Source organism: Mycobacterium neumannii (assembly GCF_048452905.1).
Classification (GTDB): domain Bacteria; phylum Actinomycetota; class Actinomycetes; order Mycobacteriales; family Mycobacteriaceae; genus Mycobacterium; species Mycobacterium neumannii_B.
This window is the reverse complement of sequence record NZ_JBCGVF010000006.1, coordinates 117,525-172,751: the sequence shown is the minus strand read 5'-3', so window position 1 is coordinate 172,751 and position 55,227 is coordinate 117,525. Positions and strand designations below refer to the sequence as shown.

59 protein-coding genes (2 of these 59 running past the window's edge) are annotated in these 55,227 nt (G+C 65.8%); 31 read left to right on the top strand and 28 right to left on the bottom strand.

Annotated features, from left to right (window positions below; translation table 11 throughout):
• From AAHH99_RS18615 to AAHH99_RS18595, 5 genes are all read left to right on the top strand, one after another.
• Positions 1–326, top strand: partial view of an NAD(P)-dependent oxidoreductase gene (locus AAHH99_RS18615; protein WP_418770022.1) — the 3' portion only. It extends 469 nt beyond the left edge of the window; the window shows 326 of its 795 coding nt (coding positions 470–795); its start codon lies beyond the left edge, outside the window; its stop codon occupies positions 324–326.
• 113 nt (positions 327–439) lie between these two features.
• On the top strand, positions 440–1,642 hold the full coding sequence (locus AAHH99_RS18610; RefSeq protein ID WP_064414628.1) for a cytochrome P450: 1,203 nt from the start codon (positions 440–442) through the stop codon (positions 1,640–1,642).
• Between the two features lie 28 nt (positions 1,643–1,670).
• Positions 1,671–1,871 (top strand): ferredoxin, encoded by a 201-nt coding sequence (locus AAHH99_RS18605; RefSeq protein WP_064350278.1) that lies wholly within the window; start codon positions 1,671–1,673, stop codon positions 1,869–1,871.
• Positions 1,868–3,073 (top strand): cytochrome P450, encoded by a 1,206-nt coding sequence (locus AAHH99_RS18600; protein WP_418770021.1) that lies wholly within the window; start codon positions 1,868–1,870, stop codon positions 3,071–3,073. Before AAHH99_RS18605 ends, AAHH99_RS18600 begins: the two co-directional genes overlap by 4 nt.
• Entirely contained in the window at positions 3,073–3,852 is a 780-nt protein-coding gene (locus AAHH99_RS18595) for an alpha/beta fold hydrolase (RefSeq protein WP_418770020.1), read from the top strand. The genes AAHH99_RS18600 and AAHH99_RS18595 overlap by 1 nt, the downstream gene beginning before the upstream one ends.
• Before the next feature lie 76 nt (positions 3,853–3,928).
• Here the strand turns inward: AAHH99_RS18595 and AAHH99_RS18590 are convergent, their stop codons facing one another.
• The 8 genes from AAHH99_RS18590 to AAHH99_RS18555 form a co-directional block, all read right to left on the bottom strand.
• The gene (locus tag AAHH99_RS18590) at positions 3,929–4,216 is read right to left on the bottom strand and encodes a DUF1330 domain-containing protein (protein WP_418770019.1); all 288 of its coding nucleotides are present in this window, start codon (positions 4,214–4,216) and stop codon (positions 3,929–3,931) included.
• 45 nt (positions 4,217–4,261) lie between these two features.
• Positions 4,262–4,453 (bottom strand): ferredoxin, encoded by a 192-nt coding sequence (locus tag AAHH99_RS18585; protein WP_064350274.1) that lies wholly within the window; start codon positions 4,451–4,453, stop codon positions 4,262–4,264.
• The gene (locus tag AAHH99_RS18580; RefSeq protein WP_418770018.1) at positions 4,450–5,739 is read right to left on the bottom strand and encodes a cytochrome P450; all 1,290 of its coding nucleotides are present in this window, start codon (positions 5,737–5,739) and stop codon (positions 4,450–4,452) included. The genes AAHH99_RS18585 and AAHH99_RS18580 overlap by 4 nt, the downstream gene beginning before the upstream one ends.
• 136 nt (positions 5,740–5,875) lie before the next feature.
• Positions 5,876–6,721, bottom strand: coding sequence for a TauD/TfdA dioxygenase family protein (locus AAHH99_RS18575; RefSeq protein WP_418770017.1), 846 nt, complete (start codon positions 6,719–6,721; stop codon positions 5,876–5,878).
• A 13-nt stretch (positions 6,722–6,734) separates the two neighbouring features.
• The gene (locus tag AAHH99_RS18570; protein ID WP_418770016.1) at positions 6,735–7,064 is read right to left on the bottom strand and encodes a hypothetical protein; all 330 of its coding nucleotides are present in this window, start codon (positions 7,062–7,064) and stop codon (positions 6,735–6,737) included.
• Positions 7,065–7,066: 2 nt separating this feature from the next.
• A complete protein-coding gene (locus AAHH99_RS18565) occupies positions 7,067–8,338 on the bottom strand; it encodes an aromatic ring-hydroxylating oxygenase subunit alpha (RefSeq protein WP_418770015.1) in 1,272 nt (423 codons plus the stop codon).
• A gap of 45 nt (positions 8,339–8,383) precedes the next feature.
• Positions 8,384–9,127 (bottom strand): SDR family NAD(P)-dependent oxidoreductase, encoded by a 744-nt coding sequence (locus AAHH99_RS18560; RefSeq protein WP_418770014.1) that lies wholly within the window; start codon positions 9,125–9,127, stop codon positions 8,384–8,386.
• A 16-nt stretch (positions 9,128–9,143) separates the two neighbouring features.
• On the bottom strand, positions 9,144–10,157 hold the full coding sequence (locus AAHH99_RS18555) for a 2Fe-2S iron-sulfur cluster-binding protein (RefSeq protein ID WP_418770013.1): 1,014 nt from the start codon (positions 10,155–10,157) through the stop codon (positions 9,144–9,146).
• 80 nt (positions 10,158–10,237) lie between these two features.
• Between AAHH99_RS18555 and AAHH99_RS18550 the strand changes: the two genes are divergently transcribed.
• Complete coding sequence (locus tag AAHH99_RS18550) at positions 10,238–11,308, top strand: dihydrodipicolinate reductase (RefSeq protein WP_418770012.1); 1,071 nt, start codon at positions 10,238–10,240, stop codon at positions 11,306–11,308.
• Positions 11,309–11,313: 5 nt separating this feature from the next.
• On the opposite strand, the gene AAHH99_RS18545 is transcribed toward AAHH99_RS18550, so the two are convergent.
• From AAHH99_RS18545 to AAHH99_RS18530, 4 genes are read right to left on the bottom strand one after another with little or no spacing between them, the layout of a single operon-like run.
• Positions 11,314–11,766: a MarR family winged helix-turn-helix transcriptional regulator gene (locus AAHH99_RS18545; RefSeq protein ID WP_418770270.1), complete on the bottom strand. Its 453-nt coding sequence runs from the start codon at positions 11,764–11,766 to the stop codon at positions 11,314–11,316.
• Between the two features lie 22 nt (positions 11,767–11,788).
• Positions 11,789–13,054: an amidohydrolase family protein gene (locus tag AAHH99_RS18540; protein WP_418770011.1), complete on the bottom strand. Its 1,266-nt coding sequence runs from the start codon at positions 13,052–13,054 to the stop codon at positions 11,789–11,791.
• Positions 13,051–13,383, bottom strand: coding sequence for a hypothetical protein (locus AAHH99_RS18535; RefSeq protein WP_064350266.1), 333 nt, complete (start codon positions 13,381–13,383; stop codon positions 13,051–13,053). Before AAHH99_RS18535 ends, AAHH99_RS18540 begins: the two co-directional genes overlap by 4 nt.
• Position 13,384: 1 nt before the next feature.
• A complete protein-coding gene (locus tag AAHH99_RS18530) occupies positions 13,385–14,650 on the bottom strand; it encodes an aromatic ring-hydroxylating oxygenase subunit alpha (protein WP_064414619.1) in 1,266 nt (421 codons plus the stop codon).
• 183 nt (positions 14,651–14,833) lie between these two features.
• Here AAHH99_RS18530 and AAHH99_RS18525 point away from each other — a divergent pair, with 183 nt between their 5' ends.
• Entirely contained in the window at positions 14,834–16,279 is a 1,446-nt protein-coding gene (locus tag AAHH99_RS18525) for an aldehyde dehydrogenase (RefSeq protein WP_418770010.1), read from the top strand.
• A gap of 29 nt (positions 16,280–16,308) precedes the next feature.
• On the opposite strand, the gene AAHH99_RS18520 is transcribed toward AAHH99_RS18525, so the two are convergent.
• A complete protein-coding gene (locus AAHH99_RS18520) occupies positions 16,309–16,911 on the bottom strand; it encodes a TetR/AcrR family transcriptional regulator (protein WP_064350263.1) in 603 nt (200 codons plus the stop codon).
• 103 nt (positions 16,912–17,014) lie between these two features.
• Here AAHH99_RS18520 and AAHH99_RS18515 point away from each other — a divergent pair, with 103 nt between their 5' ends.
• The 3 genes from AAHH99_RS18515 to AAHH99_RS18505 are packed head-to-tail and all read left to right on the top strand — an operon-like array spanning position 17,015 to position 20,686.
• Entirely contained in the window at positions 17,015–18,175 is a 1,161-nt protein-coding gene (locus AAHH99_RS18515) for a spirocyclase AveC family protein (protein WP_418770009.1), read from the top strand.
• A gap of 1 nt (position 18,176) precedes the next feature.
• Entirely contained in the window at positions 18,177–18,998 is an 822-nt protein-coding gene (locus AAHH99_RS18510; protein WP_418770008.1) for a CbbQ/NirQ/NorQ/GpvN family protein, read from the top strand.
• Positions 18,995–20,686, top strand: coding sequence for a nitric oxide reductase activation protein NorD (locus tag AAHH99_RS18505; protein ID WP_418770007.1), 1,692 nt, complete (start codon positions 18,995–18,997; stop codon positions 20,684–20,686). Before AAHH99_RS18510 ends, AAHH99_RS18505 begins: the two co-directional genes overlap by 4 nt.
• On the opposite strand, the gene AAHH99_RS18500 is transcribed toward AAHH99_RS18505, so the two are convergent.
• Entirely contained in the window at positions 20,683–21,861 is a 1,179-nt protein-coding gene (locus tag AAHH99_RS18500) for an acyl-CoA dehydrogenase family protein (RefSeq protein WP_418770006.1), read from the bottom strand. The genes AAHH99_RS18505 and AAHH99_RS18500 overlap by 4 nt on opposite strands.
• Positions 21,862–21,917: 56 nt before the next feature.
• Here AAHH99_RS18500 and AAHH99_RS18495 point away from each other — a divergent pair, with 56 nt between their 5' ends.
• From AAHH99_RS18495 to AAHH99_RS18485, 3 genes are read left to right on the top strand one after another with little or no spacing between them, the layout of a single operon-like run.
• Entirely contained in the window at positions 21,918–22,832 is a 915-nt protein-coding gene (locus AAHH99_RS18495) for an NAD-dependent epimerase/dehydratase family protein (protein WP_418770005.1), read from the top strand.
• 11 nt (positions 22,833–22,843) lie between these two features.
• Entirely contained in the window at positions 22,844–23,587 is a 744-nt protein-coding gene (locus AAHH99_RS18490) for a hypothetical protein (RefSeq protein WP_418770004.1), read from the top strand.
• A gap of 12 nt (positions 23,588–23,599) precedes the next feature.
• Positions 23,600–24,568, top strand: a complete 969-nt coding sequence (locus AAHH99_RS18485; RefSeq protein ID WP_418770003.1) for an LLM class F420-dependent oxidoreductase — start codon at positions 23,600–23,602, stop codon at positions 24,566–24,568.
• On the opposite strand, the gene AAHH99_RS18480 is transcribed toward AAHH99_RS18485, so the two are convergent.
• Positions 24,520–24,966 (bottom strand): VOC family protein, encoded by a 447-nt coding sequence (locus AAHH99_RS18480; protein WP_418770002.1) that lies wholly within the window; start codon positions 24,964–24,966, stop codon positions 24,520–24,522. The two genes, AAHH99_RS18485 and AAHH99_RS18480, sit on opposite strands and share 49 nt — an antisense overlap.
• A gap of 18 nt (positions 24,967–24,984) precedes the next feature.
• Positions 24,985–25,737: an SDR family NAD(P)-dependent oxidoreductase gene (locus AAHH99_RS18475; protein WP_418770001.1), complete on the bottom strand. Its 753-nt coding sequence runs from the start codon at positions 25,735–25,737 to the stop codon at positions 24,985–24,987.
• An 87-nt stretch (positions 25,738–25,824) separates the two neighbouring features.
• Here AAHH99_RS18475 and AAHH99_RS18470 point away from each other — a divergent pair, with 87 nt between their 5' ends.
• The 3 genes from AAHH99_RS18470 to AAHH99_RS18460 all read left to right on the top strand — a co-directional run bounded on the left by AAHH99_RS18470 (position 25,825) and on the right by AAHH99_RS18460 (position 28,865).
• Positions 25,825–26,463: a TetR/AcrR family transcriptional regulator gene (locus tag AAHH99_RS18470; protein WP_418770269.1), complete on the top strand. Its 639-nt coding sequence runs from the start codon at positions 25,825–25,827 to the stop codon at positions 26,461–26,463.
• A gap of 69 nt (positions 26,464–26,532) precedes the next feature.
• Positions 26,533–27,834: an acyl-CoA dehydrogenase family protein gene (locus tag AAHH99_RS18465; protein ID WP_064414607.1), complete on the top strand. Its 1,302-nt coding sequence runs from the start codon at positions 26,533–26,535 to the stop codon at positions 27,832–27,834.
• A gap of 38 nt (positions 27,835–27,872) precedes the next feature.
• Entirely contained in the window at positions 27,873–28,865 is a 993-nt protein-coding gene (locus AAHH99_RS18460) for a phosphotransferase family protein (protein ID WP_418770268.1), read from the top strand.
• Positions 28,866–28,886: 21 nt separating this feature from the next.
• On the opposite strand, the gene AAHH99_RS18455 is transcribed toward AAHH99_RS18460, so the two are convergent.
• The 3 genes from AAHH99_RS18455 to AAHH99_RS18445 all read right to left on the bottom strand — a co-directional run bounded on the left by AAHH99_RS18455 (position 28,887) and on the right by AAHH99_RS18445 (position 31,446).
• Positions 28,887–29,390 carry a hypothetical protein gene (locus tag AAHH99_RS18455; RefSeq protein WP_418770000.1) on the bottom strand — a complete coding sequence of 168 codons (504 nt, stop codon included), beginning with the start codon at positions 29,388–29,390 and terminating at the stop codon, positions 28,887–28,889.
• Positions 29,387–30,004 (bottom strand): TetR/AcrR family transcriptional regulator, encoded by a 618-nt coding sequence (locus tag AAHH99_RS18450; protein ID WP_064414604.1) that lies wholly within the window; start codon positions 30,002–30,004, stop codon positions 29,387–29,389. Before AAHH99_RS18450 ends, AAHH99_RS18455 begins: the two co-directional genes overlap by 4 nt.
• Before the next feature lie 152 nt (positions 30,005–30,156).
• Positions 30,157–31,446 carry a cytochrome P450 gene (locus AAHH99_RS18445; RefSeq protein WP_418769999.1) on the bottom strand — a complete coding sequence of 430 codons (1,290 nt, stop codon included), beginning with the start codon at positions 31,444–31,446 and terminating at the stop codon, positions 30,157–30,159.
• A gap of 70 nt (positions 31,447–31,516) precedes the next feature.
• Between AAHH99_RS18445 and AAHH99_RS18440 the strand changes: the two genes are divergently transcribed.
• The 3 genes from AAHH99_RS18440 to AAHH99_RS18430 all read left to right on the top strand — a co-directional run bounded on the left by AAHH99_RS18440 (position 31,517) and on the right by AAHH99_RS18430 (position 34,141).
• Positions 31,517–32,173 (top strand): TetR/AcrR family transcriptional regulator, encoded by a 657-nt coding sequence (locus tag AAHH99_RS18440; RefSeq protein ID WP_418769998.1) that lies wholly within the window; start codon positions 31,517–31,519, stop codon positions 32,171–32,173.
• 134 nt (positions 32,174–32,307) lie between these two features.
• Positions 32,308–33,147 carry a mycofactocin-coupled SDR family oxidoreductase gene (locus AAHH99_RS18435; protein ID WP_064350249.1) on the top strand — a complete coding sequence of 280 codons (840 nt, stop codon included), beginning with the start codon at positions 32,308–32,310 and terminating at the stop codon, positions 33,145–33,147.
• 73 nt (positions 33,148–33,220) lie between these two features.
• The gene (locus tag AAHH99_RS18430) at positions 33,221–34,141 is read left to right on the top strand and encodes a TIGR03619 family F420-dependent LLM class oxidoreductase (protein ID WP_418769997.1); all 921 of its coding nucleotides are present in this window, start codon (positions 33,221–33,223) and stop codon (positions 34,139–34,141) included.
• Between the two features lie 4 nt (positions 34,142–34,145).
• Here AAHH99_RS18430 and AAHH99_RS18425 read toward each other — a convergent pair whose 3' ends face one another.
• The 7 genes from AAHH99_RS18425 to AAHH99_RS18395 all read right to left on the bottom strand — a co-directional run bounded on the left by AAHH99_RS18425 (position 34,146) and on the right by AAHH99_RS18395 (position 41,990).
• Positions 34,146–35,306: an acyl-CoA dehydrogenase family protein gene (locus tag AAHH99_RS18425; RefSeq protein ID WP_418769996.1), complete on the bottom strand. Its 1,161-nt coding sequence runs from the start codon at positions 35,304–35,306 to the stop codon at positions 34,146–34,148.
• A gap of 146 nt (positions 35,307–35,452) precedes the next feature.
• On the bottom strand, positions 35,453–36,598 hold the full coding sequence (locus AAHH99_RS18420; protein WP_418769995.1) for a thiolase family protein: 1,146 nt from the start codon (positions 36,596–36,598) through the stop codon (positions 35,453–35,455).
• The gene (locus AAHH99_RS18415; protein ID WP_082680970.1) at positions 36,591–37,385 is read right to left on the bottom strand and encodes an enoyl-CoA hydratase/isomerase family protein; all 795 of its coding nucleotides are present in this window, start codon (positions 37,383–37,385) and stop codon (positions 36,591–36,593) included. Before AAHH99_RS18415 ends, AAHH99_RS18420 begins: the two co-directional genes overlap by 8 nt.
• An 8-nt stretch (positions 37,386–37,393) precedes the next feature.
• Positions 37,394–38,614 carry a CaiB/BaiF CoA transferase family protein gene (locus AAHH99_RS18410; RefSeq protein ID WP_418769994.1) on the bottom strand — a complete coding sequence of 407 codons (1,221 nt, stop codon included), beginning with the start codon at positions 38,612–38,614 and terminating at the stop codon, positions 37,394–37,396.
• Positions 38,611–39,369, bottom strand: coding sequence for an SDR family NAD(P)-dependent oxidoreductase (locus AAHH99_RS18405; RefSeq protein ID WP_064414599.1), 759 nt, complete (start codon positions 39,367–39,369; stop codon positions 38,611–38,613). The genes AAHH99_RS18410 and AAHH99_RS18405 overlap by 4 nt, the downstream gene beginning before the upstream one ends.
• Positions 39,370–39,388: 19 nt before the next feature.
• Entirely contained in the window at positions 39,389–40,555 is a 1,167-nt protein-coding gene (locus AAHH99_RS18400; protein WP_064350243.1) for an acyl-CoA dehydrogenase family protein, read from the bottom strand.
• Positions 40,556–40,694: 139 nt separating this feature from the next.
• On the bottom strand, positions 40,695–41,990 hold the full coding sequence (locus tag AAHH99_RS18395) for an amidohydrolase family protein (RefSeq protein WP_418769993.1): 1,296 nt from the start codon (positions 41,988–41,990) through the stop codon (positions 40,695–40,697).
• A 261-nt stretch (positions 41,991–42,251) separates the two neighbouring features.
• Here AAHH99_RS18395 and AAHH99_RS18390 point away from each other — a divergent pair, with 261 nt between their 5' ends.
• The 8 genes from AAHH99_RS18390 to AAHH99_RS18355 all read left to right on the top strand — a co-directional run bounded on the left by AAHH99_RS18390 (position 42,252) and on the right by AAHH99_RS18355 (position 49,108).
• Positions 42,252–42,791, top strand: coding sequence for a carboxymuconolactone decarboxylase family protein (locus AAHH99_RS18390; RefSeq protein WP_418770267.1), 540 nt, complete (start codon positions 42,252–42,254; stop codon positions 42,789–42,791).
• A 6-nt stretch (positions 42,792–42,797) separates the two neighbouring features.
• Positions 42,798–44,138 (top strand): aromatic ring-hydroxylating oxygenase subunit alpha, encoded by a 1,341-nt coding sequence (locus AAHH99_RS18385; RefSeq protein WP_418769992.1) that lies wholly within the window; start codon positions 42,798–42,800, stop codon positions 44,136–44,138.
• On the top strand, positions 44,131–44,460 hold the full coding sequence (locus AAHH99_RS18380) for a hypothetical protein (protein WP_067386538.1): 330 nt from the start codon (positions 44,131–44,133) through the stop codon (positions 44,458–44,460). Before AAHH99_RS18385 ends, AAHH99_RS18380 begins: the two co-directional genes overlap by 8 nt.
• Positions 44,461–44,462: 2 nt before the next feature.
• Entirely contained in the window at positions 44,463–45,686 is a 1,224-nt protein-coding gene (locus AAHH99_RS18375; protein WP_064412957.1) for a metal-dependent hydrolase family protein, read from the top strand.
• Complete coding sequence (locus tag AAHH99_RS18370; protein ID WP_064346538.1) at positions 45,673–46,101, top strand: nuclear transport factor 2 family protein; 429 nt, start codon at positions 45,673–45,675, stop codon at positions 46,099–46,101. The genes AAHH99_RS18375 and AAHH99_RS18370 overlap by 14 nt, the downstream gene beginning before the upstream one ends.
• The gene (locus AAHH99_RS18365; RefSeq protein ID WP_418769991.1) at positions 46,098–47,237 is read left to right on the top strand and encodes an acyl-CoA dehydrogenase family protein; all 1,140 of its coding nucleotides are present in this window, start codon (positions 46,098–46,100) and stop codon (positions 47,235–47,237) included. Before AAHH99_RS18370 ends, AAHH99_RS18365 begins: the two co-directional genes overlap by 4 nt.
• A 36-nt stretch (positions 47,238–47,273) precedes the next feature.
• Entirely contained in the window at positions 47,274–48,041 is a 768-nt protein-coding gene (locus AAHH99_RS18360; RefSeq protein WP_064346555.1) for an acyl-CoA dehydrogenase family protein, read from the top strand.
• Between the two features lie 179 nt (positions 48,042–48,220).
• Positions 48,221–49,108, top strand: a complete 888-nt coding sequence (locus AAHH99_RS18355; RefSeq protein ID WP_067386532.1) for a type IV toxin-antitoxin system AbiEi family antitoxin domain-containing protein — start codon at positions 48,221–48,223, stop codon at positions 49,106–49,108.
• 68 nt (positions 49,109–49,176) lie between these two features.
• Here the strand turns inward: AAHH99_RS18355 and AAHH99_RS18350 are convergent, their stop codons facing one another.
• Positions 49,177–49,959, bottom strand: coding sequence for an enoyl-CoA hydratase (locus AAHH99_RS18350; protein WP_064346535.1), 783 nt, complete (start codon positions 49,957–49,959; stop codon positions 49,177–49,179).
• 12 nt (positions 49,960–49,971) lie between these two features.
• On the bottom strand, positions 49,972–51,147 hold the full coding sequence (locus tag AAHH99_RS18345) for an acyl-CoA dehydrogenase family protein (protein ID WP_418769990.1): 1,176 nt from the start codon (positions 51,145–51,147) through the stop codon (positions 49,972–49,974).
• Positions 51,148–51,269: 122 nt separating this feature from the next.
• On the opposite strand from AAHH99_RS18345, the gene AAHH99_RS18340 reads away from it, so the two are divergent.
• The 4 genes from AAHH99_RS18340 to AAHH99_RS18325 form a co-directional block, all read left to right on the top strand.
• Positions 51,270–51,986 carry a TetR/AcrR family transcriptional regulator gene (locus AAHH99_RS18340; protein ID WP_082680964.1) on the top strand — a complete coding sequence of 239 codons (717 nt, stop codon included), beginning with the start codon at positions 51,270–51,272 and terminating at the stop codon, positions 51,984–51,986.
• Positions 51,987–52,297: 311 nt separating this feature from the next.
• On the top strand, positions 52,298–53,428 hold the full coding sequence (locus AAHH99_RS18335) for a cytochrome P450 (RefSeq protein WP_418770265.1): 1,131 nt from the start codon (positions 52,298–52,300) through the stop codon (positions 53,426–53,428).
• 39 nt (positions 53,429–53,467) lie between these two features.
• Complete coding sequence (locus tag AAHH99_RS18330) at positions 53,468–54,304, top strand: mycofactocin-coupled SDR family oxidoreductase (protein WP_064346531.1); 837 nt, start codon at positions 53,468–53,470, stop codon at positions 54,302–54,304.
• 13 nt (positions 54,305–54,317) lie between these two features.
• A protein-coding gene (locus tag AAHH99_RS18325; protein ID WP_418769988.1) for a phosphotransferase crosses the window boundary here: on the top strand, positions 54,318–55,227 show its 5' portion. It continues 170 nt past the right edge of the window; 910 of the gene's 1,080 nt are visible here — the first part of the coding sequence; it begins with the start codon at positions 54,318–54,320; its stop codon lies off the right edge, out of view.

Sequence of the window (55,227 nt, the reverse complement as noted above, 5' to 3'; positions counted from 1 at the left end):
ACGTCGGTGAACTCGGGGCGGGCCAGGCCGTCAAGCTCGTCAACAACAGCCTGTTCGCCTCCCAGATCGGCCTGCTGCGCGCCGCTGTCGACCTCGGCGCCCGGCTCGGCGTCGGCGAGGCAGAACTGCTCACGTCGCTCACCCACGGCAGCGGTACCAGCCGGGTCGGCGAGTTCGTCGCTGCGCGGGGCTCGGTTCAGGGCTTCGTCGCCGACGTCGGAGAGTTCATCGGTAAAGACGTCGCGGTGGTTCGCCAGATTGCGGGCGAACTGGGCAGCGACCTGGGCCTGCTCGACGGGGTCATCGATGCCGGGATCCGGCCATAAACAGCGGCGATTCCCCTTACCAGGACGCATCCGGTGAGGCATACTAGATGCGTTACATTATTGCGCCCTCGCGTAACGGAAGCGGTCGACAGCCCGCCGCGAAAGAGGAGACCATGACCAAGCCCAAGCTCGTGTTCGACCCGGTGTCGCAGGAGTTCTTCGACAACCCGTACGAGATCTACCGACGGATGCGGGACGAAGCGCCGATCTACTACGACGAGGACGGCGACTTCTATGCGCTGACGCGGCACGCCGACGTGGCCGCTGCGCTCAAGGACCACGAGGCGTTCTCCTCGTCGCGCGGCTGCGACCTGGCCATGGTGCGCTCCGAGGAGGGTCCGCACAAGTCGATCATCTTCATGGACCCGCCCGAGCACCGGCACATGCGCAGCCTGCTCAACAAGGCGTTCACACCCCGCGCGATCCAGTCGCAGCGCGAGACCATCATCGAGCTCGTCGAGCAGTACCTATCGAAGGTCGACCCCGACAACTTCGATGTCGTGCAGGACTTCTCGGGGCCGTTCCCGGTCGAGGTGATCACCCGGATGGCCGGGGTGCCCGAGGAGTTCCGCCAGCAGGTGCGGCGCTGGATCGACATCAGCCTCCAGCGCAAGCCGGGCCAGCTCGAGTTGTCCGAAGAGAACATGCAGGCCAACATCGACTCGGGCATGTACTACTACGGTCTCGTTCAGGAACGGCGGGGCAATCCGCAGGACGACATGATCGGCCGCCTCATCCGCGCCGAGATTCCCGGTGAGAACGGCGAGATGCGCCAACTCGATGACCTGGAGATCACCGGATTCCTCGCGCTGCTCGGCGGGGCAGGCGCCGAGACCGTCACCAAGCTCGTCGGCAGCGCGGTGGTGGAGTTCGCGCGCCACCCCGAACAGTGGCAGCTGCTGCTCGACGACCGCAGCCTCGTCCCCGCCGCCGTCGAAGAGTTGTTGCGCTACGTCGGCCCGGTGCAGTACAACGTGCGCTACACGCTGAAAGAGGCCGAGGTGCCCAGCGGCACCATCCCGGCGCACAAGCCTGTGTTCCTGATGAAGGCGGCGGCCAACCGCGATCCCCGCGCCTACGACAACGCCGAGACGTTCGACATCACCCGCGACCGCACCCAGGCGCCGCACCTCGGTCTCGGGTACGGCATCCACAGTTGCCTGGGCGCCGCGTTGGCGCGGCTGGAAAGCACTATCGCGCTGGAGCATCTACTCGATTTCATGCCGCGTTACGAGGTGAACTTCGACGGTCTCGAACGTGTGCACATGCAGAATGTGGCCGGCTACCACCACGTCCCGGTGAAGGTGTTGAAGTGACCCAGCGAGAAGCGGAGCGGGATCGCGCATGACTCAGAAGATCATTGTCGACTTTGGGCTCTGTGAGAGCAACGGGGTGTGCATGGGCATCATCCCCGAGGTGTTCGATCTGGATGAGCAGGACTACCTGCACGTCCTTCAAGAAGAAGTGACGCCGGAGAACGAGCAGCAGGTCCGAGAAGCCGTGCGGCAGTGCCCGCGCCAGGCGATCTCGATCGAAGACGCATGACGACGTCGAAAGTCGTCTTCGACCCGTTCTCGCAGGAGTACTTCGACGGACCGTGGGAGATCTACGCGCGGCTGCGCGAGGAAGCACCGGTCTACTACAACGAGGAACTCGACTTCTACGCGTTGTCGCGGCACGAGGACGTATCCGCGGCCTACAAGGATTTCGCGACCTACTCCTCGGCGTACGGGCTGGATCTGGCGACCATCCGCTCCGACGAACCGATGCCGGCGAAGATGATCATCCTCATGGATCCGCCCGAACATCGCCATATGCGCAGCCTGGTGAACAAGGTGTTCACCCCGCGCGCGATCGAGGCGATGCGGCCGATGGTGACCGAGACCATCGACAGGTACATCGCCAAGGCCGACCCCGCCCACTTCGACGTCGTCAGCGACTTCTCCGCGTTCTTCCCGGTCGAAGTCATCACCCAGATGCTGGGCGTGCCAGAGGAACATCGGCAGCAGGTCCGAGAATGGGTGGACGCGTCGCTGCATCGTGAGCCCGGCCAGGTCGACATGTCCGAAGAGGGTATGCAGGCCATCGGCGAAGCCATGGGGCTGTACTTCCAACTGATCCAGGAGCGGCGCGCTAACCCGAAGGACGACATGTTCAGCCGCCTGGTGGCCGCCGAGATCACCCGCGAGGATGGTGAGAAGGAGTCGCTCGATGACTTCGAAATCGCCGGATTCGCAACGCTTCTCGGTGGTGCTGGTGCGGAGACAGTCACCAAGTTGGTCGGTAACGCGGCGGTCACGTTCGCCCGTCACCCCGACCAGTGGCAGAAGCTTCTCGATGACCGCAGCAAGATTCCCGCCGCAGTCGAGGAACTGCTGCGGTACGAGCCACCGGTGCACTACAACGTGCGGCGCTCGATGCGCGACGTGGAACTGCACGGCGTGACGATCCCCGAGGGCAAGCCGGTGTTCCTCCTGCAGGCCTCGGCGCACCGCGATCCCGAGGCGTTCACCGACGCTGGCACTTTCGACATCGACCGCAACCGCACCGAGGCGCAGAACCTCGGCTTCGGCTACGGCATACACAGTTGCCTCGGTGCGGCGTTGGCCCGGATGGAGACGGCGATCGCACTCGAGCGGCTGCTCGACCTGATCCCCCAATATGAAGTGCTGTGGGATGACTGCCGTCGGGTGGCGATGCAGAACGTCGCGGGTTGGTCACACGTTCCGGTGCGCGCCCTGAGTTGATGCGATTCGTCTTCGTGCACGGGGGCTTTCACGCCGCCTGGTGCTGGGAGCGCGTGGTCGACGAACTGACGGCAATGGGCCACGACGCGGTCGCGGTGGACCTCCCGGGACACGGTGCACGCGTCGACGAGGAGTCGACCCTGGCCAACCGGCGCGACGCGATCGTGGAAGCGTTGCGAGCAGCAGATTCGGCTGACAGCGTTCTCGTCGGACATTCGGGCGGCGGCTTCGACGCCACGCTGGCGGCCGACGCTGCGCCCGAATTGGTCAGCCATATCACCTACCTCGCCGCGGCGCTGCCCCGGGAGGGTCGCACCTATCCCGAAGCGATGGCGATGCGCGACGACGGCGACGAACTAGGCGAGGACTTCGACGCCGACGTCGGAGAGATGCTGGGGTACTTGAAGTTCGACGACAACGGAGCGATGTGGTTCGCCGACTTCCAAGGCGCGTGGCGGTACTTCTACCATGACTGCGACGAGGCCACCGCGCGCTGGGCGTTCGAGCACCTCGGTCCCGAACGATTCGGCGATACGACGGTGACGCCGGTATCCGTGCCGCGGTTCTGGGAGGCCGATCTTCCCCGCAGCTTCATTCGTTGTCTGCAGGACCAGTCGATGCCGCGCTGGCTGGCCGACACGGTGACCCGTCGCCTCGGCGTCGAGCAATTGACCATCGACACGTCGCATTCGCCGTTCCTGAGTCGGCCGCGCGAACTCGCCGAGTTACTGGTCCACGCCACAACGACGAAGCCCACCGGCCCGCTGGTTTCCGCCTGAAAGTTGCGCCGAAACCGACATTTTGGCGGTTCCTAATCGTATTTTTCCGCCGAAACGTCGGTTTGGGCGAGCGATACTAGCCCAGCCCGTGCAGGATGACGCCGTTGCAGTCGGCGGCGGCCTGACGCAGCTTCACCGCGGCCTGGTACTCGTCGGAGTAGTACCACGCCTTGGCCGCCTCCTCGGACTCGAACTCGAGCAGCACGGTCTGCGTGCCGTGCCAGCTGCCCTCGATCACCTCGGCCTTCTGGTCGAACGCCAGCAGGTTCGCGCTCGCCATCGTCTGGCTGGCTACCTTGCCGTACTCCGCCATACCGTCCGGATCCTTCACGTCCTCGGTGATGAGGATGTACGCCTTCGCCATTCGAGCTCCTTCGTGTTGGATGCCGGCACCGCGCCGACGTGCTTGTCAGTCGATCTCGCGGATTGCGCGTTCCGGGCAGTTTGCGATCGCGTCGCGCGCCGCGGATTCCAGCTCGGCGGGAACCTCCTCCGGATTCGCCACCGCCCAACCATCGTCGTTGAGCTCGAACACCTCGGGACACAGCGTCAGGCACATACCGTGTCCTGCGCAGCGATCTTCGTCGACGGTCACCTTCATTCGGCATCACCCGAGACCACGTCGAACTCCAGATGAAGTTCGGTCAGCCCGCGCAAAATGTAGGTCGGGATGTAGTTGTAGCGACGCTCCCCTGCGGGGCCGTGATGGGCTTCGCTGATCCGAATGTCGGTGGTGCGGTCCAACAGTCGCTCGAGTCCCACCCGGGTCTCGGCCCGGGCCAGCGGCGCGCCCGGGCAGCTGTGAATGCCACGGCCGAACGCCAGGTGCTGACGGGCGTTCTTGCGCTCCGGATCGAAGTTGTCCGGATCCTCGAAGCGGCGCGGATCGCGGTTGGCCGCACCGTTGATCACCATCACGGTGCATCCGGCACCGAGGGCCTGGTCGCCCACCGTCGTCGGCACCCGCGACAACCGGAAGTCGCCCTTGACCGGACTCTCGATGCGCAGGCACTCCTCGATGAAGTTCGGTAGCAGGCTGCGATCGTCGCGCAGCTTGCGCTGGATGTCGGGCCGGTCGCCGAGCACCTTCAGCGCAGTCGACAGCAGCCGCACCGTCGTCTCCTGACCGGCGGAGAACACGTTGGTGGCGACGCGGACCACATCGGCCACCTCTGGGACCGTGCCGTCCGGGAAGGTTGCGGTCGCCAGCCCTGTCAGCACATCGTCACGCGGTTCGCGACGACGGTCTTCGACGTACTCGGCGAACACCTCGTACAGGTACTCCAGCGGTGTCTTCGTCAGGGTCTTCTCGGCGTTGCCCAGCCCGCCGCCGTGCGTGCCGCGGGCCAGCCTCTCTAGCAGCTCGGGCCGGTCCTCGTCGGGCACCCCGAGCAGATCGGCTATCACCCGCAGGGTGAACGGAGCGGCGAAGCCACTGATGAACTCGCCCTCACCGGATGCGAGGAAATCGTCGAGGATGTCGTCGGCGAGCTGCCACATCGCGTCCTCGTTCTCCTTGAGGCGCTTCGGCGTGATCAGCCGCATCAACAGGGCACGGTGATTGGTGTGCGTCGGCGGGTCGAGCGTCGGCAGCTGGTCGCTGAAAGGGATCTCGTCGCGGTGTTCGACGATCAGGTCGGTGACATCGTCCCCTTCGAGCGGAACGGGAAAGCCCGGGAACGGACCGGTCACGGAGATGCACGACGAGAACGTCTCGGCGTCGTTGTAGACGTCCACGGCCTCTTGCCAGCCGGTCACCATCGTCACGCCGTAGTGGTCCTCACGGGCGACCGGGCACTTGTTGCGCAGCGCCTCGTAGAACGGGTACGGGTCGTCCGTCAGGCGCCCGTCCCGGAAGAAGTCGACCGTGGTGAGGTCCTCGGTCATGCGCCCTCCATTTCGACGATCTCAAGATACGAGAACGCGATTCTCATATCTGGGTATCAGATTTCCATAGCGGCACGCCTGCGTCAACGCGCGGGCGGGCGAGCCGGTGTGCCCAGCGGTTATGCCCCGACGCCACTCACTGGATCGGCTCGTCACCCAGCACCGTCGTGCGCAGCATCTCGCGGGGTGAGTTCGGGTCGTACGGCGCGGCGCGGTGTAGAACCCCGTTGTTGTCCCAGATCACCGTGTCGCCGACGGACCAGCGGTGGCTGTACACCAGCTGCGGCTGCGTGGCGCGGTCGAGGAGTTCGGCGAGAAGCGCCCGGCCCTCGTCGATGTCCATGCCGACGACGTAGTCCGCCGACGCGCCCAGCACCAGCGACTTGCGGCCGCTGCGGTGAGTCCACACCAGAGGGTGCTCATGGGTGGGTCGCGACCGCCACTTGGCCACCAGCTCGGGCGACGGGTCGGGCGTGACCCGGCGTTGGGAGGCCTCGAGGGAATGCATCACCCGCAATGCCCCGAAACGCTCCTTCTCGTCGTCGGTGAACGCCTCGTAGGCCGCGTACGAGTTCGCGAACTCGGTCTCGCCGCCGGTCTCGGCGACCTGCTTGGCCGAGAGCACGGTCGCCTTCTGTGGGCATTCGTCGTTGGTGGGCGTGCATCCGTCGATGTGCCAGTCGAACGTGGCCCGCAGATAGTCCGCCGAGGCGTTCTTCGACTTGTCGAGCGTCACAGGGTAGATGCCCGCGACCGGATGGTGGCCGTCCGACGAGTGGTCGATCTCGCCGAGCCGCCGGCAGAACGCCACCTGAGCCTCCGACGTCAGCCCGAGCCCGGGAAACACCAGTACGCCGTTGTCCTCCAACGCATCCAGAATCGCGGCGCCCAGCGCGTCGTCGTGGGCCAGGGCGTCGGAGTCGACGTCGGTCACCTCCGCGCCGACCGATGCGGTCAGCTTGTTGATGGTGAGCAGGCTCATGGTGTCTCCTTCGTCATGGCACCGGCGCGCTGACGCGGTTCATCACCGCGTCGGCGGAGTCGGCGGGTTTCTGGGTACCGAACACCTCGACTGCCATCGACACCATGATCATCGAGTAGATGAGATGCAGCAGGTTCAGCACGTCTTCGGGCAGGTCGTCGAGCGGGAACTTGTCGCAGTAATCGATCGCTTCCTCGAAGCGCGGCGTGAACGCGTCGTAGAACTCCCGGATCTGCGGCATCGGGGTGGCCATCCGGGTGGCCCACCTCTCGGCTTCGGTTGGCAGGCACCACTTCTCGGCGAACGATTCGAACTCTGCGAACGCACTGGGCAGACGGGTCATGGTCACACCCCCACCGGCGAGCGCTCGGCCTTGTACTCCTCGACCCACTTGACGGCCTCGTGGTGCAGGTGGCGCACCAGGATCTCCTGGTCGCTGAGCGGATAGTCGTCGACGATCGGCTCGCCCAGGCCGTACTCCAGCGCCGCCTGCGTGCCGCCGAGCATTCCGGCGTCCTGCAGCGCGAACTCCTTGAGCACCACCGAGGCGACCTCGTGCTCGATGCGTTCGCGCACCGTCCGGGCGGGATGAAATGCGTTGTAGGCCTCGAACTTATGGGTGTTGTGCGACGTCGGCCAGTACCGGTACAGCAGATACCAGCCGTGGTAGATGAGGATCTCCAGGTTCGGGAAGATCTGGAAGTTGGTGATGCCCCAGGGTTCGATGCCGCCGGGGTTCAGCCCGGCCGACTGATGGGTCTCCGGGGTGCGCCACGGCCCGACGAGACCGCTGCGCGTGACCCGTTCGACCGGATACATGTACTCCGGCGCCAACAGCCAGCGACGGGTGCCCGCCGTCGACACCAGCCGGTGGGGGCCGTCGATTTGGAAGTGGCCGCACTCGAACGTCGCGTTGGGTTGGCGCACCGCGCTGGGCACCTGCTGCGAGTGCAGCGAGGGCACGTGGTAGTACTCCTGAAACGCGTCGGCGAAGATCTTCCAGTTGCTGTTGTTGCGCGCCTCGAATTCGTAACGCTCGGTCATCAATTCGAACGGGTAGTCGTCGAGCGCGGTGATCATCGGGCCGAGGAACTCGCGCAGGGTCCAGCGCGGTTCGGGATCGAAGTTGATGAAGATGAACCCGTTCCACACGTCGCACTGCACCGGCTTCAAGCCGCGACGCTCGTGGTCGAGGCCGAAGAACTCGCTCTCCTGCTGGACGAAGGTCAGATCGCCCTTGAGGTCGTAACGCCACCCGTGGTACTTGCAGGTGAACTGTCGACAGGTGCCCTTGACCTCTTCGTGGGGAAAGTCGTTCCACACCAACTTGTTCCCCCGGTGACGGCAGATGTTGTAGAAGGCGCGGATCTGCTGATCCCTGCCCCGCACCACGATCACCGACGTCTTGGCGGCGTCAATCTCCTTGGTCAGGTAGCTTCCGACACGCGGCAGTTCCTCGACACGCGCGACGTTGAGCCAGGCGCGTTTGAACACCGCCTCGCGTTCGAGCTCGTAGAACTCCGGTGAGATCGAGTCACGGAACGAGATGGGCCCGGTTCCCAGCTCCGGATAATGCTCGGTCCAGCTGCCCTCGGCCGGCTTGGGCCACTTAGCCATCGAAACCTCCGTGTCGTGGTTGGTGTGCGGAAAGCGAGGCGGTCATCACAGCACCGACCCACCGTTGACGCCGAGGATCTGACCGGTGATGAAACCGGCCTCCTCAGAGCACAGGAAGCCCACGGCCGCGGCGATGTCGTCGCCGGTGCCGAGGTGCCCCAGGGGGACGGTCGCGGCCATCTGCTCGTTCGACGGCAGGTGTCCGGACTGCTGACCGGCGTGCTGCATCGGCGTCTCGATGGCCGACGGCGGGATGTTGTTGACCGTGATGCCGGCCGGACCATACTCGCGCGCAAGCGATTTGGTCAGCGACAGCAACGCACCCTTGGAGGCGGCATAGTGCGCCATCCGTGGCGAGCCGCGCTGCGCGCTCGACGACGAGATCATCACGATGCGACCCCAGCCCGCGTCGAGCATGTCGGGTACGGCCACCTGACAGCAGTGGAAGGTTCCGGTGAGGTTGACGTCGATCAGCCGCTGCCACGCCTGCGGCGTGATGTCGGTGAACGCCGCCCAGTCCACGGCACCGGCGCTGGTGACCAGGATGTGCACCGGCCCCAGCTCGTTACGCACTTTCGCGAACGCCTCCTCGACCGCCGAGCGATCGCTGACATCGGCGGCCACCCCCAGGGCCGTCACGCCGTCGGCCCTCAGCATTTCGGCGACCCGTTGGGCCGCTTCACCGTTGACGTCGAGCACGGCCACATTGTGCCCACGACGACCGAGCTCGCGGCACGTCGCCTCCCCCATGCCCGAAGCACCGCCGGTCACCACCGCGACACGGGTCATCACTTGACCTCGTCTTCTACTCATAGCTCACGTGGACAGTCCGGCTCGTCGGCAGCGACTGACACGTCAGCACCCAACCTTCGGCCACTTCGTCGTCGTCGAGAGCATCGTTGTTCAGCATGCGGGCGCTTCCGGACACGATGCGCGCCATACACGTTCCGCACGAACCGGTCTCGCATGACGAGGGGGCACGTAACCCCGCCATGCGCGCGGTCTGCAGCAGCGTGTTACCCGACCGGTAGGGCGCGGTGGTGGTCGTGCCATCCAGTTCGATGACCACCTCCTCGGTTCGCTCGGAGGTGGCGGCGACCTCGGCGGGAACCGGTGCCACCGTGAACCGTTCGAGGTGAAGCCGCTCGCGGGGCACACCCATGCCCAGCAGCGTGTTCTCCACCGTGTCCATGAACGGCCCTGGCCCGCAGATGTAGTAGTCGACTTCACCGCACGCCGATGCGAATGCCTCGACCGCCGAGGGTTGCACGACGCCGGCTTCGTCGTCGAAGTGATTGGTCACCGACAGGCGTTCGGCGTTGTCGGCGGCAAGCCTCGCGAGGGGCTCGCCGAAGATCACCGAATCGTGGCTTCTGTTGGCGTAGAACAGTCGAACCCGCCGGCGGGTGCTCACCAACGCGGCTCCGATCAGCGAGAAGATCGGGGTGATACCGCTACCGCCCGCGAACGCGACGATGTCACGGTCGGTGTCACCGAGCAGGAAGCGGCCGTCGGGGGGCGCGGCGTGGATCTCGCCGCCCACCTGCGCGGTGTCGTTGAGCCAGTTCGAGACCAGGCCACCCGGGTCGCGCTTGACGGTGATCTGCAGGTCGTTCCCGTTGTGCGGGTACGACGACATCGAGTAACACCGCCGATGATCGTCTCCGCCGACCCTGACCTGCAGCGTCAGGTACTGACCCGCCTTGTAGACGAAGCGATCCGAGCAGTCCGCCGGAACATCGAGAACCAGCGATACGGCATCGCTGGTCTCGGGCACCACGCGTTTGATGCGCAGCGGGGCGAACTCGTCGTCGGACATCGTCACCACAGTATCAAGTACTTGCGATTGATCTCAACCACTTGAAGCCCCCGGATACGCCGGTGACGTAGCGTGACCGGATGCAACCGCATCGCGTCATCGCATGGGGCACCGGCGCCGTCGGCGTCGAGATGATCACCGCGGTACTCGACAACCGCTCGGCGTTCGATCTCGTCGGGGCACGCGTGTATTCGGCGGACAAGGACGGTGTCGACATCGGGACGCTGGCCGGCCTCGACCCCATCGGCGTCGCCGCCACCACCGACGTGAATCGCATCCTCGCCGTCGACGCCGACTGCGTGCTGTACACGCCACGCAACACCGACGTCGACGAGGTGTGCGCGATCCTGGCCAGCGGTAAGAACGTGGCCACGACCGCATTTCTGTTCCACCCGCGGCGCACCCGGCCCGCCGACCGCGAACGGTTGCTCGACGCGTGCCAGACCGGCAACAGCACCGTGCACGGCAGCGGCCTGAATCCGGGCAACCTCTCCGGCGTGCTGCCGCTGGCGTTGTCGGGGATGAGCCGCACCATCGACAAGGTCACCCTGCACGAGCGCGCCGACTGGTCGGTCTACGACAGCACCGCCATCACGTTCGACAACATGTGCTTCGGAGAACCCGTCGAGACCATCAGCCCCACGGGCAGCGACTTCCTGGCGTTCAACAGCGCGATCTTCAGCGAGCAGGTCTGGCTCATCGCCGACGCGCTCAACGCCGGCATCGACGAGGTGACCGCCTCGGTCGACGCCGTCCCGGCCATGTCGGACCATCAGATCTTCGACCGGATGCTGGCGGCGGGAACGACGGCGGGCCAACGGTGGACCTGGTCGGGCCGACGCGATGGTCAGACCTTGGTCGAGATCGAGACGCTGTGGACCGTCGGCAACGAATACCCCGGGCATTGGCCGAAGCCACAGCACGGCTGGACGCTGACCATCGAGGGTGATCCCTCGATGCGCGCCCACTTCTTCTCCCTCGCCAGCTTCAGCCGCGACGCGAGCATGGCCGAGCATGTGCGGTCGGCGAACGTGGCGACGGCGATGCAGGTGCTCAATGCGGTGCCCGCGATCGCCGCCGCACCCGCAGGATTCGCGACGATGGCCGATCTCCCTTTGATCCGCAGCCACATCGGTTTCGGCAACCGATGAGTTGATCAGTCGCCGATGTGGTCGTCGGCCATCGTGTGCCCGGTGCCCTTCACGACCACCCGGGCCAGCAGGTCACGCAGCGTCTGCTGCTCTTCTGGCGTGAGGACGCCGAAAACGGCTTCGTGCGCGGCGATGGCATCGCTGACGACCGCGCCGGCGACCTTACGTCCTTCAGAAGTGAGGTAGGCCTTAAGGATTCGCGCGTGCTGAGGATCGGGTTTGCGTCCGACCAGTCCCCGCTGCTCCAGAGACTTGACCGCCAGCTGCACCCCCTGCGGGGTGATCAGCAGACGGCGCGCGAGTTCGGCGCCGGACAGCCCCGGCTCATTGGAAAGTTGGCGCAGCACACCGATCTGGGCGGTGCTGACGCCGTGCTGGCTGACCGCGTCGTTGACGGCCGTGAGCGCGAAGTACCACGCCTGCTTCAGATGCCACAGGATGTTGTCGCCCAGTTCCATGCCCAGTTCTGGGTTGGTCTGCCTAGCCACCGTCCAAGTTCCCTTCGTGCTTGTAGACGTGACCGTCCTTCATCACGAAACACACGTCGAGGGTGGCGGTGATGTCTTGGGCCAGATCCCCGGGCACCGCGATGATGTCGGCGAGGTATCCCGGCGCCAGGCGCCCCGATTCGTCGTCGGCCTCGATCAGCTCGGCACTGGTCACCGTGGCGGCGCGGATCGCCTGCATCGGCGTCATCCCCCGTTCGACGAGCGCACACAGTTCCTTGGCGTTCTGTCCGTGCGGGATCGCCGGCGCGTCGGTGCCGCAGGCGATCCGCACACCGGCCGCGATGGCCTTGGGCAGCATGGCCTGTGCGCGCGGAAACACCTCCTCGGCCTTCTTGCGCAACTCGGGAGCGATGCGGTCGATCGCCATCGCCTGGGTCAGGTAGGTGGTCGAGACCAGGAAGGTGCCGGTGTCGGCCATCAGTTTGATGGTTTCGTCGCTGGCGAGGAAGCCGTGCTCGATGCAATCGATGCCTGCTTTGATGCATGCACGGATCGCGCTGTCGCCCACCGCATGGGCGGCGACGCGGACACCGGCTCGGTGGGCCTCGTCGGCGATCGCGGCGAACTCCTCGTCGCTGTACTGCTGGGCACCGGGGGCGGTGCTGTGCGACATCACCCCGCCCGAGGCCGACACCTTGATCAGTTTGGCGCCGTGGCGGACCTGGTAGCGCACACATGCGCGCACGTCGTCGACGCCGTTGGCGATGCCCTCGGCCACCGACAGCGGCATGATGCCCGGAGCCAGCCGCTGGAACACCGTCGGGTCGAGGTGGCCGCCGTACGGGGTGACCGCGTGCCCGGCGGGGTAGATCCGCGGGCCGACGTGCCACCCCTGATCGATCGCCCGCTGCAGCGCGACGTCGAGCAGGTAGCCGCCCGTCTTGACCATCAGACCGAGGTTGCGCACGGTGGTGAACCCGGCCTCCAGCGTGGTGCGGGCATTGACCGCCCCGCGCAACGTGCGATAGACCGGATCGTCCTGCACACCGTGCATCGGACTGGGCAAACCCTCGGGCCCACCGGGTCCGCCGATGAGGAGGTTGAGCTCCATGTCCATCAGGCCCGGCAACAGCGTGACATCGCCGAGGTCGATCAACGTGGCCGAATCATCTTGTGGTTCCGGCGGATTGACGGCCGTGATGCGGTTGCCTTCGACGACCACCACTGCCGGCGAGCGCACCTCTCCGGTATCGACGTCGGCCCAGCGCGCGGCGCGCAGGACGGTGCGCGTCGTCACGGAACCGGTTCGGAAACGCAGTCGAGCGTCGTGGCGCCCGAATCGGGCACCTTCGGCTGCTTCCAGCACTCGACCGGGAAGGACACCTGAATCATCGAGTACAGCAGATGCATCAGGTTGAGCACGTCCTCGGGCAACTCGTCCAGCGAGAACTTGTCGCAGTAGGCGATGGCCTCCTCGGCGCGCGCGGTGATCGCGTCGTAGAAGGCCTGCATCTCGGTCATCGTCGAGGACAGCCGCTTGGCATAGCGTTCGGCCTCCGACCCCAGACACCAGTCCGAAAACTGTTCGAGGTCGGCGAATTCCGGCGGCAACTTGGCGGTCGTCATCTCACACACCCGCCGTCTTGCGTTCGTAGTCCTCCACCCACGCCGCGGTCTCCTTGTGCAGGTGGCGGATCAGCACCTCCTGGTCACAGAGCAGGAAGTCATCGAGCACCCGCGACTCGATCATCGACTGGGTGGCCTCCAGCGTGTTGGCGTCCTGCAACCCGTATTCCTTGAACGACACCGCGGCCAGTTCCTGCGCGATGCGTTCCCGGGGAGTGCGCGGTTGCGGGAAGTACACGGTGCCCTCGAACAGGTGCGTGTTGTACGACGTGGGCCAGTAGTGATAGGTCAGGTACCAGCCCTGCCCCCAGAACAAGATCACGAAGTTCGGGAACAACTGGAACGAATCAAGGCCCCACGGATCGCATTTCGCGGGGTTCAGGCCGGGGGGCATCTCCCCCAGATCCGGTTTGTCCCAGGGGCCGAACAATCCGCTTTGACAGATGTCCTCGATCGGTTTGCGCATCTCGTCGGCCATCTCCCAGGCGCGCACACCGGAGGTGCTGACCAGCCGGTGCGGCCCCTCGATGCGATAGTGCGGGGCCTCGAAGCCTGCCTCGGCGGCGGCCTTCGAGTAGGCGGTGGGCGACTGGTTCGCGTGCAGTACCGGTGCGTGGTAGAACTCCTGGAACGCGTCCATGTAGAGCTTCCAGTTCGCCTTCACCTCGGACCGGTAGTAGAACCGCGACGTCATCTTGTCGAAGGGGTAGCCCTCCAGGGCGGTGATCATCGGACCGAGGAACTCGCGCAGCGACTGCTCGGGCTCCTTGGCGAAGTTGACGAAGATGAACCCTTCCCAGACCTCACAGTGCACCGGCACCAGCCCGTAGCGGCTCTTGTCGAGGTTGAAGAACTCCCCCTCCTGCTGCACGAAGGTGAGGTTGCCGTCGAGGTCGTAGCGCCAGGCGTGGTACTTGCAGGTGAACTGCCTGCACACCCCGCTGGTCTCCTCGAGCGGCATGTCGTTCCACACCAGCTTGTTGCCGCGGTGTCGGCAGATGTTGTGATACGCCTTGACCTCACCCGAGGTCGTCCGCACCACGATGATCGACGTGCTGGCGACCTTCAACTCTTTGGTGAAGTAGCTTCCCTTGCGCGGAACCTGTTCGGTCCGACCGACATTGAGCCAGGCGCGCTTGAAGATCGCGCGGCGCTCCTTCTCGTAGAACTCCGGGCTGATGGAGTCCTCGTAGGAGACCGGATCGGTGCCCAGTTCGGGATAGTGCTCCGTCCAACTTCCTTCCGGCGGTTTGGGAAAGCGAGCCATTGCCTACTCCTGTCCGCCCGGCCTGGACCGTGCCGGGAGCTGCAGCGCCGACGGTATATGCTCCATGTCACAATCGCAAGTAGTTGATATAGACCGGCGCGGGCGAACGCCGTCACCGAGTTTCCGCACGGCGGTCGCGGCCACTCGCCATGCCGCAAGCAGTGCGAAAGGGTGTGCACACAAATGCGATCGGACGAGTTGTTCATCGGCGGCCGATGGTCCAAGGCGAGCGCCGGAGACCATATCGAGGTCGTCTCCCCGCACACCGAGGAACCGGTCGCGCGCGTCGCCGCCGCCGGACCCGCGGACATCGACGCGGCCGTCGCCGCCGCGCGCTCCGCGTTCGACTCCGGCCCGTGGCCGCGCCTCGCCCCCACCGAACGCATCGCGGCCGTGCGCCGGCTGGCCGAGCGGTACGGCGAACGGCGCGGCGAGATGGCCGAGACGATCACCGCCGAAATCGGGGCGCCGATCAGCTTCGCGCAGCGCGCGCAGGTCGGGCTGCCCGCGATGATGATGTCGGCGTTCTGCGATCTGGCCGAGGGTTATCCGTGGGAGGAATCCCGCCCGGGAATGTACGGGACCGACATCCGCATCCGCCGCGAGCCGGTCGGCGTCGTCGGCGCGATCGTGCCGTGGAACATGCCGCAGTTCCTCATCGTCACCAAGCTGATCCCGGCGCTGCTCGCCGGCTGCACGGTCGTGGTCAAACCGGCACCCGAATCGCCGCTGGACGCACTGCTGCTCGCCGACATGATCGCCGAGGCCGGGCTGCCCGAAGGTGTGGTCAGCGTGCTGCCCGGCGACCGGTCCGCGGGTGAGTACCTCGTGAAACATCGCGGGGTGGACAAGGTCTCGTTCACCGGGTCGACCGCGGCGGGTAAGGCGGTGGCCGCCGCGTGCGCCGTCGACCTGCGGCGCGTCAGCCTCGAACTCGGCGGCAAGTCGGCGGCCATCGTGCTCGCCGATGCCGACCCCGCTGCCGTCGCCGCCGGCGTTCGCTCGGCGAGCCTGTCCAACAGCGGGCAGATCTGCAACGCGCTCACCAGGATTCTCGTGCCTGCGCAACGCTCGGGGGATTTCACCGAGGCCCTGGCCGCCGAGATGACGTCGCTTGTGGTCGGGGATCCGACGGATCCGGCCACAAAGGTCGGACCACTCGTCGCGCAACGTCAGCAGCAGCGCGTGCGGGGCTACATCGAGAAGGGCCAGTCCGAAGGTGCCCGCCTCGTCGTCGGAGGCGCCGACATGCCCGACGGGCTCGACCGGGGCTGGTATGTGAAGCCGACGTTGTTCGCCGACGCCGACAACGACATGACCATCGCGCGCGAGGAGATCTTCGGCCCCGTTCTGACCGTCATCGCGTATGCCGACGAGGACGAAGCGGTGGCCATCGCCAACGACTCCGACTACGGCCTGGCCGGATCGGTGTGGACCGCTGACACCGAGCGCGGGGTAGCTGTCGCCGCGCGCATCCGCACCGGCACATTCGGCGTCAACCAGGGCTACACGATGGATCCGTTCGCACCGTTCGGCGGCGTCAAGGACAGCGGCTACGGCCGCGAACTCGGGCGCGAGGGAATCGACGGGTACACCGACACGAAATCCATCTCGATTGCCACAGCGTAGTTTTCGCCCCGTACTCGCGCGGGCTCACGTCAGGGGAACTTGATCGCCGAGACGTACATGTCGATGATCGGCCGGTACAGGTCGACGTCGTCGAGCTCACTGCCGAGCACGATGGCGTCGCTGGTGGCGATCAGCACCTGGGCGAACGTCAACGGCGGGATCACCAGTGTTGCACCGAGCCGGTCGAGGCCGTCGACGATGAACTTCGCCAATGCCTCGACCACCTCGGTCCGCTTGCCGACGACGCGTTCTCGCGCATCCGGATTGCGCAGCAAGTACAGCGTGAACTCGTGACCGAGGGCGGCGTGTTCGGCGCCGCGGTCCCGGCTCAGCTGACGCCACCGCTGCGCGATCTCGTCGCGCTCGCGGGCCCCCACCTGTTTCGACGACGACATCACCTCGGCGAAGTTGTCGAAATAGCGCCGCCAGTAGCGGTCGCTGACGGCCAAAAACAGCTCCTCCTTGGTGGCGAAGTGTTTGTATATGGCGCCCTTCGTGTAACCGGCTTCATAGGCGATGTCGTCGACAGTGGCTGCCGTGAAGCCCTTTTCGGCGAACACGTCCTCGGCCGCGTCCAGCAGCAGGGACCGGGTGTGTTCGAGTCGCCGCTCCCGGGTCCACCGCTCCGCCATGCCGGAATTCTGCCATAAGAATCTGAGATCCCATTGAGTTCTCCAGATACCGACGGGTATATTTCTCGGGATCGCGATGACGAGGCGCGGTCGAGGAGGCGCGGTGAGCGAACTGTCGAACAAGCCATCCACTGAGTCGCTGAGCTCCGTGGGTCGACTCGAAGAGGCGTCGCCGCAGGCTTCGCGCCGAGTCAAGATCTGGGCGACGGCGGGCGGCCTGATCCTGGCACTTCAGGTCTACGTCTGGATCCGGTGGATCACCGGCCCGTACTTCACGCCGGTCGATCCCGGTCCGACGGAACCGCCGACCTTTATGAAGGTCGCGTTGATGATGTGGCAGATCGGCTCGCCGGTGCTCTTCCCGGTCGCCATCTGGTGGTTCATCATCCGGCCGTGGCGACGCGAACGCCGCATCACGTTGGACGGCATGATCATGGTGTCCACGGGCCTGTTCTTCTTTCAGGACCCGCTGCTGAACTACATCAACACTTGGTGCACCTATAACGCGTGGGCGTTCAACATGGGTTCGTGGGCCCCGCATGTTCCGGGTTGGCTCTCGCCCGAGAGGCCAGGCGCCCAGGTGGCAGAACCGTTGGGCATCAACGTTTCCGGATACGCGTACGGCGTGCTGCTGTGCACGATCCTGGGCTGCTGGGTCATGCGAAAGGCCCAGCAGCGCTGGCCGAACCTCGGCACCAAGGGTCTGATCGGCGTCGCTTTCGCGTGGGGTTTCGTGTTCGATTTCGTGATGGAGGGCCTGGTCCTGATGCCGCTGGGGATGTACACCTTCCCCGGTGCCATCCAGGCGCTGTCGATCAACGCGGGCACCTACTACCAGTGGCCGATCTACGAGGGCCTGATGTGGGGCGGCGTACAGGCCGCGCTGTGCTGCCTGCGGTTCTTCACCGACGACCGCGGCCGCACCGTCGTCGAGAAGGGACTCGACAACGTCCGGGGCGGATTCGCCAAACAGCAGTTCGTGCGTTTCCTCGCGATCTTCGCCGCCATCAGCGCATCGTTCTTCGTCTTCTACATCGTTCCCGCGCAGTTCATGGCGACCCATGCCGACCCGTGGCCCGAGGACGTCCAGAAGCGCTCCTACTTCACGTCGGGGCTGTGCGGCGACGGCACCGACCGGCCGTGCCCCGACCCGTCGCTGCCCATTCCGACCAGGCACTCGGGTTACATCAACACCGATGGCGAACTCGTGCTGCCCGAGGGCGTGGAGATGCCCGCGGTGGTGCCGCACGAGCGGAGCGAATGAGGTGTCGGCCAACAACCGCACGTCGACGCTCGAAAATCCCTCGCGAGCACCGTTTTACCGGTCGGTCGGCGATGAGGCCGAGGTGTTCCGCGCCGCGGCGCGGCGAGGTTCGCCGGTGCTGCTCAAGGGCCCCACCGGATGCGGTAAGACCCGGTTCGTCGAGGCGATGGCGCACGAACTGGGCCGCGAGTTGATCACCGTCGCCGGTCACGAGGACATGACGTCGGCCGACCTGGTGGGTCGGTTCCTGCTCAAGGGCGGCGAGACGGTCTGGGTGGACGGCCCATTGACCAGAGCCGTTCGGACGGGAGCGATCTGCTACCTCGACGAAATCGTCGAAGCACGCCAGGACACCACCGTCGTGATCCACCCGCTGGCCGACCACCGCCGTGCGCTCCCGGTCGACCGGCTGGGCACCACCCTGTCCGCGGCACCGGGATTCCAACTGGTGATCTCCTACAACCCCGGCTACCAGAGCGTGCTGAAGAACATCAAGGAGTCGACGCGCCAACGCTTCGTCGCGATCGAACTCGATTTCCCCCTGCCCGAGGTGGAGACCGAAATCGTCGCGCACGAGGCGGGAATCGACGCCGAAACGGCACGCACCCTGGTGGCGATCGGCAACGCGATCCGCGGCATCGACGGCTCACCGCTGCGCGAGGTGTCCTCGACGCGAATGCTCATCCTCGCCGGCGGCCTCGCCGCCGAGGGGCTCGCTCTGCGGCGCGCCGTGCAGGCCGCGATCGTGGAGGCGCTGTCCGACGACAAAGACGTGGTGCGCGCGCTCGGCGAACTCGTCGACGCACTGCTACCCAGCCCGTGAACGCCTCGGGCGCAGCCGAACTCGACCGGTTCCGGTTTCTGGCGACGTTCATCGCCGGTCGGCCAGTCGACCTCGCGGCCGCGCCGCAGGGCCAACCCGCCCACACCAACGGCACGGTCATCTTCGTCACCGGCAATGGTCCGGCAGAGCAGAATCGGCGCGAAGTGATGTTGCACAGCGCGCTCATCGGGGCGGGCAGCCTGCAGGAGCCACTGATCCGTCCGTTGCGTGCACGTCCGACTCTCGCGCGTCGCTACCTGGCAATCGAGGGTCACCGGGTGCTCGCCGAACTGGCCCGCCGGATGCCGCTGGCGGCGGCGCTCCAGCCCGAGAACCCGCACGGCTCCGCATCGGCCGCCGAGTCCCTCGAAATCGCCCGCAGCCGAACACGAGTCAGCGATCCGCCCATCTGGTTCGGCATCCTCAAACCGTCGGCGCTGCTGAGCACGGCCGAGTCGGGCGCCCGGGCCTCCGATGACGACCTGCGGTTCACACTCGATCCGGCCGTCGGACCGATGACCGACGACGACGATGACGAGGGGCCGTCGGAGGAAAGCAAGATCCTCAAAATGTTCGACAACCCGCTGTTCAACTCGAAGACGGTGGGGGACTTCCTGCGCAAGCTGCTCGGCACATCGGGGTCGTCCGGGAACAGCGCCGGCGGGGATCCACAGGCCGAAGCCGTACGGCGGGTCCGCGCGGCCGGGTCGCACGCCAGGCCGCTGCCCACCAAAATCCACTTCACCGGCGACGAACGCCCGGGCGCCGCGGTCGGGGTGGGCGGAGCGCTGCATCCCGAGTGGGACGTCTTCGGGCGCCGGTACCGGCCGGACTGGTGCCGGGTGATCGACTATCCGCTGACCACGCCCGCCGAGGTCGCCGCTGCCGCCGTCACCCCCGACGACGTCCTTCGCCGCCGTCTCTCCCGGATCGGGTTGGGCCCGAGGGTGTTACGACGCCGGCCCGACGGCGACGAACTCGACATCGAAGCCCTTGTCGACCTGTCCGTCGACCTACGTTCCGGCTTCTCCCCACCCGAGCACATTTTCTCCGAACACCGCAAGGTCGCCAGGAACCTCGGGGTGCTGATCCTGCTCGACGCGTCCGGTTCGGTGACCGACGCCGACCCGGACGGCCTTGCCGTGCACGAGCACCAGCGGCGGGCGGCCGCCACGCTGGCGGCGACGCTCGAGGAGCTCGGCGATCGGGTCGCGGTGTACGCGTTCCGGTCCCGCGGCCGGCACGCGGTTCACCTTCCGGCTGTCAAGAAATTCGATCAGCGCTTCGGGGCCGTGTGCCGTGCTCGCCTCAATCAACTGCAACCGTCGAACTACACCCGACTCGGCGCGGCGATCCGTGGCGCGGCCGAGATCCTCGAGCAGGAGGCGGGCACCCCCAACAAGCTGTTGCTCGTCCTGTCCGACGGCCACCCGTATGACGACGGTTACGAAGGCCGCTATGCGGAGGCCGATGCACACAAGGCACTCGAGGAACTGCGCGCCGACGGCATTGCCTGCCTGTGCCTTTCGATCGGTTCCTCCGCTGATGCCGATGCGCTTGACCGCGTCTTCGGTTCCGTCAGCCATGCCGGTGCCGCCTCGTTGGCCGAGCTGAGCCCACGGATCGACGAATTGTTCATGGCGTCTTTGAGGGAACTCGCCGCGCCCGCACCCCGCCGACACGCCTAGCGCGGCGGAAGGCCGAGCACCCGCTGCGCGATGATGTTGCGCTGAATCTCCGACGCGCCGCCCGAGATGGTCCCGGCATACGAGCTGATGTAGCGAGTGAACCAGTCGGCGGTGAAAAGGTCTGGGCTGTAGGGGTTGTACGGCGCGGTGAGCCCCGGGCTGCGCAGGCCATCTGCGCCGGCGGCATCGAGCGCATACCCCAGCGCCCTCTGTTCGGCTTCCGACCCGAACAGCTTCAACACCGAGACGCCGGGGATGTCGCGTTCACCTCGCGCCGCCTGACCGAGTGCGACGGAACCGAGCAGACGCAGCGCCTGATAGTCCATGGCGACCGTCGCATAGCGGTCCTGGTCCACCGCTCCCACCGGGCGAAAATCCTGCAGTAACTGGTCCAGCCGGTTGGCGAACGCCATCCACATCATGGTCCGCTCGTGGCCCAACGATCCGTTGGCCACGCGCCAACCTTCGTGCAGCGGACCGACGAGATTTTCTGCGGGCACCCGAACGCCGGAGAAGAACACCCCGTTGAAATCCAGGTCGTCACGGCTGTACACCGAGGCGAACGGCCTGCGCTCGACCCCGGAAAGGTCGGTGGGGATCAACAATGCGCTGATTCCCTTGTGTTTGGGCGCGTCCGGGTCGGTGCGCACGAACGCCAGGATGACGTCGGCGTCGTGGGCGCCCGACGTCCACACCTTCTGCCCGTCGACGACGAAATCCTCACCGTCGCGCACCGCTCGCGTGGCCAGCCCCGCCAGGTCCGAACCGGCTCCGGGTTCGCTCATACCCAGCGATGCGGTCATCTCGGCACGCAGAATCGGCACCGCCCACCGCTGCTTCTGCTCGTCGGTGCCGAAAGTCAGCAGCGACGCGGCGATGATTCCGACGCCCTGCGGATTGAAGGCGTGGTAGATCCGGCGGCGCGCCAGCTCCTCGCGGTGGACGAACTGTTCGAGCACGCCGGCGTTGCGGCCGCCGAATTCCGGCGGGTTTCCGGGTAACAGCCATCCGTGGTCGAACAGCAACCGCTGCCAACGGCGTGCCCACTGCGGCACGTGGGCCGTCGACCGGGAACGCTCCCCCGCGGCTTCGGCCTCCGACGGCAGGTGCTCGTCGAGGAAGGCGACGAACTCCGCGCGGAACGCCTCCACCTCGGCATCGAAGGTGAGCTGCACCCAGCCAACATATCAAGTACTTAACATTTAGGGTGTCGTGCGCTAAGACTTAAGGGATGCTCGACGGCGAGAAGATCCTGATCACCGGTGCCACCGGCAAGATCGCGTTTCCCCTGGCGCGGGAGTTGGCACGCAACAACGAGGTGTGGGGCGCGGCCCGGCTGCGCGAGCCCGCTGGCCGCGACCGGCTGAGCGCTGCCGGCGTCGTCCCGGTCGCCCTCGACGTCAGCGACGGCGACTTCTCGGCGCTCCCCGACGATTTCACCTATGTGTTCCACGCCGCGGTCGACCCCGGCGCCGGAGAGTGGGCCCGCTGCGTGGAGACGAACGCGCAGCGTTCGGGCGACCTGCTGCACCGGTACCGCGCCGCCAAGGGCTTCGTGTTCTGTTCGACCGGTTCGATCTACGCCTACCAGGGTCGGCGGCCACTGACCGAATCCGATCCGCCCGGGGTGCCGCTGCGGGCGAACTACAGCTTCTCCAAGATCGCCGCCGAGGCTGTCTGCACGTGGGTCGCCAGACAGAACGAGATTCCGTTGACGATCATCAGAATCTGTTCCACCTACGGGCCCGAAGGCGGCGCCCCCGCCGACCGTCTCGACGCGATGCTGGCCGGTAAACCGATTCGGTTGCACCCGGACCGGCCCAACAACTACAACCCCATCTACGAGGACGACTACGTCGCGTTGGGGATCAGGGCGATGGAGGCAGCCGACACGCCGCCGGTCGTGGTGAACTGGGCGGGCAGTGAGACGGTCAGCGTCGAGGAGTACTGCACCTACATGGGCGAACTGGTCGGTGTCGAACCGACTTTCGAGTACACACCCGATGCCCATACCCCGTTGTGGCCCGACGTCACCCACATGCACGACGTGCTGGGGCGCACGACGATCGGCTGGCGCGACGGTCTCCGCAGGATGATCGAGGCCCGCCACCCCGAAATTACGCTGCCACAGCCGGATTCGGTGTAGAGGAGGCGTCGATGCAATTGCCGGGCAGACCGTCGGACGAGGTTCCCGAGGTGCTCGCGAACGGTGACGGAAACATCACCACCATGTTCGTCTCGATGGCGCGGCGCCACCCCCACGGGGCGGACGCGGAATACCTGCGCTGGCACACCCTGGACCATCGCCCCGAACAGCACCGGATGTCGGCGGTGCGCGCATCCCTGCGCCTGGTGTCCACGCCGCAGTGCCGCGCCGCGCGAGGAAGGGGTGAAAGTTCCTACGATGCGATCGATCACGTGATGACGTACTTCTTCACCGGGGTCGAGGGCATGGAACCGTTCCTCGCGCTGTCCAGGGCGCTCGGCGATGCGGGCCGTAAGCTGCCGCTGCTGCCGCCCGTCGAACGCGGTGTCTACGATGTGCGGCAGCGCGCCGCGGCCGCTCGGATCAAGGCCGGCGCCGACGTGCTGCCGTGGTGGCCGAACCGGGGTGTGTATCTACTGTTGGAACGAGGCGCTGGCGCTCTTGACGAACTTGTGGATGTCGAGGGGGTGGCAGGAGCGTGGGCGGCGATGTCGCTGCCGGTCGAAGGCCGTCTGGCCAGCGCCCCTGCGGGACAGACGATCACGTACTGCTTCCTCGACGACGACCCCGTCGCGGTCGGGCAGCGGCTCCGGCCGGTCCTGCAGGCCCGGTGGAGCCGGGACGGCGTCGAACCGCTTTTCGCCGCACCGTTTCACAGCGTCGTCCCCTACGAATGGGACCGCTATGTGCCGTGACCGGAGGTATGGATGCGCATCGGGTTGATGGTCGGCTCCGACAAGGAGCGTTCCCGTGCCGAGCGGCTCGATGGGCTGATCGACGATGCAAGAGCCGCCGAGAAGCAGGGTTTCGCGACCTTCTGGATGCCGCAGGTGCCCGGTTATCTCGATGCGATGACCGCCGTGGCGTTGATCGGAAACGCCACCGACCGCATCGAAATCGGAACGGCCGTGGTGCCGATCCAGACCCGCCATCCGCTCATCATGGCCCAGCAGGCACTGACCACACAGATCGCCTGCGGCGGCCGATTCACGCTGGGGATCGGCCCGTCGCACCACTGGATCATCACCGACCAGCTCGGCCTGCCATACGACAAGCCCGCCCGGTTGGTGCGCGACTATCTCGAGGTGCTCGACGCGGCGTTCGGCGGACCGGGCACCACGGCCGTCGACAACGACACCTACCGCGTCCACAGCCCGGTCGACGTCACCGACGCCTTCACCGTGCCGGTGTTGGTGGCCGCGCTCGGACCGACGATGCTCCGGATCGCCGGTGAGCGCACCGGCGGGACCATCCTGTGGATGGCCGACGAACGCGCGATCGGCGACTACGTGGTGCCCCGCATCACGGCGGCGGCGAAAGGTGCGGGCCGCGAGGATGTTCGGGTCGTTGCCGGTGTCCCTGTCGCGCTCTGCGCCGACGGTGATGTCGACGATGCTCGGGCGTACGCCAGCGAGGTGCTCGGCCACGCCGACTTCTCCCCCAACTACGTACGCCTGCTCGAACACGGCGACGCCGAGGACGTCGGCGACACCATGGCGGTCGGCGACGAAGCGACGGTCGCGGCGCGACTGCGCCGCTACCGCGACGCCGGCGTCACCGATCTGGCGGCGCGGGTGGTTCCGCTCGGAGACGATGCCGCTCAACGCCAGGCGTCACGTCGGCGCACTCAGGAGTTCGTCGCCTCGCTGACTTCGGAATTCGCCTCGGGCGCATAGCTTCCCATGAACTCGATGGGAACCCCTCCCATCGTGCAGAAGAACAGGTCGACACCCGGCACACCGGTGTCCAGCATCGTGACGTCGTCGGCGAAGGCGCTGGCCCTCGCGCGTGTTTCGGCGAAGTCTGGGGCCATGAACGACAATGCGGCCAGCCCCTCGGGCACCACATCGCGGAGGTGCTCGGGAACGTCGAGCACCTCGATGAGCCCGGTGTCGCCGGTGCCCAGCATGGTGACCTCCGCCCCGTCCGACGCCGGCCATCCGAGCGTTCTCTCCAACACCTCACCGGGGACATGCATCTGAAACTGCACCGCCATCCCCATCACCTCGGTCAGAAACGCCGTGAAGGTGTGCGCGGAATGGCTGCGCACGACCACGTGGTGGAGGTTGGGCATGTCTTGCCTTTCGTAGGCCTACGACCCGAGCATGATGAGGCCGCCGTCGACGGCGACGAGTTGTCCTGTCATGAAATGTGACCCCTCGCTGCAGAAGAACACCAGCGCGGGGCCGAGATCGCCGACGGGGTCGCCGAGTGCTCCTCCGAGCGGAATCGATGTCTTGAGCTGTTCGTCCATGAACTCCGCGGCGGGACCGAGGAATTCGCGCAGCCGGTCAGCACCCGGCGTCTGTACCGCGGGCGCCAGCGCGATCACCGACACCTTCTCGGCGGCCCAGGCCCTGGCCGCCGAGCGGGTCCACGCGGCCACCGCTCCCTTCGTCGCCGCGTAAACCGCCGAGAGCGGGCTGCCCATCACCGCCTCGGCGGAGCCGAAGTTGATGATGCGGCCGCCACCGTCCGCGCGCATCACCGCGTATGCCGATTGATTGGTCAGGATCGTGGCCTTGACGTTGGTGTCGAACAGGGTGTCGATGTCGTCGGTGGTGATCTGACCGGGGATGCCCGGCTGCCACAGCCCGGCCGCATTCAGCAGTACGTCGAGCCCACCCATCTCCTCGGCAGCGGCTCGCACCGTCTCCTCGACTGCGTCGGCGTCACGCACGTCGCATTGCAGCCAGGACACGCCCGGCACGTCGGGAGGCGCCGTCGTGTGGCGGGTGGCCACTACGCGTGCACCCGCCTCGGTGAGCACGTGCACCGCCGCCGCGCCGATGCCTGTAGCCCCACCGGTCACCAAGATGCGCCTGCGGTTCAATGTCGCGACCACCCATAGATAGTTAGACAAACGTCAACTATTTGCAACCCACAATCGCCCTGTTACAGTGCCGGAGTGTCGAAGGTCAGCAGCGAGGTCATGGCTGACGGTGGTCAACGGCGCGCATCTTTCCAGCGGGCTCGATCGCATGAGACGAAGCGGGCGCTCGTGCAGGCGGCCATGGCGTTGTGGCGCACGAACGGCTATGCCAAGACGACCGTCGCCGACATCTGCCGGGCCGCGGGCGTGTCGAGAGGCCTGTTCTACTTCTACTTTCCCGCCAAGGAGGACATCCTCTTCGAGGTCGGCCTGTTGTCGACCCGGTCGGCGCAGCAGAAGGTGCGCACGCTGTTGCGCGCCGACTACGACGTCGAGACCGTCATCGCCGAGGCGCTGCGCAGCCTCGAACGGTCGATGGGGCGCAACCCGCGCGAACTGATCATCCAGACGATCTTGGAGGGCTACCGGCATGAGCACCGGATCCTCGCGGGTGAGTCAGTCGACGAGACCGCCGACGCCGACATGTTCGGCGAGCTCTTCACCCGGGCACAGCAAGACGGGAAAATCGGCGCGCATGTCGACATCGAACACCTCTCCCGCTTGGCGGGCATGCACGTCAGCGAAGGCGTCCGGCACTGGGCGAGCGGGAGTTTCGGTGACCGATCGTTCGCCGAGGTCGTGACCGACGACGTCGCGGCACTGATCGCCGGATTCAACTCGAGAAAGGGGCCGGGATGAGGATCCCGGTGGAGTGCGCGTAGGGCGTCGCATTCGACTGATACCTGAACAAAGAGAAAGGAGACCACGATGTCGTGGGATTTCGAGACCGACCCCGAGTACCAGAAGGTGCTCGACTGGGCCGACGAATTCGTCAGGGAGGAGGTCGAACCGCTCGACTTGGCGTTTCCCGATCAGCAGTTCGTTCCTTTGGACGCCAACCGCCGCAAGGTGATCGACCCGCTCAAGGACGAAGTGCGCCGACGGGGTCTGTGGGCCACCCACCTCGGTCCCGAACTCGGCGGACAGGGTTACGGACAGCTCAAGCTCGCGCTGCTCAACGAGATCCTCGGCCGCTCCCAGTGGGCGCCGATCGTATTCGGTTGTCAGGCGCCCGATACCGGCAACGCCGAGATCATCGCGCACTACGGGACCGAGGCGCAAAAGGAGCGCTACCTGCGCCCGCTACTCGACGGCGAGATCTTCTCGTGTTACTCGATGACCGAACCGCACGCCGGCGCCGACCCGACACTGTTCAACACCACCGCGGTCCGTGACGGCGACGACTGGGTGATCAACGGCTGGAAGTTCTTCTCCTCCAACGCCAGAACCGCGTCGTTTCTGATCGTCATGGTCGTCACCAACCCCGACGTGAGCGCCTATCAGGGTATGTCGATGTTCCTGGTGCCGACCGACACACCGGGCGTCAACATCGTCCGCAACGTCGGACTGCACGGCGAGCGTGACGACGAAGGCTCGCATGCGCTCATCCACTACGACAACGTGCGGGTGCCCGCCGATGCGCTGCTGGGCGGCGAAGGCCAGGCATTCGTCATCGCCCAGACCCGCCTCGGCGGCGGCCGTATCCACCACGCGATGCGCACGATCGGACTCTCGCGCAAAGCGCTCGACATGATGTGTGAACGCGCGCTGAGCCGGGAAACCCAGGGCAGCAGGCTGTCCGAGAAACAGTTCGTTCAGGGCTACATCGCCGACTCTTACGCACAGCTGTTGCAGTTCCGGCTGATGGTGCTCTACACCGCGTGGGAGATCGACAAGTACAACGACTACAAGAAGGTCCGCAAGGACATCGCCGCGGTCAAGGTCGTGATGCCGACGGTGCTGCACGATATCGCTTGGCGCGCAATGCAAGTCCACGGTGCGCTGGGCGTCACCAACGAGATGCCGTTCCTGGGCATGGTGACCGGCGCCGCGGTGATGGGCCTGGCCGACGGTCCGACCGAGGTGCACAAGGCGACGGTGGCCAAGCAGGTGCTGCGCGACTATGCGCCCAGCACCGACACATGGCCGAGCGAGTGGATCCCGGCCAAGCGGGAGAAGGCCAGGGCCAAGTTCGCTGAGTATCTAGACCATGAAGTGGGGAATCTGTGAGCGAGAACGCGATAGACGTTGCGCGCCTGACCGACTGGATGGACGCGGCCGAACTACCCGGCAAGGGTGAGCCGCTGCAGACCCGGTTCCTGTCGGGCGGCACCCAGAACGTCATCTACGAATTGCGCCGCGGCGAACACAGCTGTGTGCTTCGGATGCCGCCGCCCGGCGCCCCTGCTGACCGCGACAAGGGAATCCTGCGAGAGTGGCGCATCATCGAGGCGCTCGACGGCACCGACGTGCCACATACCGAGGCCGTCGCGGTATGTGAGGACGCCGCGGTGCTCGGTCGGCCCTTCTACCTGATGGGGTTCGTCGACGGATGGTCGCCGATGGACCTCGACGACCGCAAGTGGCCCGAGCCGTTTGACTCCGACCTCTCCGCCCGCGGGGAGCTGGCCTATCAACTCGCCGAGGGCATCGCGCTGCTGTCCCAAGTGGACTGGAAGGCCAAGGGACTGCATGATCTGGGGCGGCCCGACGGCTTCCACGAACGCCAGGTCGATCGCTGGACCGCGTTCTTCGAGCGCATCAAGGGCCGCGAGATCGACGGCCTCGACGTCGCCACCGACTGGCTGCGCACACATCGGCCGCTGGACTACGTCCCCGGATTGATGCACGGCGACTATCAGTTCGCCAACGTGATGTATCGGCACGGCGCGCCCGCTCGGCTCGCGGCGATCGTGGACTGGGAGATGGGCACCGTCGGAGACCCGAAGCTGGACTTGGGCTGGATGGTGCAGAGCTGGCCCGAGGACACCGCGGCGCCGACGGATTCGGAGATGGGTTACGTCGACATGCGGGGAATGCCCTCGCGCGCAGACGTCGTCGCGCACTATGCGAAGGTCTCCGGGCGCCAGGTCAACGATCTCGACTACTACCTGGTGCTGGCGAAGTGGAAGCTGGCGATCGTGCTCGAGCAGGGTTTCCAACGCGCGGGCGACAACGAGAAGCTGCTCGCCTACGGTCCGGTCATCGTCGAACTGATGCGTTCGGCCGCCGAGCTGGCCGAATCCAGCGACTACCGGTGACGCGGCGGGTGCCCGCCCAAATCAGCTGGCGGGCACCAGGTCCGCGGCCACTGACACCATCATCCCGCAGCGGAACATCTCACTGTCGCCGACCTCGGCGACTGCGGGATCACCGGCTGCGGCCAGCGCCTTGGCCTTGAACGCCCTGGCCGCCGCGCTCAGGCGGTGCTCGACCGAATCGACACTGCTGTCGAGTTCTGCGGGCACCCGCTCGCCCCACAGGATCACCTCGGTCGCGCCCTGATCGAGTGCGTTGCGCACGTGCTGGAGGACACGCGCGTCGCGGTCGATCAGGTTCGCCGCGGCAGCGACGGTCTGGGGATGCGGCCGTTCCTCCCAGGCCGCGAGGACCGTTTCCAGGTCGAGGGTCTCGGCTCCGAGAATCGTCAGCGGGCGAACGTCTTCGCCGCCACCGACGAGCACGGTGACGTCCCACCCGGCCATCACCCGGTCGTAGATCCAGCCGCCGGCAGACTTCACCGCGTCCGACACCGTCGGGGCGACGATGTCGAGCCGGTACCTCATGTCGAGCTCCGCGGCGCCAACTCGCGCCCCAGCGACTCGGCGTACCCCTTGAACACCTCGGCCAATTGAATCGATGGGTCGAGTAACCATAGGGTCTCCATTCCATAGGTGAACGCGAGGATTTCCACGGCCTTGGTGGCCGGGTCGAGGTCTTGGCGATACTTTCCGCTGCGCTGACCGCGTTCGATGATCGCGGTGATGATGTCGACCGCGTCGCGGTAACGCTTGACCAGGCGGTCGTGCAGAGGCGCGTCGGGCGCGATGTTCTCCACCAGCAGCACGGTGAAGGTCCCGACGAGCTCGGGCGCGCGCTCGAAGCGTTCGGGGACCCGGCCGAGTTCGGTGACCAGATCACCCGAGCGGTAGTCGGCGTGGATCGCGTCGTCGGCGTCACGGGCGTCGAGCACCGCGTTGAGCAGCTGCTCTTTGGACTCGAAGTGGTGCAGCAGACCGGCGGGCGTGACCCCGGCTTCCTTGGCGATCAGGGCCAGCGAGGTGTTGCGCCACCCGTTGCGCGCGAGCAGGCGTTCGGCCACCGCCAGGATGCGCTGACGACGATCCTCGCCCTTGGCGAGGAGCGTGGCATACGGCCGCGCGGGCTCCGTGGCGGACACCGAACTCCTTCGTTCAACCAACCTAGTGAACACACAGTAGGTAGGTTTGGGCGCTGTGACAAGCGTCTCAGCCAAATTGGGTTTAGACCGCCGTCACATCGCCAGGTCAGCGCGTGTTTCGGGCGCAATCCGCCGTCCCCGCGCCGGGTTTCCTATCGTCGCGTGAACTCGATGTGCAGCTCGGTCAGCCCGCGCAGCAAAAACGTCGGCTCGTAGGAGTAGCGGCGCTCACCGGATGGACCGTGGACCGCCTCGCTGATCCGGATGTCGCGCATCCGCACGAGCAACCTCTGCACGGTGATGCGGCCCTCCACCCGGGCCAGGGGCGCGCCCGCGCAGGAGTGGATTCCACGACCGAACGCGATGTGCTCGCGCACGTTCTTGCGGTCCGGGCGGAACTCGTGGGGATCGTCGAATTTGCGCGGATCCCGATTGGCCGCGCCGAGGCACAGCATCACGATCGTGCCCGCCTTGAGCGGCACCCCGCCCAGCGTCGTGCTCTTGCGGACGAGCCGGAAGTCGACCTTGGTCGGCGAGTGCATGCGCAGCGCCTCTTCGATGAACGCCGGAATCCGCTCGGGGTGTTCGCGCAGCATCTGCTGGAAGTCCGGCCGGTCTCCGAGGGTCTGCACCGCCGCGCTGAGCAGCTTGGTGACGGTCTCCTGCCCCGCGGCGAACAGGAACGTGGCCGGCTTGACGACCTCGATCAGCTCCGGTGTCGAACCGTCGGGGTACACCGCGGTCGCCATCCCCGACAGCACGTCGCCGCGCGGTTGGCGGCGGCGCTCGGCGAGATAGCCGGCGAACTTGTCGTCGAGATACTGCAGCGGGTCCCGCCCCACCGGGGCGCCGTCGAGCGCGCCGACGCGGGTGCCGTAGCGCTCCTCGACCCCGAGCGCGGCCAGGAACTCGGGCCGGTCCTCGTCGGGCACGCCGAGCAGGTCGATGATCGCCGACGTGGCGAAGGGTTTGGCGTACTCCGAGAGGAACTCGCACTGCCCCTCAGAGGATTCCGGGCCCATGATCTGGTCGATCTGGCTGTCGACCAGCTGCCACATGTAGTCCTCGTTCTCCTTGAGCCGGCGCGGCGTCAGGAGCTTGGTCAACAGCGACCGGGCTCGTTCGTGGGCCGGCGGGTCCATCACGACCATGTGCTCGTAGATGGGAAACAGGTGGCGGTGCGCCTCGATCTGCTCGGTGATGTCGTCACCTTCGGGGACGAACGGCAGCGGCGGGAACGGCCCGCCGATCGCGTTCACCGCCGAGAAGGAATCGTGATCCTTGAAGGCCGCCACCACTTCGGCGTAACCGGTGACGGCGACGACGCCGTAGTTCGGTTCCCGAAACACCGGGCCCTGCTCGCGAAGGTGGTCCCAGTAGTCATAGGGATCCTGACTGATCGCGTGGTCGGAGAAGTAGTCCACCGAGGCGAGATCGGTCATCGACGGCCGTCCTTTCGGTCCTGGCGCCCGTAGCCAGTCTGATCGATCGATCAAACTGTTAGGATGCGCCATGCCTATCACGGGTCGTGACAGAGGGTCAAGCATTCGGACGGAGGGGCGCGCCGGGAACGCCAAGCGAGCCGAGGTCGGGGCGCGCCAGCGACTCATCGAGGCCACCGCGAAGATCATGCGCGACGAGGGCTATGCCGCCGCGACGTCACGACGCGTGGCGGCCGAGGCCGGGGTCAAACAAGCGCTGGTCTACTACTACTTCCCCACGATGGATGACCTGTTCGTCGAGGTGTTGCGGGCCGGCGCCGAGGCGTCCCTGGAGAACATGCGCTCCGCGCTCACCGATGACGACCCGTTGCACACGCTGTGGCTGATCAACAGCGATTTGCGAAGGACGATCCTGAACACCGAGTTCATGGCACTGGCCAACCACCGCAAGGTGATTCGTACGGAGCTGAAGGCCTACGCGGAGCGCGTGCGCGACATCGAGACCGCCGCGGTCACCGTGGCCCTGCGGGCCAACGGTGTCGATCTCGACGACTACCCGCCGGTCGCCGTTTCGATGTTGATCGTGCAGATCGCGCGCAGCCTGTGCAACGAGGACGCGGTCGGCCTCACGCTCGGACACGACGAGATGCGCGACTTCATGCAGCGCTGGATGCAATCGCTGAAGGAGTCGTTGACCGCGGGCGGATCGCTACCTCCGCCCGGCTGAGCTCGCACATCGACCGGCGGTACCGCGACACGCGATCCCTCCGCCTCGCGGGCCCGACTGTTGACACGTGGGCCGATCGGTGCCACGATCCTGATCGATCGACCAAACTATTCGAGCAGCCAGAAGGTGGACACATGGGTGGACGAGTCGAGGGCAAAGTCGCGTTCGTGACCGGCGCGGCGCGGGGCCAGGGCCGCAGCCACGCGGTGCGCCTCGCCGCGGAGGGTGCCGACATCATCGCCGTGGACGTCTGCAAGCAGATCTCCAGCAACGACGACATCCCATGGGCCACACCGGACGACCTCGCCGAAACGGCCGACCTCGTCAAGAACCTGAACCGCCGCATCGTCACCGCCGAGGTCGACGTGCGTGACTACGACGCTCTCAAGGCGGTCGTCGACGGGGGCGTCGAACAGTTGGGCCGGCTGGACATCGTGGTCGCCAATGCCGGCATCGGCAACGGCGGGGCAACGCTGGACAAGACCAGCGAAGACGATTGGCGCGACATGATCGACGTCAATCTCTCTGGTGTGTGGAAGACCGTCAAAGCCGCTGTCCCCCATCTGCTCTCCGCAGGGCACGGCGGTTCGATCATCCTCACCAGCTCGGTCGGTGGCCTCAAGCCCTACCCCCATACCGGCCATTACATCGCCGCCAAGCACGGCGTGATCGGCCTGATGCGCACATTCGCGGTCGAACTCGGTCAGCACTCAATCCGGGTCAACGCCGTCTGCCCCACGAATGTGAACACACCGCTGTTCATGAACGAGGGAACCATGAAGCTGTTCCGGCCCGACCTCGAGAATCCCGGACCCGACGATCTCGCCGTCGCCGCACAGTTCATGCATGTGCTCCCCGTCGGCTGGGTGGAGCCCGAGGATGTCAGTAACGCCGTGTTGTTCCTGGCCTCGGACGAATCCCGCTACATCACAGGTCTTCCGGTCACGATCGACGCGGGCAGCATGCTGAAGTAGCCGGGCAATTCGGGTGGAGTCGCTAGCGTGTACTGCAATCGATCACACCCAATTCACGTGAGTGGAGTCCTGAGTGAAACTCGTCTTCAACCTTCCGCACATGCTGCGGCTCAAGGCCATGATGCAGCCGTGGGAAGCATCGGTGACCGGTGCCGACCAGACGCGGATGGCCAAGTGCGCCGACGAGTGGGGTTACGACATGATCGCCGTGCCCGAGCATTTCGCGATTCCCAACGATCACGTCGAACTGTCCGGACCGCATTATCTGCAGTCCACCGTGGCTCAGGCGTATCTCGCCGGGGCAACACAGCGGATCATGCTCAATTCGTGCATCACGGTACTGCCGCTGCAACACCCGATCGTGTTGGCGAAGTCGCTGGCCACCGCCGACTGGATGAGCAGCGGCCGCATGATGGTGACGTTCGGCGTGGGCTGGCTGGAACGCGAATTCGAACTCCTCGGTGTGCCCTTCCGTGAACGTGGCCGCATCGCCGACGAGTATCTGGCTGCGATTGTCGAACTGTGGACCAGTGAATCGCCGAGCTTCGACGGCAAGTATGTGTCCTTCGATGACATCGCCTTCGAGCCCAAGCCGATCCAGAAGCCGCATCTGCCGATCTGGATCGGCGGCGATGCGGACGCGGCACTGCGCCGGGCGGCGAAGTACGCCTCGGGATGGTGGTCATTCCTCACGCCGCCCGACAAGATCGCCGAGCGCCTCGACTTCATCAAGTCCCAACCTGGCTACGACGGTCGGCCATTCGACGTGGTGCACGGGCTGGGCACGAATCGGGTCGGCGAGGGCCATACCGTGCAAGACGACCCCGAGGGCCGACCGGGCATGAGTGCGGCCGAGATCGTCGACCGGCTCGGTTGGCTCGCGCAGCAGGGCGTCACCGTGAGCGCTGTGCCCCTGCCGCCGGTGTCCGGGGTCGACGAGTATCTCGACTACGCCCAATGGGTGGTCGAGGAGATCAAACCGCAGCTGCCCTAGTGGTTTACAGGCCCAGCGACTTGGCGATGATCACCTTCATCACCTCGCTGGTGCCCGCGTAGATGCGGGCCACCCGGGCGTCGGTGTACAGCCGAGCGATCGGATACTCCATCATGTAGCCGTAGCCGCCGAACAACTGCAGGCAGCGGTCCACCACCCGCTGCTGCATCTCGGTGCAGAACAGTTTCACGCGGGCCGCATCCGCGCCGGACAACTCGCCGTCGACATGCAGGGCCACAGCGCGATCCAGCATCGCCTGTGCGGCCTCCACCTCCGCCGAGCAGGCCGCCAACTCGAACTTCGTGTTCTGGAACGACGCCACCGGTGTGCCGAACGCCTTGCGGCTCTTGGTGTAATCGATGGCGGCGGCGATCGCCGAGCGTGCCTGCGCGACCGATCCGACGGCGACGGTGAGCCGCTCCTGAGGCAGATTGTGGCCCAGGTAGCTGAACGCCTCGCCTTCTTCGCCCAGCATGTTGGTCGCGGGTACGCGGACGTCGACGAATGAGAGTTCGGCGGTGTCCTGCACCTTGCAGCCCATCTTCTCCAACTCACGGCCCCGGGTGAACCCGGGCATCCCGTCCTCGACGACGAACAGCGTGAGCCCCTTGCGCCGGTTGTCCGGGTCGGTCGAGGTCCGCGCGACGACGATTACGAGGTCGGCCTGCATACCGCCGGTGATGAACGTCTTGGCGCCGTTGAGGATCCAGTGGGGGCCTTCCGAATCAACATCGCGGACCGCGGTGGTGCGCACACCGGCAAGGTCGGATCCGGTGCCCGGTTCGGTCATCGCGACGGCGGTCAGCAGCTCCCCGGCGGCAAGGCCGGGAAACCACCGCTTGCGTTGCTCTTCGTTCGCGTAGTGCAGGAAGTACGGGAGGATCACCTCGAGCTGGGTGCGCACGGTCGACAGCGTGACCAGTGCGCGTGCCGCCTCCTCCTGCAGCACGACGTTGTAGCGATAGTCGGGGGTGCCACCTCCGCCGTACTCCTCGGGAATGGCCATCCCGAGCATGCCCAGCGACCCCATCTGCTTGAACACCTCGCGAGGCATGCGGCCGCCCTTCTCCCACTCGGGATAGTGCGGGACCACTTCCTTTTCGACGAAGTCACGGGCGAGTTCGCGGAACGCCTCATGGTCTTCGGTGAACATGGTTCTCTGCACGCGGGTCCTCCCGTGGAATCAGTGCTTACTGCGTCAGCAGCGCTAGGCGATGAGTTCTGCCCCCATCGCTAGGCGATGAGTTCTGCCCCCATCGCTAGGCGATGAGTTCTGCCCCCATCGCTAGGCGATGAGTTCTGCCCCCATCGCTAGGCGATGAGTTCTACCAACGTCGCGTTGGCGGTTCCGCCGCCCTCACACATGGTCTGCAAACCGAACCGAATCCCGTTGTCGCGCATGTGGTTGAGCATGCGCGTCATGAGCACCGCACCCGACGCCCCGAGTGGATGCCCCAGGGCGATCGCCCCGCCGAGCGGGTTGAGCTTGGCTTCGTCGGCGCCGGTCTCGGCCAGCCATGCCAGCGGCACCGGCGCGAACGCCTCGTTCACCTCGAACACACCGACCTCGTCGAGGGTCACTCCGGCCTTGTGCAGGACCTTCTCGGTCGCCGGGATCGGACCGGTCAGCATCAGAACCGGGTCGGCACCGGTGACCGCGCCCGCACGGTAGCGGGCAATTGGGCTCAGTCTGAGCGCCACAGCGTTGTCGGCCGCCATCACCAGCAGCGCCGCGGCACCATCGGAGATCTGTGACGAATTCCCCGCATGGATGACGCCGTCGTCCTTGAAGGCCGGCTTGAGCCCCGCGAGCTTCTCCACCGTGCTCCCCCGTCGCACCCCTTCGTCAGCCACGACTGGTTCACCGTCGGTGAAGACCGGCATGATCTGCGATTCGAACGCGCCGTTGTCCTGCGCGGCAGCGGCCAGCTCGTGTGAGCGCACCGAGTACTCGTCGAGCCGGGTTCGGGAGAAGCCCCACTTCTGGGCGATCAACTCCGCCGAGATGCCCTGGTTGAACGAGAAATCGCCGTAGCGTTCGAGGACCTTGGGCCCGTAGGGCATTCCGGTGGCCCGCGCCGAACCGAGCGGCACCCGGCTCATCACCTCGACCCCGCCGGCGACGACGACGTCCTGCTGACCCGACATCACCGCGTGGACCGCGAAATCCAGCGCCTGCTGGCTCGACCCGCAGGCGCGGTTGACCGTGGTGCCGGGGATCGTCTCCGGCCAGCCCGCGGCAAGAGCCGCGTAGCGGCCGATGTTGCTCGACTGGTCGCCGACCTGAGACACACAGCCCCACACCACGTCGTCGACGATCTCGGGATCGATGCCCGCACGCTCGACGAGTGCGGTGAGCACGATCGCCGACAGGTCGGCGGCATGCATCTCCGACAGCCCGCCGTTGCGCTTGCCGACCGGCGTGCGCACCGCCTCCACGATCACGGTTTCACGCATTGTTCTTCTCCGATCCGGGCCCGATCGCCCATCGACCAGTAAATACGGCCTCGCGTTTGGCGGCGAACGCGGCATAGGCCTCCGCCGAATCCGCGGTGGCGAAGTTGCCCGGCTGTGCGCGGGCCTCATTGGCCAGCGCCTCACGCAGTGTCGCGTTGGCCCCGTCGTTGAGCAGCGCCTTGCTCTGCGCCAAGGCGACCGGTGGGCCCGCTGCGAGCCGGGCCGCCAGATCGGCGACGAAGCCGTCGATCTCGTCGGCGGGCCTCACCCAGGTGACCAGGCCCAGCGAGTGGGCCTCCGCGGCGTCGATCATGTCGGCCAGCAACACCAGCCGCTTGGCCTGTTGCAGACCCACCAGTTTGGGCAGCAGCCACGAACCGCCGAGGTCGACCGACAGGCCGCGCTTCGAAAAGATCTGGCAGAACCGGGCATCCGGCGTCGCCACCACGAAGTCACAACCGAGCGCCAGGTTCCAGCCGGCCCCGACCGCAACCCCGGTCACCTTGGCGATGGTGGGTACGGACAGTTCGTGCAGTGCGAGCGCGACATCGGTGAGCCGCCGTAACTTGTGTCGCGGGTGGATGTCCTCGGGTGTGCCGATGTCGGCGCCCGAGCAGAACGCCCCACCCGCGCCGGTGATCACCAATGCGCGAAGTTCGGTGTCGCGGGCGGCCGCCCGCAGGGCATCGGCCAGGTCCCCCCACAACTGCGCGTTGATCGCGTTCTTGCGGTCCGGCCGGTTCAGCGTCAGGGTCCGCACCCCGTCGCTGTCGGAACTCAGCAGCATGTCATCGCTCACTGGTACGCGGGCCCGATCACTCCGTCGGCACGTAGCCGCGCGAGATCCTCTGCCGTCAGCCCTAATTCACCCAGCACGGCATCGGTGTGCTGGCCCAAACCGGGTACCGCTCCCATCGGTTGCTCGAAGCCGGTGATCACCGGCGGGGGGCGCAGCGCGCGGATGTCACCCTTGGGGGTGGCGACAGTGCGCCACCGGTCCCGAGCGGTGAGGTGGGGGTGTGCGACGACCTCGCTGGGCAGGTTGTACCGCGAGTTGCCGATCCCGGCGTCGTCGGCGATCTTCTGGATCTCGGCGAGATCACGCTGGGCACACCACGATCCGATGGCTTCCTCCAAGATCTCGCGGTGGGCGCAGCGGTCAGGGTTGGTGGCGAAGCGGGGATCCTCGGCGAGGTCGGGGCGGTCGATGATCTCGCGGGCCACCCGCTGCCACTCCCGGTCGTTGGTCGTGCCGAGCGCCACCGTCTGACCGTCGCGCGTCGGAAACGCCCCGTACGGCGCGACGGCGGGTGAGCCGACGCCGAGCGGTTCCTGGTCGATGCCCGAATGCTGGGTGTATGTCAACTGATAACCCATCACGTCGGTCATCACGTCGAACAGGCTCAGCGCAACCGACTGGCTCGCGGCCCCGGCATTGCCCCTGCCTCGTCCGACCAGAAGCGCCAGGATGGAGATCGCCGCGTACAGGCCCGTCGAGAAATCGGCCATCGCGGGTCCCGGTTTGGCCGGCATCCCCGGGTAGCCCGTGACCGCGCACGATCCCGACTCCGCCTGCACGAGAAGGTCGTAGGCACGCTTGTGGGAGATCGGACCGCCGGGGCCGTAACCGTCGATCTCGACCGGAATCACGTTGGGATGACGCGTCGCGAGGTCACTGGGAGCCAAGCCCATCCGCGCGGTGGCACCCGGCGCGAGGTTCGACACGAACGCGTCCGCCCGGTCCAACAGGCGGTGCAGAAGGTCGATACCCTCGGGCGCTTTGGTGTTCAGCGTCACCGACTCCTTGCCGCGGTTGGCCCAGACGAAGTGCGCGGCCAAACCACCGGGCCCGTTAACGACGTCGTCGTAGTCGCGGGCGAAATCGCCGCCGTTGGGGTTCTCCACCTTGATCACGCGGGCCCCGAAGTCGGCGAGCACCCGGGTGCACATCGGCGCGGCCACGGCCTGCTCCATCGCGACGACCGTGACGCCGCTCAGTGGCGCTGGGGCGCTCACATGACCATTCCGCCGTCGACCGGCAGCACCTGTCCGGTGATGTAGGACGCGGCATCGGACGCCATGAACACGAACGCGCCCGCGACCTCCTCCGGGTCCGCCCACCGCTTCATCGGGATCCGGTTCATCATGTTCGCCGAGAACTTCTCATTGGTGCGGATCGTCTCGGTCATCGGCGTCGCGGCCAGCGGCGCCAGCGCGTTGACCATGATCTTCTTGGTCGCCAGTTCGCGCGCAAGGGATTTGGTGAACCCGATGATGCCCGCCTTGGCCGCCGAGTAGTTGACCTGGCCCAGCGTGCCGGTCAGCCCGGCCGCCGAGGTGACGTTGACGATACGGCCGGTGCCGTCGGTCGGGATGTGCGGCAGCGCGGCCTGGGTGACGTTGAACGCGCCCATCACGTGGATGTCGAACAACAGCCGGAACGACTCCTGCGTCGTCTTCTCGAACATCGCGGGCTTGGTGACGCCCGCGTTGTTGATCAGGATGTGTAGGGCGCCGTCGGTCAGCGCCGCCGCCTGCGCGGCCGCCGCGTCGGCGGAGTCCCGGTCGGAGACGTCCAGCGCGGCGGACTCCGCACGGCCGCCGCCGGCTGAAATCCGTTCGGCGACAGCGGCTGCGGCGTCCTTGTCCAGGTCGGTGACGAGGACCGCGGCGCCCGCGTCGGCGAGCGCCTGTGCGACGGCCGAGCCGATGCCGCCCGCGGCGCCGGTCACCAGCGCAGAACGGCCGGACAGGTCGAAATAGTTCACCATCGGTAGTCGTGCTCCTCCGTCAGTAGCTGCGCGGCAGTCCGAGGACATGCTCGCCGAGGAAGTTGAGGATCATCTCCTGGCTCACGGGCGCGATCTTCATCAGCCGCGACTCGCGGAAGTAGCGGGAGACGTGATACTCCTCGGAATAGCCCATGCCTCCGTGCAATTGCAGGGCCCGGTCGGCGGCGCCGAAGCCGGCGTCGGCGCACAGGTATTTGGCCGTATTGGCTTCGCGCCCACACGGTTTGCCGTTGTCATAGAGCCAGGTGGCCTTGCGTAACACCAACTCGGCCGCGTCGAGGCGGGCCAGCGAGTCGGCCAGCGGGAACTGCAGGCCCTGGTTCATGCCGATCGGCCGGTTGAACACATGCCGCTCGTTGCCGTACTTCACGGCCTTCTCCAACGCCACCCGGCCGATGCCCAGCGCCTCGGCCGCGATCAGCATCCGCTCGGGGTTGAGGCCGTCCAGGATGTACTTGAAGCCCTTGCCTTCTTCGCCGACGCGGTGCTCGACGGGCACCATCAGGTCGTCGATGAACACCTCGTTGGAGCTGACCGCGTTGCGTCCCATCTTCTTGATCGGCCGGATGTCGACGTGGTCGGGATCGAGGTCGGTCAGGAACAGCGTCATCCCGTCGGTCTTCTTGGTGACCTCGTCAAAAGGCACAGTCCTGGTCAGCAGCAGGATCTTCTCGGACTCCAGCGCTTTGGAGATCCAGACCTTGCGGCCGTTGATCCGGTACTTGTCGCCTTCCCGCTTGGCGAAGGTGGTGATGCGCGAGGTGTCCAGCCCCGCACCGGGTTCGGTGACGCCGAAGCAGACGTGCAGATCACCGTTGACGATGCGCGGCAGCGTCTCGGCCTTGAGCTCGTCGGAGCCGTGCTTGACGACGGGCTGCATCCCGAAGATCGACAGGTGAATGGCGCTGGCACCGTTCATCGCGGCCCCGGAGCGCGACACCTCTTCGAGCAACAGCGTGGCCTCGGTGATACCCAGACCGTGCCCGCCGTACTCTTCGGGGATGGTCATGCCGAGCCAGCCGCCCTTGGCGATCGCGTCGTAGAACTCCCGCGGGAACTCGTGTGCGAGATCCTTTTCCATCCAGTAGTGGTCGTCGAACTTGCTCGCCAACTCACGAACGGACTTGCGGATCAGCTCCTGGTCCTCGGTCAGCTCGAAACTCATCCCGCCAGGCACGGTGGTTCTCCTCTTGTCATCGTTCCGCAGAACAGTGCGCCGGCGCGTGAACGCAGCTTCCGCACCGGCGCACTCGAAGACGCTGCTTCCGACCCCGTGGCCGGACCTCCCGATACTTGCAGACCTCTCAGTCCGTGTTGCCACTCACCTGCTTGGCGCTGGCCGCGAAGTCCGCGAACGACGCGCCGGTCTTTTCCTTCTTCGACAGGGCTTGGATGGAGACGTCGTGGCCTTCGGCGGCCTTGCGCAGGGCACCCACGGTGGCCTGTTCGCGCGTCATGTGGGTGAACGGGTCCCAGTGATACCAGCGCATCGCGTTCTCGAAGGTCATCTTGTTGATCTCGTCGTCGGGCACATTGTTGGCGGTGAGTACCTCGTCGAGCTGCTCGGGAGCCCCGGGCCACATCGAGTCGCTGTGCGGGTAATCGGCCTCCCAGCAGATGTTGTCGATGCCGATCGCATTGCGGGTGGCCACCCCCACCGGATCGGCGATGAAACAGGTCAAGAAGTGCTCACGGAACACCTCACTGGGCAGCTTGCCGCCGAAGTCCTGACCCGTCCACGTCGAATGCATCTCAAAGGTGCGATCCACCCGCTCCAAAAAGTACGGAATCCACCCCGTACCGCCTTCAGACAGCGCGATCTTCAGCGTCGGGTATTCCTTGATCGGGCGCGACCACAACAGGTCGGCCGCGGCTTGCACGATGTTCATCGGCTGCAAGGTGATCATCACATCCATCGGCGCATCCGGGGCGGTGATCGCCAACCGGCCCGAGGAACCGATGTGCACGTTGAGCACGGTCTCGGTGTCCACCAGCGCATCCCACATCGGCTTCCAATGCTCGAAATCATGAAAGCTCGGATACCCCATGGCCGCCGGATTCTCGGTGAACGTCAACGAATGCACGCCGCGCTCAGCGTTGCGCCGGATCTCCTTGGCGCACTCGACCGGATCCCAGATCACCGGCAGCGTCATCGGGATGAACCGCGCCGGATAGGCCCCACACCACTCCTCGACGTGCCAGTCGTTGTAGGCCTTCACCAATGCCAGCGAGAACTCCTGATCCTCAGTGGCAAACAACCGACCCGCAAAACCGGGAAACGACGGAAAACACATCGAACCCAGGATGCCGCCGGCGTTCATGTCCTTGACCCGCTCATCAACCTGCCAACAGCCAGGCCGGATCTCATCCAGACCCTGCGGCTCCAGCCCGTACTCCTCCTTCGGGCGCCCCGCCACCGCATTGAGCGCCACATTCGGAATCACCGTGTCGCGGAACTGCCAGGTGTCCGACCCGTCCGGGTTGTGCACCAACCGCGGCGCCTCATCGATGTACTTCTTGGGCAGATGATTCTTGAACATATCGGGCGGTTCGACGATGTGATCATCAACGCTGATCAAGATCATCTCGTCCTTGTTCATGCCCGTTCCTTTCGTCGCGTCCCCCGAGGCTAGCTATCAGGACTGTCCTCAATGTGAGGAAACTATCTTCTCACCGTACGAGAATCAATGTCCGAAAGCCACCCTATGCCCTCCTGTCAGGGCGATTGGGTTCCGTGCGGCACCCGATTGACCACCGCGGGACGGCCTCCGCCGTTGACCATCGGCGAGAAAGGTGGAAATCTATTGGCGAAATATGAGAACCTGATTCTCATCACCGAGAGCACACCGGAAGGAGGCGCCTTGCGCGTGCCGCCGCTACCCGCGCAGGAGTGGGACGAAGCCGTCTACGAGGCCCTGTCCAGCATGTCTCCCGAACGGCGCAATCCCGAGCTGGCGGGCAACCTGCTGGCGACGATGGTCCGCCATCCGAAACTGACCCGCGCCTTCCTGCGGTTCAACTTCCACCTGCTCTACGGGTCGACGCTGCCGCCGCGGTTGCGGGAGTTGGCGGTGCTGCGCGTCGCACATCTGACCAATTGCGAATACGAGTGGCGGCACCACGTCGAGATGGGCCGCGACGAAGGCCTGACGGACGACGTCATCGACGCCCTCCAGCGCGGCGAGGCATCAGATGAACTCGACCGGGCCGTACTGCATGCGGTCGACGACCTCCAAGCCCACGCCACCATCTCCGACGCAACGTGGGCCGCATTGTCCGAACACCTCGAGGAACGTCAACTGATGGACCTCGTCTTCACCATCGGCTGCTATGGCGCACTCGCCATGGCCATCAACACTTTCGGCGTAGAACCAGACACCGAAAATCTCGCAGAGAGGTAGATAACCGTGGCGTTTTTCCCCAAACCAGCCGAGGGCAGCTGGACCGAGCACTGGCCTGAACTCGGTACCGCTCCGGTCAACTACGAGGACTCGATCGATCCCGAGCACTGGAAGCTGGAGCAGCAGGCCATCTTCCGCAAGACTTGGCTGCAGATGGGCCGGATCGAGCTGATTCCCAAGAAGGGCAGTTACATCACCCGTGAGCTGCCGTCGGTCGGCCCGGGCACATCGATCGTCATCGTAAACGATGGCGATGAGATCCGCGCCTTCTATAACCTGTGCCGCCATCGCGGCAACAAGCTGGTGTGGAACGACTATCCCGGCGAAGAAGTCTCGGGCACCTGCCGTCAGTTCGTCTGCAAGTACCACGCCTGGCGCTACAACCTCAAGGGCGACCTGACGTTCATTCAGCAGGAGCAAGAGTTCTTCGATATCGATAAGGCCGACTACCCACTCAAGCCGGTGCGCTGCGAGGTATGGGAGGGCTTCATCTTCGTCAACTTCGACGACGACGCGGTCTCGCTCGAGGAGTATCTGGGCGAGTTCGGGCAGGGACTGAAGGGTTATCCCTTCCATGAGATGACCGAGCACTACAGCTACCGCGCAGAGATCAAGTCGAACTGGAAGCTGTTCATCGACGCGTTCGTCGAGTTCTACCACGCGCCGATCCTGCACATGAAGCAGGCGGAGAAGGAGGAGGCCGAGAAGCTGGCCAAATTCGGCTTCGAGGCGCTGCACTACGACATCAAGGGTGATCATTCGATGATCTCGTCCTGGGGTGGCATGAGCCCGCCGAAGGACCTGAAGATGGTCAAACCCATCGAGCGCATTCTGCACAGCGGCCTGTTCGGGCCGTGGGATCGCCCCGACATCAAGGGCATCCTGCCCGACGAACTACCACCGGCGATCAATCCCGGCCGTCATGCGACGTGGGGCCAAGACTCATTCGAGTTCTTCCCGAACTTCACGCTGCTCTTCTGGGTGCCGGGTTGGTATCTGACGTACAACTACTGGCCGACTGGTGTGGACACCCACATCTTCGAGGCGGACCTGTACTTCGTACCACCAAAGAACCTGCGCGAGCGGCTCTCTCAAGAATTAGCCGCGGTGACGTTCAAGGAGTACGCGTTCCAGGACGCCAACACACTCGAAGCCACGCAGACGCAGATCGGCACCCGTGCCGTTCTCGACTTCCCGTTGTGCGACCAGGAAATCCTGCTGCGACACCTGCACCACACCGCCCACAAGTACGTCGATCGGTACAAGGAGTCGCTGGCGAGCGGAAATGGCGCCGGGGCGAACGGCGCAGCTCACGCCAAGACCGATAAGGAGGGAGCAAATGTCTAAGCTGCCTGAGGAGTTCGCGGACCTCGAGCGGTTCAGCGACTGGTGCCTGCCCACCGAGGAGGAGCGTTACCAGAAGCGGCTGAACTCCACGATGGAAGAGATGCAGGAACTGTACGACGCGGGCATGGCTAGGCTCGAGGACATCATGGTCTACGTCGACGCCCGCTTCCCGCTCAAGGGGATGCCGGACGATGCCAAGGCGCTGGTGCACCTCGGTCAGTCGATCGTCATGGTGAGCTTCCCCGTTGAGGTGTGGAAGCAGCCCCGCGTACTCGACAGCGGCGCCGCATATATCAAGCTCATCAAGGAGCCGGTGGTTTAGGAGTGCTGACCCTCAAAGCGGCGGGTCTGCTCGACGTCGACGCCGGACAGATCGTCCGGCCGGGCATCGTTCGGATCGACGGCGACCGCATCGTCGGCCTCGGCGGTGCGGCCGACGGCGAGGGTGAGGTCATCGATCTCGGTGACGCCATCCTGCTGCCCGGCCTGATGGACATGGAGGTCAACCTCCTAATGGGTGGCCGGGGCGAGAACCCCGGCCTATCCCAGGTCCAAGACGATCCCGCGACGCGGGTGCTGCGGGCCGTCGGCAATGCCCGGCGCACATTGCGGGCCGGTTTCACCACGGTTCGCAACCTCGGGTTGTTCGTCAAGACCGGCGGGTACCTGCTCGACGTCGCGTTGGGCAAGGCGATCGACGCGGGCTGGATCGACGGTCCGCGGGTGATCCCGGCCGGTCACGCGATCACCCCGACCGGCGGCCACCTCGACCCGACGATGTTCGCCGCATTCATGCCCGGCGCACTGGAGCTGACCATCGAGGAGGGCATCGCCAACGGCGTCGACGAGATCCGCAAGGCGGTGCGCTACCAGATCAAGCACGGCGCGCAGCTCATCAAGGTCTGCGTGTCCGGCGGTGTGATGTCGTTGACCGGAGAGGCTGGCGCGCAACACTATTCGGATGAGGAACTGCGGGCCATCGTCGACGAGGCGCACCGGCGTGGCTTGAAGGTGGCCGCGCACACCCACGGAGCCGAGGCGGTCAAGCACGCCGTCGCGTGCGGTATCGACTGCATCGAGCACGGCTTCCTGATGGACGACGAAGCCATCCAGATGCTCGTCGACAACGACCGGTGGCTCGTGACCACGCGCCGCCTCGCCGAGGCCATGGATGTGTCCCGTGCTCCGAAAGCCCTGCAGGACAAGGCCGCCGAGATGTTTCCGAAGGCGCGCACATCCATCAAGGCCGCTTACGAGGCAGGCGTGAAGATCGCCGTCGGCACCGATGCCCCGGCGATCCCCCACGGCAAGAACGCCGACGAGCTCGTCACGTTGGTGGATTGGGGTATGCCACCCGCGGCCGTGTTGCGCGCGGCCACCGTCGTCGCCGCCGATCTGATCGACAGAAGCGACCTGGGCCGCATCGCCGAGGGGTACCTCGCGGACATCGTCGCGGTGCCCGGGGATCCCCTCGCCGATATCAGTGTTACACGCGATGTCAGTTTTGTAATGAAGGGCGGTAAGGTCTTCCGACATGACTCGAACTGACGACCTCGTCGAGATCCAGCAGCTGCTGGCCAAGTACGCCGTCACCATCACCCAGGGCGATATCGAGGGGCTGACTTCGGTGTTCACCCCGGACGGGACGTACAGCGCGTTCGGCTCCACGTACACGCTGAACCGCTTCCCCGAACTCGTCGAGGCCGCGCCCAAGGGTCTGTTCATGACCGGCACGTCACTTGTGCATCTGGATCCGGACGACCCCGACAAGGCGTCGGGGACACAGCCACTGTGCTTCATCGAACACTCCAAACACGACATGCGCATCGGCTACTACAACGACACTTACGTCCGCACCGACGACGGCTGGCGGCTGAAAACCCGTGCCATGACGTTCATTCGGCGCAGCGGCGACCACGACTCCGGCCGCCCACACGCGATCGGAAGGCCCGAAGCTGGATGAGTGATGACCTCTTCGAGCCCGCCACATTCCGCGCCAGGCTGCGGGAATGGCTGGACGCCAGATTCGATTCCGGCGAACTGACCCCGCTCACCGACGACCATTCGCTCGACGCGCATCAAGCCCAGCACCTGCGGGTGCTCAAGGCGCTGTACGACGCCGACTGGATGCGCTACGGCTGGCCGGAGTCGGCCGGCGGGCTCGGCGGACCCGATATCCTGCGCGCCATCGTCGGCGAGGAGGTTGTGGGACGCGGTCTCGACCATCCGGGCCCGTATTCGATGCTCGACGTGCTCACGCCGACCATGATCGACTACGCCCGGCCGGAACTGGCCGCGGAGATGGTGCCGCGGCTGCTCTCGGGTGAAGAGTCGTGGTGTCAGGGTTTTTCCGAACCCGGTTCGGGCAGCGACCTGGCGTCGTTGACCACCCGCGCTGTGCCACAGGGCGACAACTGGGTGGTCAACGGCCAGAAGGTGTGGACCAGCTTCGCCCAGTACGCCACCCGCTGCATCCTGCTCACCCGCACCGGTGACGCGAATACGCCCAACCACGAGGCGATCACCGCATTCTTCGTCGACCTCGACTCCCCGGGTGTCTCGGTGCGGCCGCTACGCACCATGCACGACGTCGATGAGTTCTGCGAGGTGTACTTCGACGACGTCGTGGTGCCCGCGGATCGCATGCTGGGCAACCCCGGAGACGGTTGGAAACTGGCGATGGACCTGCTCCCCTACGAGCGTTCCACCTGCTTCTGGCAGCGCATCGCCTACCTGTATTCGCGGTTCGACGACCTCGTCAACGAAGTCAAAGGGCTTGGCACGGCCTCAGATTCGGATCTCGGCGAGGTATACCTGGCGCTGCACACGTTGCGCTGCCGTTCGCGCGCGACCCAGCACCGGCTGGGCGAGGGACAGAAACTGGGTGCGGACACCTCGATCGACAAGGTGTTGCTGGCGGGCGCCGAGCAGCGGCTCTACGACACCGTGCGCGACCTGCTGCCGGGGCGCATCGAACTCGACGACAACGTATGGCGGACCGAGTACCTGTATTCGCGGGCCGCGAGCATCTACGGCGGCACTGCCGAGGTGCAACGCAACATCATCGCCCGTCGCCTGCTCGATCTCGGTAAGGAGTGAGGAGTGGAATCCGGTTTGGACGCCGAATCACTGGCGATGCTCGAAGACACCCTGCGCAAGACGATGCTGTCCGCCTCGGGAGCCGAGCTGGACGCTGCGCTGGCGGAGCTGGGCTGGGCCGAGATGCTGGCGGACGCGCCCGACCAGGCGATTCCGCTGGTGTTCCGCCTGCTGGGCGAAACCGGTTCGCACGCTTCGGTTCTCAACGATGTGCTGCTGGAGACCATCGGCGGCCTGCCCGGTGGTACACCGCCGATGCCCTACACCGGCGGCAGCTGGGTGGTCTGGGAGCGCACGGCCAACACCGAGCCGACGCTGGGTGACCTGCCGTTGCGTCGGGTGCCCGACGGCGAGTTGATGCGAATGGGCGAGGCGCGTCGCGCGGTGGGCTGGTGGCTGGTCGGATCAGCACGCGGAATGCTCGCACTGGCCCGTCAGCACGCGTTGGACCGCGTCCAGTTCGGTAAGCCGATCGCGTCGTTCCAGGCCATCCGGCACCGGTTGGCCGAGACGCTCGTGGCGATCGAAGGCGCCGAGGCGACGCTGGGTCTGCCCGGTACGGAAAGCGCGGACCTCACGGCGATGCTGGCCAAGGCGGCCGCGGGCAAGGCGGCGATGACTGCGGCCAAGCACTGCCAGCAGGTGCTCGGCGGCATCGGCTTCACCGCCGAACATGATCTGCACCGGCACATCAAACGGGCCCTGGTGCTGGACGGATTGCTCGGCAGCTCACGCGAACTCACCAAAAGAGCCGGAGCCGGCCTGCGGGCAAGAGGCTCGGTCCCCCGCCTCGCCCACCTCTAGTTCATTCCGCGAGCTCCCCCTCCTTTTGGCGCGAGCGTGCGTGTTTGCACACGACACGCCGCGGAATATCAACACTTTGCGCGCGTTCGGCGCCACCGACTGTGCACAAAGGCGGTTTCATCCACAGACGGTGTTCTTTGCGTCCGAGCTGTTGACGCGTCGGCGCGAGGATTGCCGCCATGGATACCGCCCTGAGGCAGTTGTTCGACGAGCAAGGTGGCGTGGCGACCAGCGCCCAGATCCTGGCGATCATTCCGAGATACACATTCGAATCAGTGCTGAAAGCCAAGTATCTCGAGCGAATCTGGCACGGGATCTACTGTCTCGGAGAGCCAACGGACGAGCTACGGCTGCGCGGACTGGACCTGTCGTGTGGCACGACGGTACCGGTGTGCCTGTCGACCGCCGCGGCCCTGTTCGGCTTTGACACCGAAGGGCCTCCCGCACTTCACGTTCTCAATCCCCCCGGCCACCAGCTGCGCCCGGCCGACGGTCTTGTCGTGCACCGCCGGAAAGGCGCACCGCTGGTCCACACCGCCGACCGGATCGCGACGTCACCGGCATGGACCGCGATCGAAGTGGCCCGCGCTTTGCGACGGCCCCGCGCACTCGCAACGCTCGATGCCGCGCTCCGCTCCGGCACATGCACCCGGGCTGAGTTGTGGCGCGCGGCAATTCGACAGGCCGGCCGGCGCGGCATTGTCGCGGTGCGCGACCTACTTCCTCTCGCCGACGGACGCGCCGAATCCCCGATGGAAAGTGAAGCGCGGCTGGCAATGATCGACGGTGGATTGCCGATGCCCGAACTGCAGTACGAGGTCGTCGACGGCAACGGACAACTGCGACGTCTCGACTTCGCATGGCCGGATTGTCATGTCGCGGTCGAGTACGACGGCATCGATTGGCACACCGATCCCGACGTGCTGCGCAATGACCGCCGACGCCAACTCGCCCTGCAGGACGTCGGCTGGACCGTCATCGCGATCGTCTCAGACGACGTGCGGCACCGGGCGGCGGACTTCGTAGGCAGGATCGACCGACAGCTCCGTCACGCTCGCGCCGCGTGAGCGCGCGCAAAGTGTCGAAATCTGGCTGTGTGTCGCGCGCAGACACGCACGCTCGCGCCAACAAGGAATTACTGGATGCTGGCCTTCATCTCGTCGAGGTTCACCAGCACCGGCCATCCGCCGACGCTGAGCGCGTTGCCGTGGCCGGTCTGGTGGATGTCGAACACCGACTGGATGGCGGCGTAGAACCCCTGCACGTCGAGCGTCTGGTTCACCGCACGTTTGGCCTGGCGCAGCGCAAACGGTGACATCTTCGCGATCTGTTCGGCCATCGCCCTGGTTTCCGAGTCGAGCTGATCGCGCGGCACCACTTTGTTCACCATGCCGGTGGCAGCGACCTCCTCGGCCGTCATCGCGCGGCCGGTGAACAGGATCTCCTTGGCCTTGCGCGGCCCGAGTTCCCATGTGTGGCCGTGGTATTCGACGCCGCCGATGCCCATCAGCACCACCGGGTCGGAGAACTGGGCGTCGTCGGCCGCGATGATCAGATCGCACGGCCAGCACAACAGCAGCCCACCGGAGATGCAGCGCCCCTGCACCGCGGCGATCGAGGGCTTGGGCACATTGCGCCAGCGCAGCGTGTACTCCAGATAGCGCTTCGCTTCATGCTGGATGATGAATTCCAGCGTGATCTTGTCCGGTACCGGCCCCCCGCCGCGCAGGTCGTGCCCGGCCGAGAAGTGCTTCCCGTTGGCGCGCAACACGATCACCGACACCTCGGGATCCTCTGCCGCGCGGGTCCACGCCCCGTCGAGTTCGTCGAGCAGTTCCGGGTTCTGGGCGTTGGCGGCCTCGGGCCGGTTCAACGTGATGGTCGCGATGCGGTCGGCGACCTCGTATTCGATGTACATGGTGCGGTCCTTCTAGTTTCGAGGCAGTCCCAGCAGGCGCTGGGCGATGATGTTGCGTTGGATCTCTGAGGTGCCGCCGGCAATCGTGCCGCCGAACGTGCGAACGTAGCGCTCGAACCAGCCGCACCGGTACAACTCGAGATGCTGTGCGCTGTAGGGGCCCGAGAACGTCGGATGGGCCAACGCGTCGACGCCCGCCGCGCCCACCGCGTACTCGGCCGCCGACTGCGACGCCTCCGAGCCGAGGAGTTTGAGCACCGACAGAGCGGGCACATCCTCATCGCCGCGGGCGGCACGCGCGAGTGCCACCGAACCGAGCAGGCGCAGCGCCTGGTTGTCCATCACCAGCCCGGCGTACCGGTCGCGATCGAGTGCGGAGGTGGGACGGAAATCCTCGACCAGCTCCTGCAGGCGGTCCGCATAGCTGAGCCACAACATGTTTCGCTCATGCCCGAGCGAACCGTTGGCGACCCGCCAACCCTCGTTCAGCGGTCCGATCAAATTCTCCGCGGGCACCCGCACGTCGTTGAAGAAGACCTCGTTGAAATCGAGGTCGTCGGCGTCACACAGCGACGCGAACGGGCGCCGCACCACGCCCGGCAGGTCCGTCGGGATCATCAGCACACTGATGCCCTTGTGCTTGGGCGCCTTCGGATCGGTACGAACGAAAGTCAGCAGGACGTCGGCGTCGTGCGCCCCCGAGGTCCACACCTTCTGCCCATTGACGACGAAGTGGTCCCCGTCCTGCACCGCGGCCGTCCGCAGCGACGCGAGATCCGAGCCGGCGCCCGGCTCGCTCATCCCGAGCGACGCGGTGATCTCGGCGCGCAGGATCGGGATCGCCCAACGGCGCTGTTGTTCGGGCGTCCCGAACGAGATCAACGACGCGGAGATGATGCCCACGCCCTGCGGGTTGTAGGTCAAATACACGCGCCAACGTGCCAGTTCCTGCTGATGGACGTACTGCTGCAGGATCGTCGCGTTGCGCCCGCCAAATTCCGGCGGATAGCCGGGCAGCAGCCAGCCGTGGTCGAACATCAGCCGCTGCCAGTCTCGAGCCCAGCCCGGCACGTCGCTGCTGGAGCGCGAGCGCTCGAGCGCCACGTCATCGGAGGGAAGATGTTCGTCGAGGAAGGCGTTGAATTCGGCGCGGAACGCCTCGACATCAGCATCGAAGGTGAGCTGCACGGGACTCCCGCCGGATCAAATCTTTGGTAGGACTATTGTTATCTCCAAAATGAGAATACTATTCTCATCGTGAGAAAGTTACAATCTCTGACACGTTGGCCGCGAGGGGGTCGAGGACCGCAATGGCGAGACGTTCTCCGGTACAGTCAGTTCATGTTCTCCCCACCCGGCCGGCGTCTGAGCCACCGGTGACAAGCCCCAGCGAAGAGCCCGCCTGGAAGCAGCGTGCGGTCGAACGGTCGATCAAAACGGCGAAGCTCCGGGCCGCGCAACGCGTGCAGCGCTTCCTGGACGCCGCTCAGGCGATCATCATCGAAAAAGGCAGCACCGACTTCACCGTCCAAGAGGTCGTCGACCGCTCGCGGCAGTCGCTACGCAGCTTCTACCTGCAGTTCGACGGTAAGCATGAGCTGCTGCTGGCGCTTTTCGAGGATGCACTGAGCCGGTCGGCCGACCAGATCCGCGCCGCCACCACCACCGAGGACGAGCCGATCGAGCGACTCAAGGTCGCCGTGCAGTTGCTCTTCGAATCCTCGCGTCCGGACCCCACCGCCAAGCGCCCGCTGTTCACCGACTTCGCGCCTCGGCTGCTGCTCTCGCACCCCGCCGAGGTCAAGGTCGCGCACGCACCACTGCTCGCACTGCTGACGGAACTGATGGAAGAGGCCGGCGAGGCGGGCCAGTTGCGGGAGGGCATCAACCCGAAGCGGATGGCGGCCATGACGATGCAGACCGTCATGTTCGTGGCCCAGTCCAACGGTGCCGAGGACGGCACAACGCACCCGATCACCGCCGACGAGGTCTGGGACTTCGTCTCGCACGGTTTTGCCGCCCAATAGGCGGAGAACTTCGTTCTCACGTCCGGCGCGAGAATCGCGTTCTCGGCTCCCAGCGCTTTGCCCGCGGGCGCCCGACACGCTCTGTGGAGAATCGGATTCTTCCCAGCGAAGAGCTTAAATATTCCGTTTTGAATCCCGTATTGACACTCCTCCGGAGCGAATGCCAGAGTTGTGAGACAAATGCCAGCCCACTGTCTTATGCGACCTGACCGGCGAGAGGCGATCCGGTGACGATCAGCGCTGAAAATCCCGACGTGCACGAAGCGAAGCAAGACGAGTTGTACTACGACCCGTACAGCGTCGACCTCAACATGAACCCCTATGCGGTCTTCGCGCGTCTGCGTGAAGAGGCCCCGCTGTACTACAACGACAAGCACGACTTCTACGCGTTAAGCCGGTTCGAGGACGTCAACAAGGCCGTCATCGACCACCAGACCTTCATCTCTGGTCGCGGTGCGTTGCTCGAGATCATCAAATCGGGCATGGAAATCCCCCCGGGCACACTGATTTTCGAAGACCCGCCGATCCACAACATCCACCGCAACCTGCTGTCCCGGGTGTTCACCCCGCGCAAAGTGCAGGCGCTGGAGCCTCAGATCCGCGAGTTCACCGCCCGTTGCCTGGACCCGTTGACCGGCACGGACAAATTCGACTTCGTCACCGATCTCGGCGCGCAGATGCCGATGCGGGTCATTGGAATGCTGTTGGGCATTCCCGAAGCCGACCAGCGCCGCGTCACCGAACACGGTGAAGCGACGTTGCAGAGCGACTCGGTCGATCTACTGGCAAGCGGTGAGGTGTTCGCCGAGTTCATCGACTACCGCACCGAACATCCCTCCGACGACATCATGACGGATCTGCTGAACGCCGAGTTCGAAGACGAAACCGGCACCCGTCGCCGACTACGCCGGGAAGAACTGTTGATGTACCTGACGGTCATCGCCACGGCGGGCAGCGAGACCACGACGCGCTTGATCGGTTGGGCCGGAAAGACACTCGCCGATTACCCCGACCAGCGCGCCGAGTTGGCCGCAGACCCGAGCCTCATTCCGCAGGCGATCGAAGAGATCCTGCGCTGGGAACCGCCCGCGCTGCAGATCGCCCGTTACGTGACCCGTGATGTGGAGTACTACGGCCAGACGGTCCCCGAGGGATCGGCCATGCTGATGCTGGTGGGTGCGGCCAACCGCGACCATCGCCGCTTCCCGCCGGACGGCGACGTCTTCGATATCCACCGAGAGCTGCACTCACACATGACTTTCGGCGCCGGAACCCACTTCTGCATGGGTAACGCGCTCGCCCGACTGGAGGGCCGGATCGCGCTCGAGGAAATCCTCAAGAGATTCCCGACCTGGGAGGTCGACTGGCCCAACGCGCGCCCGTCGCAGACCACCGCGGTCCGCGGCTGGGAATCCATGCCCACCTTCGTGAACTCGAAATAGCACCGAGACCCCTGTAACCACAACGAATTGAGGTAACCGATGACCGGACGCGTTGAAGGCAAGGTCGCTTTCATCACCGGCGCCGCCCGCGGCCAGGGCCGCGCACATGCCGTACGGCTGGCCCAGGAAGGCGCCGACATCATCGCCGTCGACATCTGCAAGCAGATCGACAGCGTGCAGATTCCACTGTCGACGCCCGAAGACCTTGCGGAAACCGCTGATCTGGTGAAGGGCCTCAACCGCCGCATCTACACCGCCGAGGTCGACGTCCGCGACTTCGACGCGCTCAAGGCCGCCGTCGACACCGGAGTCGAACAGCTCGGCCGGCTGGACATCATCGTCGCCAACGCCGGCATCGGCAACGGCGGCGCGACGCTGGACAAAACCAGCGAAGGTGACTGGACCGACATGATCGATGTCAACCTCGGCGGCGTCTGGAAGAGCGTCAAGGCCGGTGTCCCGCACATCCTGGCCGGTGGCCGCGGCGGTTCGATCATTCTCACCAGTTCGGTCGGCGGCCTGAAGGCCTACCCGCACACGGGCCATTACGTCGCGGCGAAACACGGTGTGGTGGGCCTGATGCGGACGTTCGCGGTCGAGCTCGGCGCACAGAACATCCGGGTCAACTCCGTGCATCCGACCAACGTCAACACGCCGCTGTACATGAACGAGGGGACGATGAAGCTGTTCCGTCCCGACCTGGAGAACCCGGGCCCCGACGACATGAAGGTCGTTGCGCAGATGATGCACACGCTGCCGATCGGCTGGGTGGAGCCCGAGGACATCGCCAACGCGGTGCTGTTCCTGGCCTCCGACGAGAGCCGCTACATCACCGGCGTGACGCTGCCGGTCGACGGCGGCAGCTGCCTCAAGTAACGGGGCCCGGCAGATGACCGCCGCCGAGCTGTCGCTTCCGCGCAGTTGGGAGGAGATCACGCCGGGGTGGATGACGGCGGTGCTCGGGAAGCACTTCCCGGGCGCCACCGTCGACGCCGTCAGCGTCGCGCTGCGCGACGACGGCACCAACCGCCGGGCGCGGCTGGCGCTGAGGTATTCGGCGGGGTCGGGTCCGGCGACAGTGTTCGCCAAGGCCGTCGACCCCGACCACGCCGAACTCGTCGCACTCACCAGCGGCCTGTTCCACGAACCGCGGCTTTTCACTTCGGGGGTGTCACTGCCGCTGGACCATCCGACTGTCTACGCCGCGCTGATCGACGAGCCCGGCTCGAGCTTCGTGATGATCATGGAGGACGTCGTCGCGCGCGGCGCCGACCCACGCGACTCCACCCGGCCGATGACGGTCGAGCAGGTCGCCAACGGAGTGCGCGGGCTGGCGCGCATGCACAGCCAGTTCTGGGGTGAGCGGCTCACCGCGAACCCAGCGCTGGGCTGGGTCGAGCCGTTCGTCGCGTTCGAAGGCCTCGAGCATGCTCCGCTCGACATCGCCCGAGAACGACTGGGCAACACCGTGTCCTCGGAGATCGTCGAGATGAGCGGCACGGAGCTTTTCGTCGATATCTGGGCCCGCTACATCGGCACCCTCACCGGAACTTCGAAGTCACCCGAGACGCTGCTGCACGGTGATCCGCACATCGGCAACACCTACGTGTTGCCCGATGACGACGTGGGGTTCCTGGACTGGCAGATGGCCCGACGCGGTAACTGGTCGCTGGATCTGGGCTACTTCGTGCAGGGTGCGCTGACGATCGAGGACCGCAGAAAAGCCGAGCGGGATCTGCTCGACGAGTACCGGGCCGCGCTCAGGCTGCCCGCCGCCGAACTTCCGTCGGCCGAGGAGG

Coding starts and splice junctions, on each gene's coding strand:
- AAHH99_RS18610 (WP_064414628.1), top strand. CDS start 440: ATGACCAAGCCCAAGCTCGTGTTCGACCCGGTGTCGCAGGAGTTCTTC.
- AAHH99_RS18605 (WP_064350278.1), top strand. CDS start 1,671: ATGACTCAGAAGATCATTGTCGACTTTGGGCTCTGTGAGAGCAACGGG.
- AAHH99_RS18600 (WP_418770021.1), top strand. CDS start 1,868: ATGACGACGTCGAAAGTCGTCTTCGACCCGTTCTCGCAGGAGTACTTC.
- AAHH99_RS18595 (WP_418770020.1), top strand. CDS start 3,073: ATGCGATTCGTCTTCGTGCACGGGGGCTTTCACGCCGCCTGGTGCTGG.
- AAHH99_RS18590 (WP_418770019.1), bottom strand. CDS start 4,216: ATGGCGAAGGCGTACATCCTCATCACCGAGGACGTGAAGGATCCGGAC.
- AAHH99_RS18585 (WP_064350274.1), bottom strand. CDS start 4,453: ATGAAGGTGACCGTCGACGAAGATCGCTGCGCAGGACACGGTATGTGC.
- AAHH99_RS18580 (WP_418770018.1), bottom strand. CDS start 5,739: ATGACCGAGGACCTCACCACGGTCGACTTCTTCCGGGACGGGCGCCTG.
- AAHH99_RS18575 (WP_418770017.1), bottom strand. CDS start 6,721: ATGAGCCTGCTCACCATCAACAAGCTGACCGCATCGGTCGGCGCGGAG.
- AAHH99_RS18570 (WP_418770016.1), bottom strand. CDS start 7,064: ATGACCCGTCTGCCCAGTGCGTTCGCAGAGTTCGAATCGTTCGCCGAG.
- AAHH99_RS18565 (WP_418770015.1), bottom strand. CDS start 8,338: ATGGCTAAGTGGCCCAAGCCGGCCGAGGGCAGCTGGACCGAGCATTAT.
- AAHH99_RS18560 (WP_418770014.1), bottom strand. CDS start 9,127: ATGACCCGTGTCGCGGTGGTGACCGGCGGTGCTTCGGGCATGGGGGAG.
- AAHH99_RS18555 (WP_418770013.1), bottom strand. CDS start 10,157: ATGTCCGACGACGAGTTCGCCCCGCTGCGCATCAAACGCGTGGTGCCC.
- AAHH99_RS18550 (WP_418770012.1), top strand. CDS start 10,238: ATGCAACCGCATCGCGTCATCGCATGGGGCACCGGCGCCGTCGGCGTC.
- AAHH99_RS18545 (WP_418770270.1), bottom strand. CDS start 11,766: ATGGAACTGGGCGACAACATCCTGTGGCATCTGAAGCAGGCGTGGTAC.
- AAHH99_RS18535 (WP_064350266.1), bottom strand. CDS start 13,383: ATGACGACCGCCAAGTTGCCGCCGGAATTCGCCGACCTCGAACAGTTT.
- AAHH99_RS18530 (WP_064414619.1), bottom strand. CDS start 14,650: ATGGCTCGCTTTCCCAAACCGCCGGAAGGAAGTTGGACGGAGCACTAT.
- AAHH99_RS18525 (WP_418770010.1), top strand. CDS start 14,834: ATGCGATCGGACGAGTTGTTCATCGGCGGCCGATGGTCCAAGGCGAGC.
- AAHH99_RS18520 (WP_064350263.1), bottom strand. CDS start 16,911: ATGGCGGAGCGGTGGACCCGGGAGCGGCGACTCGAACACACCCGGTCC.
- AAHH99_RS18495 (WP_418770005.1), top strand. CDS start 21,918: ATGCTCGACGGCGAGAAGATCCTGATCACCGGTGCCACCGGCAAGATC.
- AAHH99_RS18490 (WP_418770004.1), top strand. CDS start 22,844: ATGCAATTGCCGGGCAGACCGTCGGACGAGGTTCCCGAGGTGCTCGCG.
- AAHH99_RS18485 (WP_418770003.1), top strand. CDS start 23,600: ATGCGCATCGGGTTGATGGTCGGCTCCGACAAGGAGCGTTCCCGTGCC.
- AAHH99_RS18480 (WP_418770002.1), bottom strand. CDS start 24,966: ATGCCCAACCTCCACCACGTGGTCGTGCGCAGCCATTCCGCGCACACC.
- AAHH99_RS18470 (WP_418770269.1), top strand. CDS start 25,825: ATGGCTGACGGTGGTCAACGGCGCGCATCTTTCCAGCGGGCTCGATCG.
- AAHH99_RS18465 (WP_064414607.1), top strand. CDS start 26,533: ATGTCGTGGGATTTCGAGACCGACCCCGAGTACCAGAAGGTGCTCGAC.
- AAHH99_RS18460 (WP_418770268.1), top strand. CDS start 27,873: ATGGACGCGGCCGAACTACCCGGCAAGGGTGAGCCGCTGCAGACCCGG.
- AAHH99_RS18455 (WP_418770000.1), bottom strand. CDS start 29,390: ATGAGGTACCGGCTCGACATCGTCGCCCCGACGGTGTCGGACGCGGTG.
- AAHH99_RS18445 (WP_418769999.1), bottom strand. CDS start 31,446: ATGACCGATCTCGCCTCGGTGGACTACTTCTCCGACCACGCGATCAGT.
- AAHH99_RS18440 (WP_418769998.1), top strand. CDS start 31,517: ATGCCTATCACGGGTCGTGACAGAGGGTCAAGCATTCGGACGGAGGGG.
- AAHH99_RS18435 (WP_064350249.1), top strand. CDS start 32,308: ATGGGTGGACGAGTCGAGGGCAAAGTCGCGTTCGTGACCGGCGCGGCG.
- AAHH99_RS18420 (WP_418769995.1), bottom strand. CDS start 36,598: ATGCGTGAAACCGTGATCGTGGAGGCGGTGCGCACGCCGGTCGGCAAG.
- AAHH99_RS18415 (WP_082680970.1), bottom strand. CDS start 37,385: ATGCTGCTGAGTTCCGACAGCGACGGGGTGCGGACCCTGACGCTGAAC.
- AAHH99_RS18405 (WP_064414599.1), bottom strand. CDS start 39,369: ATGGTGAACTATTTCGACCTGTCCGGCCGTTCTGCGCTGGTGACCGGC.
- AAHH99_RS18400 (WP_064350243.1), bottom strand. CDS start 40,555: ATGAGTTTCGAGCTGACCGAGGACCAGGAGCTGATCCGCAAGTCCGTT.
- AAHH99_RS18395 (WP_418769993.1), bottom strand. CDS start 41,990: ATGAACAAGGACGAGATGATCTTGATCAGCGTTGATGATCACATCGTC.
- AAHH99_RS18380 (WP_067386538.1), top strand. CDS start 44,131: ATGTCTAAGCTGCCTGAGGAGTTCGCGGACCTCGAGCGGTTCAGCGAC.
- AAHH99_RS18370 (WP_064346538.1), top strand. CDS start 45,673: ATGACTCGAACTGACGACCTCGTCGAGATCCAGCAGCTGCTGGCCAAG.
- AAHH99_RS18365 (WP_418769991.1), top strand. CDS start 46,098: ATGAGTGATGACCTCTTCGAGCCCGCCACATTCCGCGCCAGGCTGCGG.
- AAHH99_RS18360 (WP_064346555.1), top strand. CDS start 47,274: ATGCTCGAAGACACCCTGCGCAAGACGATGCTGTCCGCCTCGGGAGCC.
- AAHH99_RS18355 (WP_067386532.1), top strand. CDS start 48,221: ATGGATACCGCCCTGAGGCAGTTGTTCGACGAGCAAGGTGGCGTGGCG.
- AAHH99_RS18350 (WP_064346535.1), bottom strand. CDS start 49,959: ATGTACATCGAATACGAGGTCGCCGACCGCATCGCGACCATCACGTTG.
- AAHH99_RS18340 (WP_082680964.1), top strand. CDS start 51,270: ATGGCGAGACGTTCTCCGGTACAGTCAGTTCATGTTCTCCCCACCCGG.
- AAHH99_RS18335 (WP_418770265.1), top strand. CDS start 52,298: ATGAACCCCTATGCGGTCTTCGCGCGTCTGCGTGAAGAGGCCCCGCTG.
- AAHH99_RS18330 (WP_064346531.1), top strand. CDS start 53,468: ATGACCGGACGCGTTGAAGGCAAGGTCGCTTTCATCACCGGCGCCGCC.